The following is a 57,212-nucleotide window of genomic DNA, read 5'->3' as shown; positions in this document are numbered from 1 at the left end:
CGATCGTGGTCGCGGTGATCAACGTGGTGATGGGCACCCTCATCGCCTGGGTGCTGGTGCGCGACGACTTTCCCGGCAAGGGCATCGTCAACGCGCTGATCGATCTGCCGTTCGCGCTGCCGACGATCGTGGCCAGCATTGTGCTGCTGTCCCTTTACGGACCGCAGAGCCCAATTGACATCCACCTCAATGCCACTCAGCCCGGCCTGATCGTCGCGCTGGCGTTCGTCACGCTGCCGTTCGTGGTGCGTTCCGTGCAGCCGGTGCTGATCGAGGCCGATCGCGAGGTCGAGCAGGCGGCGCTCTCGCTCGGTGCGGACAACTGGACCACGTTCCGCCGCATCGTGTTACCCACGCTCGGCCCCGCGATCATCTCCGGCGGCGGGCTCGCCTTCGCGCGCGCCATCGGCGAGTACGGTTCGGTGGTGCTGATCGGCGGCGCGATTCCACGCAAGACCGAAATGGCCTCGCAGTACATCCAGAAGCAGATCGAGATCGATCGGCCGATCAACGCGGCGGCGGTTTCGGTTGCCCTGCTGGTCATTTCGTTCGCGTCGCTGCTCATTTTGCGACTGCTCGCCGAGCGCAGCGTGCGCAAGGAACAGGAATCGCGATGAATCTTTCTTGGCCTGCCCGCATTTCGTTGCGGGTCGTCGCACTGGGCTACCTGTTCGTGCTGCTGGTGTCGCCGCTGATCATCATTCTGCTGCGCACCTTCGAAAAGGGTATCGGCGAGTTCATCGACTCGATCACCACGCCCGCGGCGATCTCGGCGTTCCAGCTGTCGATGATCATCGTGGCGATCGTCGTCCCGTTGAACGTCATCTTCGGCATCTTCACCGCGCTCGCGCTGGTGCGCGGAAAGTTCCCTGGCCGCACGCTCGTTCAGGGCATCGTCGATCTGCCGTTCGCGGTCTCGCCCGTGGTGGTCGGTGTCGCGCTGATCCTGCTGTGGGGTGTGCACGGCTGGTTCGGTGGCCTGGAGAACGCGGGCTTCAAGGTGATCTTCGGCCTGCCCGGCATGGTGCTCGCCACCATCTTCGTCACCTTGCCGTTCGTGGTGCGCGAGGTCGAGCCGGTGCTGCACGAGATCGGCGACGACCAGGAGCAGGCCGCCGCCACCCTCGGCGCCACCCGCTGGCAGACGTTCTGGCGCATCACCCTGCCCGCCATCCGCTGGGGCCTCACCTACGGCGTGGTCCTCACCGTGGCCCGCGCACTCGGCGAATTCGGTGCGGTCATCATGGTGTCGTCCGCGCAGCCCGGCAAGTCACAGACCTTGACGCTGCTGGTGCACGGCCGATACATCAACGACCACAACACCTTCGGCGCCTACTCCGCCGCGACCCTGCTGATGGCGCTGGCCCTCGTGACCCTCCTGTTGATGACCCTCCTCGAACGCAAACGGGGCACTAAATGATCACCGTGACCAATGCGAAGAAGAACTACGGTTCGTTCGCCGCGCTCGACGACGTCACCATCGATATCCCCTCCGGCGAGCTGACCGCGTTGCTCGGGCCCTCGGGTTCGGGCAAGTCGACGCTGCTGCGCTCGATCGCCGGACTCGAATCGCTCGACTCCGGCATCGTGGTCATCGCCGGGAACGACGTGACCAGGGTGCCGCCGCAGAAGCGCGACATCGGGTTCGTGTTCCAGCATTACGCCGCGTTCAAGCACATGACCGTGCGCGACAACGTGGCGTTCGGCCTGAAGATCCGCAAGCGTCCCAAGAACGAGATCGCCAAGCGCGTCGACGAACTGCTCGGCATCGTCGGGCTCGACGGCTTCCAGCACCGTTATCCGGCGCAGCTGTCCGGCGGTCAGCGGCAGCGGATGGCGCTGGCCCGCGCGCTCGCCGTCGACCCGCAGGTGCTGCTGCTCGACGAGCCGTTCGGTGCGCTGGACGCCAAGGTGCGCGCCGATCTGCGCACTTGGCTGCGCAGGTTGCACGAGGAGGTCCATGTGACCACCGTGCTGGTCACCCACGATCAGGAAGAAGCCCTGGACGTGGCCGACCGGATCGCGGTGATGAACAAGGGGCGGATCGAGCAGATCGGTACGCCGGAGGACGTGTACGACCGGCCTGCCAACGAGTTCGTCATGTCGTTCCTCGGTGCGGTGGCGCGGTTGAACGGACATCTGGTGCGCCCGCACGACATTCGGGTCGGCCGTGAGCCGAGCATGTCGCTGGCCGAGCACGAGGGGACCGCCGACTCGGCGGGTGTCACCCGGGCGACGGTCGAGCGGGTCGTGCACCTCGGGTTCGAGGTGCGGGTCGAACTGCGCAACGCGGCGACCGGTGATCTGTTCGCGGCTCAGGTGACTCGCGGTGACGCGGAGGCGTTGCGGTTGTCCGGCGGTGAGACGGTGTACGCGCGGGCTACCCGAATCCCGGAGTTGCCCGCGCACTGATCAGGGCGTCAATTCCGCACTGCCGCAGTCGAAACCAGTGATCGCTGAGGGGCTGACTTCGAAAACGGTTGCGGCGGAATGGATGACCGGTCCGTCGTCCGCGAACTAAAACATCTGGACGCCTTGCTCTTTCGTGCACCTGAGCATTTGGATCGGCCGCGTGGGGGAGCGGCGCCGAATGCTCAGCGGTCCCTCCGGCGCTCTGTGCGTAGTGGCGGGAGCTTGGTGTCCTGGTCTCGCGGGAGATCGCCAGTCGAACGGTGCGGATTCAGGCAACGCCGGTCCCGTAGATCATCCGGCTGCTGAGACGTTGCTGATCTTGTGCTGGCGCAAGGAAATCCGTCGGTTCCGGCGAGCGGGCGGCGCCACGATATCGGGTACAGAGTTGCGCCGACACCCCATCCGGTCGAGTGTCCAAGGTGCGGGCGGTCCGGTGTGTCGTCGTCTCGCCCCGGCGATGCGAGACAGTATCCGCCTCCGGCGGTCGCACGTCCGGGTTTCGGGGGATTGTTAGGGGCTATCACAGCATGTGAGAACGTGTATCCGCGCCCGCTGCCTGACGTCTGAGCGGTTGTGCCACGCCTCCGCAAACACGGACGGGACACCCTCGAATATCGGCGTGTCGCAGTGCGATCCGGCCGTCGTCGCATTCGCCGCCGTCCAGGGCGGGTGGCCAGGATGGCTGCTTGTGCTATGCAACCTGTTCCAAAACAGGCGGGCTGCGGACAACAGGGTGTCCGGTGGTTGGCAGGCCGGTCGCGGAGTGGTTGCGTGGACGTTGTTCGAAGCAAATCGGCTCGGCGATCAGAGGATTGCGATGGCGGTTGGTCTCGGTTTGAGCATCGGCACGGTGAACACGGTTTCCGCGCTCGCGGAGGAGGGTTCAGCGAAAGCTCCACCGGGCCGCCGATGGGCCCAGCGCTCCCAATCCATCACCCGCCGAACAACACTCACCTTCGACAGCACGGGTTTGGCCCGGGTCGGCATGATCCCGCGGCACGGGCGCGCGATCATCGAATTCGCCGATCTCACCCAGCGTTCGATCATGTCGGCGCGGGTCGGCCACCGTGCCCTGTCACCCGCGGACCTGGTGGCGGTGGTCGCCGAGAGCCTGATCACCGAGACGCTGCTGGACCATCCGCACTACGACGCGCACAGCAGCGACGTCGGCATCGCGCTCACCTACCCGGCGCGCTACACCGAGACGCACATCGGCGATCTGCGCGCGTCGCTGGATGCGATCGGACTCGAGACCGTTCAGCTGGTCGCCGAACCCATCGCGGCGGCGACCTGGCTGGAAGCCGACCGCGGCCCGCTCATGCCCGGGCTCGCGCTGGTCTATGACCTAGGTGGGGCAAGTCTCGACATCACGCTGGTCCGGGTCGGTGCCGGCTGTCCGAGCAATCCGATCGTCGGCGAGCCGATGCACTCCGCCGAATACGGCGGCCGGGCTTTCGGCGCGCTGGTCGCCTCGCGGGCCGGGCACGGATTGCCGTCGGCCTCTATATCCGGTTCGGTCACCGGCACCACCGCGGACGAGTTACGCACCAAACATGTGCGGGCCTCCTTGGCGCTCGTCTACCGATGCCTGCGCGCCGCCGACGTCACCATGGCCGATGTCGACTGTGTTGTTGTGGTGGGCGGGGCGGCCCGGCCGGTCGAGGTGGCCCAGGTGCTGGCGGGCGAGCTGGCCCGGCCGGTGATCACCGCGCCCGATCCGGAGCGCACCATCGCGGACGGTGCGGCGATCATCGGCCGCCGAGCCGCCGTCGCCGCCGAGGAAGCGGCGGGCAAGCACCACGGCAAGCGCCGCCCCGGCGCGCATCGCCGGGCAGCCACCAGGGCGATGGGGCTGTCGCAGCGGACCAAGCAGCGACTGAGCAGAGTCGCGCTGGCCGCAGGGCTGTCCGTCGCCGGTGTCGGGATGGCGCTCGCGCTGCCCGCCGACGGCGTGGTCGTGGGATTGGCGCAGCTCGGGCTGCATTAGGGGGATCCGGTGGCGGTGGTGACGAGGGCGGCCGCCGCCGGATCCGCCTGATCGGCCGGCTGCGTCGAGTGAGGCCGCAGCCACCGTTTCCCCGGCGTGGGGGAACTGGTGGCGGCGGCCTCTCGCTTGCGTTGAAGCGACCGAGCACCAGCGCCAGTTCCTCGTGATCAACCGTCCAGGTGTGGTCTTCGTGTCTTGACGCGACATCCCATAGGTGTAACTATGGGATACAGATAAACGTCCTACAAGGAGAGGCAGCGACGACGATGTCTACAGCCGTGACGCCCCCGATCGATGCCGATCTGGAGAAGGCGCAGGAGTACGCCTCGAAGCTGCTGCTGCTCTCCGAGGGGTCGGTCAACAAGCACTTCGACCCGTTCGAGGATATCGACTGGGACAACCCCGACTTCGCGCCCGACGCGGGCCCGGAGCGCTGGATCCTCCCGGTCTCGGCCGACCCGCTCGGTCGCCACCCTTGGTACCTCGCGCAGACCGACGAGCGCAAGATCGCGATCGGCAAGTACCGCCAGGCCAACGTCGCCAAGGTGGGCCTGCAGTTCGAGACGATCCTGATCAGCGGCATGGTCACGCACAACTTCGGCCTGCCCAACGGTTCCCCCGAATTCCGCTACTGCTCCCACGAGATGATCGAGGAGCACAACCACACCCTGATGTTCCAGGAGATGGTGAACCGGATCGGCGAGGACGTGCCGGGCATGGGCCCGCTCGTCCGGAAGTTCAAGTACCTCGGCGCCCCCGTGGCCGCGCTCTTCCCGAACCTGTTCTTCATGGCCGTGCTCGCCGGCGAGGAGCCGATCGACCACATCCAGAAGGCGATCCTGCGCTCCAACGAAGACGTGCACCCGATCATGCGCGGCGTCATGGCCATTCACGTGGCCGAAGAGGCGCGGCACATCTCCTTCGCCCACGAATTCCTGAAAATCCATGTGCCGGAGGCGAAGCCGGGCAGCAAGTTCGTGCTGTCCATCGCGATGCCGATCGTCATGTACATCCTCGGCCGCTCGATCTTCACCCCGCCCCGGTCCTTCTGGCGCGAATTCGACATCCCGGACTACGTGCGCAAGGAACTGTTCTACGGGTCGAAGGAATCGAAGCAGGAGTTCAGCGACTTCTTCGGCGACGTGCGCACTTTGGCCAAGGACATCGGCCTGATGAACCCGGTCTCCAAGGCGGTCTGGAAGCTGCTCAAGATCGACGGCCACACCACCCGCTACCGTTCGGAGCCGTTGCGCGCGGCCAAGGCCGGCTGACGTGCCCTATATCGTCACGCAGTCCTGTTGCAGCGACGCGTCGTGCGTGTACGCCTGCCCGGTGAACTGCATCCATCCGACGCCGGATGAGCCCGACTTCCGCACCGCGGACATGCTGTACGTGGACCCGCAGGCGTGCGTCGACTGCGGCGCCTGCGCCACCGCGTGCCCGGTCGACGCGATCGTCTCGGCGAAGAAACTGACCGACGAGCAGAAGCCGTTCATCGAGATCAACGCCGACTTCTACCGGCAGACCCGGCCGCGCCCGCTGCTGGCGAAGCCGGTGCCCGCGGCCGAGATTCGGACCGAGCGGCAGCCGATGCGGGTGGCGATCGTCGGGTCGGGTCCGTCGGCGATGTACGCGGCCGACGAGCTGCTGACCCAGCCCGACGTGTCGGTCACCGTGTTCGACCGGCTGCCCGTTCCGTACGGGCTGGCCCGGCACGGTGTCGCGCCGGACCACGACAAGACCCGCAAGGTCAGCGAGCTGTTCGACATCATCTCGGCCCAGCACGGCTTCGGCTCGTACCTGAATGTCGAAGTGGGCGGCCATGTTTCGCACGAGGAGTTGCTCGATCACTTCCACGCGGTGATCTACGCCGTCGGTGCGTCGGCCGACCGCAAGCTCGACATCCCCGGTGAAGGGCTGTCCGGCAATATCTCTGCCACCGACTTCGTCGCCTGGTACAACGGGCACCCCGATCACGTGGACCGGATCTTCGATCTGTCGCAGCAGCGGGCGGTGATCGTCGGCAACGGCAACGTCGCCCTCGATGTCGCGCGCATTCTGACCAGCGATCCGGATGCGTTGGCGGCCACCGACATTGCGCCGTACGCGCTGCGGGCGTTGCGGGAGAGCAAGATCGAGGAGGTGGTCATCCTCGGCCGCCGCGGTCCGCTCGAATCCGCTTTCACCGTGCCAGAATTCGTCGGTCTGCTCGGTGCCGATGTGGACATCGCGATCGACGGCGAGCTGCCCGAGGTCACCGACGGCCTGCCGTATCAGGTCGAGCAGAAGCTGCGGCTGCTGCACACGGTGCGCACCCGGCCGTTCGGCGAACGCAAGCGAATCGTGTTCCGCTACCTCGCTTCTCCCACCGAGATCCTCGGCACCGACCGCGTCGCGGGCCTCGAGGTGGGCCGCAACGAACTCGTCACCGATGCGGATGGGCACACCCGTGCGGTCGCCACCGGCAGCACCGAACGCCTCGAGGCCGGCCTGGTGCTCACCTCGGTCGGGTATCGCGGCGTGCCACTACCCGGCCTGCCGTTCGACGCCGCGGGCAGCGTGATCCCGAACCAGGACGGCCGCGTCCTCGAACGCGTCAACGGTGCCGTCCTCCCCGGCACCTACGTGACCGGCTGGATCAAGCGCGGCCCGACCGGCTTCATCGGCACCAACAAGTCCTGTGCCCAGCAGACCGTGCAGCAGTTGGCCGACGACTACAACGCCGGTCGCCTCCCCGAACCCGCCGGCACCGCAACGGAATTCGATCGCCTGATCCACCAGCGCCAGCCGGCGGTCAGGACCGCCGGCGCCACCAAGCGCCGCAGCCCGGTCCGCCGCCTGCTGACCCGCTCCTGACGATCTCCTCGCGGGGACTGCGTAGTCCCCGCGAGGCCGCCACCATCGACGCCAACGTCGCCGTCGATGGTGCCCCGCACTACCTTGCCGCGCACGTTTCATCCCGCCGCACCCGAAAACGCTGACTGATCCGGACGCGGTACACCGATCCACGCGCGGCAGCACGGTGCGTTGCGGTCGTGACCGCACGGGGCCGTCCTCCTCGCCGGAGGGCTGCGTACGTTTCGTGCCGCTGCGCCCGTAATTGCTGACTGGTTCGTGCGCGGCGTACTAGTTCGCGCGCGGCGACCCGTCCGAGCATTACTGCGCGGTGAAGCCGCCGTCGATCGCGAGTGCGGCGCCGGTGACGAAGCTGGCTTCGTCGCTGAGCAGGTAGGCGCAGAAGGATGCGGTCTCCTCTGGCCTGCTGATTCGGCCCAGCGGGTGCAGTGCGGCGACGGTGGCTTCGCCCTCGGGGGTCGCGCCCATCGAGTTGCGGAAGGCGGGGGTGTCGATCGCGCCGGAGACGATCGCGTTCACCCGGACGCCCTGCTGCGCCGACTCCAGCGCGACCGCCCTGGTCAGGCCGACAACGCCGTGCTTGGCCGCCACGTAGGGCGCGACCGAGCCCATGCCGACCATCCCGAGGTTCGACGCGTTGTTGAGGATCGCGCCGCCGCCGTTGGCGATCAGCGCGGGCACCTGATGGCGCAGACCGTAGAACACACTCGTCAGGTTGAGTTCCAGGTCGGCCCGCCAGCCTGCCTCGTCGATCTCGCCGATCGGACCGAAGGTGTTGAGCGCGCCCGCGTTGTTGAAGGCCGCGTCGAGCCGTCCGTATTCGGTGAGTGCGGCCTGGGTGAGCCGCGCCACATCTTCCTCTATCGTCACGTCGGTCGGCACGAACAGCGCCCGCCCGCCTGCCGCCCGGATTTCGGCCGCCACCTGCTCGCCCGCGTCCTTGCCGCGCGCGCCGAGAACTACAGCGGCACCTTCACTCGCCACCCGCAGCGCCACCGCCTTGCCGACACCCGAGCTGGCGCCCGTGATCAGCACGACCTTTTCCGCGAACCGTGTCGCCATGGTCTCCATTTCCCTTCTCGTTCTTGCGATCTCACCGGAGTGGTGCGGTCGCAGAACCAAGTCAAGCCGGAGCGGGTGGGCCGTGCTGGCGGGAAACGGTCCTTGAGTTGATGCATCATGTATCTGGCGGGCCGAGTTTAGCTGTGCTGAAATCATCGATACCGGCAATGATTTGGTTACCGACCGGTCAGTGTCTTTATGTGACGGGTAATTCTCAGCGAAGTTCGCGTTGTTGATCGTTTATCGGAGCATTGTCCGGATCGCTGCATGGTAGCCGGATCGGCTGGGGCACTATGGAATCGACGGTTGTCGAGAGGGCTGAACAATTCTGATGCCGGAGCATAGTTGCAGGTGATCGGGATCATTGCCGTCGCGAGCTAAACGTTTCACGCCATTCTCTAGCCGTTCATGTCTATTCCACATCCTTCCAGCTAGCCGAACAGCTAATCTGTGCTGGCTGTTTGGAAGACGACCGCGGCCACATGGTTCTCTGTGTGATGGACGTGGTCTCGGTACGTTGACGGGATAGCATATGACCACAGGTCTGGGTTTCAGCATCGGCGCAGTGAACTCTATGACTGCTTCGGCGACCGGTGTAGGAACCCGGCCCGTCGTGCGCAGTCGGCGCACCGCGGTGACCTTCGACAGCGCAGGCGGACTACGCATCGGTGGCATCCCGCAATTCAGCATGGCCGTCACCGATTTCGCCGACCTGAGCTCCGACCCGGAGTCGATGATCGTCGGCGGGCGCATCTGGTCGCCCGCGAACCTGGTCGCCGCCGTAGTGAACGGCCTGCGCGACGCGGAGCCCGCCGCGTCCGAGTCGGGTGCCGTAGCCACCTATCCCGCAATATATTCCGACAAAGAGGTGTCGTTGCTGCGGCAGGCGCTCGACCTGTCCGGCGCGAGTGATGTTGCGCTGGTGCCGGAACCGGTCGCGGCGGCGGAATGGCTGGAGAACGAACACGGCCCGCTGGAGCCCGGCTTCGTCCTCGTCTACGACCTCGGCGGGACCAGTCTCGATGTCACCGTCGTGCGCGTCGGTCCGGACTGGGACAACCACCCGATGGTCGGAAAGCCGTTGCGCTCCTATGACTTCGGCGGCAGGCCGCTCGGCGCGATGATCGCGCGATACGCCCATGACGCCAAGCCCGGCGCGACCGTGCCGACGTCGACGCTGTCGATGGTCGACATCGACAGCCTGCGCACCTCGCACGTGCACGACACGCTCGACGTGGTGCGCGACGCCGTCCGATCGGCCGATCTCACCCTGTCCGACATCAGTAGCATCCTGGTGATCGGCGGCGCTTCCCGGCCCGCCGAGGTCGCCCGCACCCTCGCCGAACTCGGCCGCCCCCTGATGGTTTCGGCCGACCCCGGCCAGATCGTCGCCGCGGGCGCGGCCCTCATGGCCGCCCGCACGATGGCGCTCGCCGCGTCCGGCGGCAAGCAGCACGCGCCGCGCGTGGCGGTATTCTCCAGTGCCGCTGTCGTTTCCGCGGTAGCCATGTCGGCGGTGACGGTATTCGGCAGCCCGGCGGCCCCCAGCGCGTCGCCGGTGCTCGAACATTTCCCCGGCCTCGACGCACCCACCACCGACACGCTGCTGTACGACTCCAGCGCCGACCTGGCCAGTCACCGGGACGCCTGGGTGGCGACACCGGCCGGCTGGACCACCTCGCGAACCCTCGCCGCCGCGGCGGCCACGCCGCGACCCTCGGCCTACGGCCTGTTCATCACCCCCGCGTCCCACACGACCAAGCTCGGCCCGAGCATCGCCGAATCCGGCCTCGGTTCGCACAACGAACCCGGGCTCCCCGGCCCCACCGCCGCACACAGCGGCACCTACGCCGACCCGGCCTACTTCATCAACCCGCTGCCCTTCGGCCAGCTCATCCCGCCACTGGGCCAGCCTCCGGCCCCGGGCACCCCCGCCCAGCCTGCTGTCCCCATCGCAGGTGTCCCCGCAGTACCGGCTCCCGGCTCCATACCTGCTGCGCCTCCGGTCAATTCGGCTCCCGCAGTGCCAGACCCGGTTGGCGCCGCACCCGCCGCAAGCACCCCGGCCACCGGTGGCGTCGTGGACACCCGGACCTCTGGAGCCGGCACCTCCACCGGCACAACAGCTTCCGAAGCCACGGGTGGATCGACGGCAGGCAGCACGTCGTCCGGCGGAACATCCTCCGGCGGAGCATCTTCCGGTGAAACGTCCACCGGCGGCGCTACCTCAAACAGCGGCGCTGCCGAGACTTCGTCGTCGGGCGGCACCTCCTCCGGCGGCTCGACCTCCGGCGGAACCTCATCTGGCGGAAGCACATCCGGTGAAGGCGCAGCTGGCGGCAGCACCTCCGGCGGCACCTCGAACAGCGCATCCGCCGGTGGCAGCACCTCCGGAGCATCTACCAGCGGTTCCACTTCCGGCGGTTCGACCTCGGGCGGTTCGACATCTAGCGGATCGACCTCAGCCGGTGCGACTTCCGGCGGCGCCTCCTCCGGCGGTTCGTCCGGCGGTTCCGCCAGCGGCGGCGCAGGCGCCCACTAGCGGGGGTAGTGCGGTGCCGCTCATGTGGTCCCGAGAACCGATGCGGTGGCCGCATCTTGCTGCCCAGCGGTTGTCGGAGTGCTGCGCAGATGCGCACTCTCGCGGCAGGCGCTGGCGCGTCGGAACTGACTTGGCTCGCGCCTCGGGATGATCGGTCAACGTGCCTCATCGGTTGCGAAGGTGGCCAAGCGGACGGTCTCGAGCAGTGCGTCTGCTGCATAGGGTTGTTAGAGGCCGACTCGATAGTGTCGTCGGATGCGGAGTGCCGACAGCCCGGGCCGAGTCATCTTCCTCAACGGGACATCGAGCTCGGGCAAGACGACCTTGGCTCGGAGCATCCAGGATGAGAGCGATGTGCCGTTCGTCTACTGGGGAATCGACACCCTCTTCGGCTTGGTGCCGCCGAATTGGGGTGGCGGTCGCGATGGTCCGCTGAGTCGTGCGGGGTTCTGGTATGACCGCACCGGCCGCGACGAGGACGGCCACCCACTGCTGGTTGTCCGCTACGGTGCGGTGGGCCGTCGGATGCTGCGATCCGCGTGCACGGCTGCCGCCGCGTTCGCGCACGGCGGTGATCATCTGGTCATCGACGAGATGCTGCTGACCCCGGATCTGCTCCCGATGTGGCAGACCGCCCTCGCGGGCCTGCAGGTTCAGCTGGTGGCCGTCACCTGTCCGCTGGCCGTCGCGGAACAGCGAGAACTAGTGCGTGGCAACGTAATCGGCTTGGCTCGCGGCCACTTCCACTCTGTCCACGACCATGGCGCGACCTACGACCTGATCATCGACACCACCACCGGAACCCCTGCGGAACTGGCCAGAGCCGTACTCCGACGAGAGCGCCAGTAGCGCCACCGCCCGCTACCCACTCGGAATTCACACCATCGGGGATCTGCACTCGTGGCGGCTAGAACCGGTGCGGATGCGCATGGCTGAATCACCGGACCTGCGTGACAGTCTCGGTGCGGTTGAACCACGGGCGAGTACTGTGCCGCCAGGGCACAATGGGCTGGTGGTAACCGGGGGTCCCCAGCTGATCGCGCTGGATGTAGACGGGACGTTGCTCGATACCGGGAGCCCGGTGAGCGAGCGGGTGGCCGCGGCTGTGCGTGCGGCGGTTGCGGCGGGTGCGCATGTGGTGGTGACGACCGGGCGGACTGTGCTGGTTACTCGTCCGGTGCTGGCCGAGCTCGGCCTGATCGAAGGGCATGCGCTGTGCTCCAACGGGGCGGTGCATGTCGACGTGGCCAAGGGGCAGCCGTTGACCGTGCAGGAGTTCGACCCGGCGCCCGCGGTCGTCGCGTTGCGGGCGCTGATCCCCGAGATGGTGTTCGCCGTCGAGAAGGTCGGCGTCGGCTACTGGGCCACCGGCGTCAGCCCCGGCGGGTACTCGCTCGGCGAATATCTGCTCGTCGACCACAGCGCTCTGAGCAGCGAGCCGACCCCACGGCTCAACGGCTGGTGGCCGGAGGGTTCGCTGGAGGAAATGCTTCGCCTGCTGCACAAACTCCACGTCCCCGGCGCCAGCTGGGTGCACGGCGAATTCGGCCCGTGGCTCACCGTCTCCCGCCAAGGTGTCTCCAAAGGCTGGGCCCTCGAACGCCTCCGCCGCTCCCTCGGCGTTCCCCGCACCGCCACCCTGGCCATCGGCGACGGCTACAACGACCGCGAAATGTTCCGCTGGGCAGCACATTCCGTCGCCATGGCCAACGCACCCACCGAGGTCAGGAACCTGGCCGACGAAGTCACCGGCGACGTCAAGGAAGACGGCGTCGCCACCATCCTGGAGCGCTGGTTCCGCTCCTGACCCATGCCGCGCAGATGGTCGACCGAAGGGCTCCTTCGGTCGGTTGTCCGGGCTGAAGGTGGCCTTCGGTCGGCGTGTGGGGTGGGGTGACATCGTGCCGGAGCTGCTTCCACCTCGACCAGGGCCGCCCTGTTGGTGAGTAATGCACTTGCGCTATTGTGAACATCGATGTTCGTAGCTGATGTCAGGACCGTCGCCTGGCCAAGCATCGTCGCTGCGTGACATCACGGCGCTGGTCGCCGTAGTTCGATCGCCTGTTCATCGCCCGGTCGCCACTCGCGATCGGTCGACCATCGATGGACTCGACGGAGGTTATCGATATGACCCGCACGCCGTTTTATGCGGAGGTGCAAACCCATTACGACCTGTCCGACGAATTCTTCGCCCTGTTTCTCGACCCGACCCGCACCTACAGCTGCGCGTACTTCGAGCAGGACGACTACACCTTGGAACAGGCGCAGCGCGCGAAAATCGATCTCGCCCTCGGCAAGTGCGACCTACAGCCCGGACTGACCCTGCTCGATATCGGCTGCGGCTGGGGCTCGACGATGATGCGCGCGTTGGAGTGCTACGACGTCGATGTCATCGGGCTGACGCTCAGCAAGAACCAGCACAGCTATGTGCAGGGCATGCTGGACGAGGCAGGCTACGGCGCCCGCGCCGAAGTCCGCCTGCAGGGCTGGGAGGAGTTCGACGGCAAGGTCGACCGCATCGTCAGTATCGGTGCGTTCGAACACTTTCGGCACGAGCGGTACACCGAATTCTTCGACTTCGCCTACCGCACGTTGCCCGAAGACGGCCGAATGTTGTTGCACAGCATCGTCATCTACGGCCTGACGTATCTGCGCGAACACGACATCACCTTCGACCGTGCCGATATCGACTTCTTCCGCTTCATCCGCGACGTCATCTTCCCCGGCGGCCAATTGCCCTTCCACAGCAGCAAGTTTCCGCCGGGCATCCGCCAGTACGCGCAGAACGCGGGCTTCTCCGTCGAACGGATCCATCCGCTGCAACTGCACTACGCGAAAACCCTCGATCTGTGGGCGGCCGCGCTGACGGAACGACGCGACGAGGCGGAAGCCCTGTGCGGCGCGGACACCTATCAGGTGTACATGCGGTATCTGACGGGATGTGCCCACCACTTCCGGGCAGGCCACATCGACGTCATGCAGTTCACCTGTGTGAAGTAGTTCAGCTCAACGGAATTCGCGCCACGATGGGCGTCGTCGGCTGAACCGACCCATTGCTCGGTTCAGTCGTGATCGCCAGCAGCGCGGCGTCTTGGGCGAGGTCCGCGGTCAACTCGGCGCGGCCGCCGGAGACCTGCATCATCCCGGCCGACCGCGGCGTGCCGTCGGCCGGGATGGTCCACAGCTGGTAGCCGTGTTCGTTGTCCGGGGCCGGCAGTCCGGTGGCGGTAACGACCACCTTGCCAACGCTTGCCGAAAACACCGCCGTCGCAGCACCATCCGCCACCGTCAGCACGCCGTTCCGGGTGACGGCGTCGCGCGCATCGCGTACCTGATCCGCCGCGACCACATCGCCGCCGTGCTCTCCGCCGACCAGCGTGAGCCCGGTGATCAGCACGGCCACCACCGCGATCGCGGCCGCGACGCCGACCGCGACCCGGATGATCCACTCGCGGCGCGGAGGCGGTAAGTGGTTGTCCGACAACCCATTGAGTGCAGGCATGATGTCGGTGCGGCCGAGCGCGTCCAGTGCGGGCAACAACTGCGTCTGCCCGAGCGCGTCGTCGAGCCGCCGCTGTGGGCGCGCGCGGATATCGGCGAGCACCCGCTCCTTCATGTCCGCCGCGGGCAGCGGCGGCACCGCGATGGCCAGGTGCACGGCGACCTCGCTCAGCTCGTCGACCTCGGTGCGGCAGGCCGGGCAGTCGGCCAGGTGCTGCTCGAACACGACGCGCTCCGCGGTCGACAGCGCGTCCAAAACATAAGCGCCGGTGAGGTTGTGCAGGTCGGTTGTCACGAGCGGTCTCCCAAACTTTCCCGCAGACGGATCAGACCGTCGCGCATCCGGGTCTTGATCGTGCCGACCGGCTTGTCGAGTGCCTCGGAGACCTCGCGATAGGTGCGGCCGCCGTAGTAGGCGAGGACGATCGATCGGCGTTGCAGGTCGGTGAGATCGGCCAGGGCCTGCCGGACCGCCTCGTGCTCCATCTTGTCCAGCGTCGCCTCCACCACCTCGTCGAATCCGTGGCGTGGCTCCAATTGTCCTGCGCGGTTTTCCCGTTCGACGTTGGCGTGCTGGTAGCGCACCCGGTCGACGGCGCGACGGTGCGCGATGGTCAGCACCCACGCCAGGGCGCTGCGTGCGTGCTCGTCGAATTGTGCTGCCTTGAGCCAAATCTCGAGCAGCACCTCCTGCGCGACCTCTTCGGACTGCGCGTGGTCGCGCAGCACGCCGGTGACGATGCCGAGCACCGGGCCCGCCACGATGTCGTACAGCGCGGCGAAGGCCTGCTCGTCGCCGCGGCCGACGCGGCGCAGCAATAGTTCCGGAGTGTTCGCTGGATCGGTCACGTCGTCGGGGGTGCGGGCGCCGGGTAGTGCTCGGGCGCGGCTGACCATAGATGTCCTTCCAAGCCTGACCAAGCCGGAAGCCGTGCGCGAGGCAACGGCGGGATGTGGGCCAGATCATATGACGACCCGATCGCCGCTACGCCCTCGCTACCCCGCGCGCCGAGAAATCCAGACCAATCCGCGCGCCCGCCGGCTTCGACTACTGGGCAGAGCCTGCCTGCCAGCGGCGGCTCGCGCGGTGTCCCGGCCGAGGCGACCGGCCGGGACACGCCGCGGGGCATGGTGCCGGACGAACGAGTCCCGTCCGGCACCACGCCTTCCGTTCTGGAGGCTAGGCCGGGCCGGTCTTGGCGAGCACGTCGAGGTAGTGCGGGTTCGACATGAGACCGAGGATGTTGCCGAAGGGGTCGACGACCGAGGCGGTCACGAAGCCGGTGCCTTCGCCGCGTTCGGTGATCGGGTCGTACTCCTCGGCACCGAGTTCCAGCAGCCGGTCGAAGGTGGTCCGGAGGTCGTCGACGTGCCAGTTGACGATCGCGCCGCCGGGTGTGTTGCGGGCGCCCGCCGGGGCGTAGGCGCGGTTGACGATGCCGAATTCGGCCAGGTAGTCGCCGATCCGGAACTCGTAGTAGCCGCCGGGGACGGTGAAGTACGGCTCGACGCCGAGGAACTCGCGGTACCAATCCTTCGCGGCCTCCAGGTCGTCGGCGTAGAACATGCTCGTCGCCATTCCTCGCAGCATTTCGATCTCCTTGTTCGGTTCGTGCCTTGCTTGTAGAAACCATCCTCCGCCCTTAAGTGCTCACCGAATGAGCACTTTTTCCGGCAGAATTGTGCGCATGCGAGCGGACAGATTGGTGGCGATCCTGCTGATGATGCAGACGCGCGGACGGGTGACCGCCGCCGAAGTCGCCGAGGAACTGGAAACGTCGGTCGCCACCGCGCGCCGCGACCTCGAGGCGTTGTCGACGGCGGGTGTCCCGGTGTACCCGCAGCCGGGGCGCGGCGGCGGATGGTCGCTGGTCGGCGGCGCGCGCACCGATCTCACCGGCTTGACCGCGGGGGAGGCGCGGGCGTTGTTCCTGCTGGCCGGTCCGTCGGCCAACGCGGTGCCGGAGGTGAAATCGGCGCTGCGCAAACTGGTTCGAGCCCTACCGCAACCCTTCCGCACCGACGCCGCCGCGGCCGCCGACGCGGTGGTGATCGACCCGGCCCGATGGGGCCAGACGGACCGGGAACTGCCGCCGGTCGTCGCGCTGCTACAGCGAGCCGTGGTGCAGCGCAACAAGGTTCGGCTGCGCTACGCCAGCAAGAAGGGGGAACACACCGAGCGCCTCGTAGATCCATGGGGCCTCATCGACAAGGACGCCATCTGGTACCTCATCGCGGGCACCGACCACGGCCAACGCACCTTCCGCATCGACCGCATCACCGAAGCCACCGTCACCGACGAACCCGCCCACCGCCCAACCGATTTCGACCTCTCCGCCACCTGGAACGAGGTAGTGGACGAACTGGAGCAACGCCGAGCCGCCACCGCCGCCACCGTCCTCATCTCCGACCGCCTACTCCCGATTCTCCGAAACCAACAGGGCCGTCACTGTGTAGTCGACGGCCCGATCGACGACGGCCGCATCCGAGTCCAAGTCACCGCCCCCACCGCCTGGATGCTCGCCCAGCAACTGGCAGGCTGGGGCGCCTCCATCGAGGTCCTGGACCCACCCGAAGTCCGCACCGAACTAGCCCGGATAGGCACCGAACTCGTCGACCGCTACCAGGCATGAGCCCCGAAATCTCCACCCCGCTCGGTTGGGCCGCACCGTCACGGCATCCACTACTGCGTCGGTGCGTCCCTTGCTCGAATGGAGTGCGGCATCTGACTGGCTCGGCTACACGAGCTGCGCATATCCGGGGATGTGGGCGTGGGATCGTTATTGAAGTACGACCGTGCGTTCGTATTCGCGGGATTTCGTGGAAGAATGGGCAGATGTCCGAGTCCACTACCGCTGCTGACCGGCAGCAAGGCACTGATCAGCGTTTGGCCAAAGGGGCGCGATCGCGGGCTTCGATCGCCCGCCATGCCGCCGATGTGGCGTCCGTCGAGGGGCTGACCGGCGTGAGTATCGGCAGGCTGGCCGCCGATCTCGGGCTCAGTAAGAGCGGCATTGCGACCTTGTTCGGCAGCAAGGAGAGCCTGCAGCTGGCCGCGGTCAAGGCGGCGCGTGACGTGTTTCTGGACCAGGTGATCACGCCGAGCCTGGACGAGGACAGCGGCATGCCGTGCCTGCGCGTGCTCATCGATCGCTGGTTCGGCCAGGTTGCCGAGCCCGCCTTTCCCGGCGGCTGCTTCCGGGTGGCCACCATCGCCGAGTTCGACAGTCGTCCCGGACCCGTCCGAGACGCCATCTCGGCGGACAATCGCGACTTCCTGACCTTCCTGGCCAACGAGATCCGGCGCGCTCAGGAGCAAGGCCACCTCGGCGAACGCAATGCCGATGTGATCGCCTTCGAGCTAGCCGCGGTGATCGGCGCGGCCCACACCGCGCACCAGATGGGTGACGAGTGGGGTGTTGCGACGGCACGCTCCATTGTCGACAACCTGTTGAGCTGAGCGCCGGTCTCTGCGGACACTTCGGTCAGGCCGACAGTGTGAGAGCGTTCGAGATCGCGGCGTCGTAGCGGTTCCAGACGATATCGGTGAGCGCCGAGTGCGGGCCGATGACGTCGGCGTGGACTACGCCCGGGGCGGCGGTCACGAGACGGTCGGTGAGTAAGCCCGGTGCCAGGAACCATGGTGCGACGAGAATGTCGTCGGCACCGCGGGTGCGCAGGCGCGAAATAGCCTGGGGCAGTGACGGTTCGGTGGTGGCGAAGCAGATCTCGGTAAGGTGACCGGTGAGCCTGGCCAGGCGGCGGGCCACGTCGGCGGTGCGGGCGTTGGCGGCGGGGGAGGAGGAGCCGACGGCGGCGACGGCGATACCTAGGCGGCCCAACGGATCTCGCATCGAGGACGACGCTTCCGACAGCCGATCTCGCAGCGCGCCGATCAGCCGACCATCAGGCCCGAGCACCTCGGCCTGAGTCAACTGCAACTGCGGATGCCGGCCATGCGCGGTAGCAAGCAGCCCAGGCAGATCCACCCGAGCGTGGAACGCATTCCCCAGCAACAGCGGCACGACCACAGCGCGGGTATGTCCCTGCGCCGCAACAGCATCCACAACCTGCTCCACCGATGGCGCATTGAGGTCGAGAAACGCCAACCGCACATCGACCTCCGGCCGTGCCGCCGCGACCTCTGCGACAACAGCCGCCATCGTCGCCGCCGACCGCGGATCCCGACTACCGTGCGCCACCGCGATCAGAGCTGACCTGCCGTGCTTCGGCGAAACCTCGAACCCGAGCGGGGCACCTGCGATGTTCAGCACAGCGGGCGCATGCGGCAGCACTGCTGCCGGGACGGCCGGCTGCGCCGCGATGCTGAACGGGTTCGTCATGTCAGACTCCGGTGCCGACCTCGACGGCCGACAGCACGTCGCCGACGAGGCCTGCGGCGAGGGTGTTGCCGCCGGCGGGGTCGATGAGCAGGAAGCTGCCGGTGTGGCGGTTTACTCGGTAGTCGTCGACGGCGAGGGGTTCGGCTACCCGCAGGGAGATGCGGCCGATGTCGTTGAGGGCCAAGGAGTCCGGGTTGGGGGCGGCGATCAGGCGCTGTTCGTCGAAGCGCTCGAGGAGGGTGCCGATGATGGCCTGGGTGGTGCGGGTGCCGTGCTTGAGGAGCAGGCGGGCGCCGGGGTGCAGCGGCTTGTCGCCGAGCCAGCAGACGGTGGCGTCGAAGGTGTCGATGGGCTCGGGGGCGTCGGCGACCGAGGCGATGGTGTCGCCGCGGGAGATGTCGACGTCGTCGGCCAGGATCAGCGTGACGCTGCGGCCGGTTTGCGCGACGGCGAGTTCACCGTCCGGAGTGTCGATCCGCTCGACGGTGGTGCGAATCCCGGAGGGCAGCACCACCACTTCGTCGCCCGGGGCGACCGCACCGGCGGCGATCTGGCCGGCGTAGCCGCGGTAGTCGGGGTATTCGGCGGTGCGCGGCCGGATCACGTACTGCACCGGAAAGCGAAGTCCCAGTGTGTGATTGCCGGTGCTGTCGGCGTCGACGGGCACCGATTCGAGGTGCTCGATCAGCGAGGGACCGCTGTAGTACGGGGTGCTGTCGGAGCGGGTGGCGATGTTGTCGCCGTGCAGCGCGGAGACCGGGATCTCGAGCACGTCGTCGTCGGACCAGCCGAGTGTGCGGGTGAGCCCGTTGAATTCGGCGGAGATCTCCGCGAACACGGCCGCCGCGTCGTCGACGAGGTCGATCTTGTTCACCGCGAGCACCAGCTTCGGCACCCCGAGCAGCGCGAGTACCGCGGCGTGCCTGCGGGTCTGCTCGATAACGCCCTTGCGCGCGTCGACGAGCAGAATCACCAGCTGCGCGGTCGACGCGCCCGACACCGTGTTCCGCGTGTACTGCACGTGCCCGGGAGTGTCCGCGAGCACGAACGACCGCTGCGGCGTAGCGAAGTAGCGGTAGGCGACATCGATGGTGATGCCCTGCTCACGCTCCGCGCGCAGCCCGTCCACGAGCAACGAAAGATCCGGCGTGGCAAGACCTTTGTCCACCGACGCGCGGGTGACGGCGTCGATCTGGTCGGCCAGCACGGATTTCGTGTCGTACAACAGACGCCCGACCAGAGTGGACTTACCGTCGTCGACAGAACCGGCGGTGGCCAGCCTCAATAGGTCGGACATCAGAAATAACCCTCTCGCTTACGGTCTTCCATCGCGGCTTCCGACACCCGGTCGTCACCACGGGTAGCGCCACGTTCGGTCAGTCGGGACGCGGCCACCTCGGCGAGAATCGCCGCGTTATCGGCCGCATCGGAAAGCACGGCGCCGGTGGAGGATCCGTCGCCGACGGTGCGATAGCGCACCGAAAGCGTTTCCAGCGCTTCGTCTTCGCGCGGTCCGCCCCACACGCCAGGCGTCATCCACATACCGTCACGCTGATACACCGGACGCTGGTGCGCGTAGTAGATGCTCGCCAGATCGATGTCCTCACGGGCGATGTAGCGCCAGATGTCCAGTTCGGTCCAGTTGCTCAACGGGAACACCCGGACATGCTCGCCCGGCGCGTGCCGCCCGTTGTACAGGTTCCACAGCTCGGGCCGCTGCCGCTTCGGATCCCACTGCCCGAAGGCGTTGCGCAGCGAGAAGATTCGCTCCTTCGCCCGGGAACGCTCCTCGTCGCGGCGCCCGCCACCGAACACCGCGTCGAAGCGATGCTCGCTGATCGAGTCCAGCAGCGGAACGGTCTGCAGCGGGTTGCGGATGCCGTCCGGCCGCTCGGTGAGCCTGCCGTCGGCGAGGTAGTCCTCGACCTTGGCGACATGCAGCCGCAGCCCGTACCGCTCGACGATCTTGTCCCGGAACGCCAGCACCTCGGGCAGATTGTGCCCGGTATCGACGTGCAGCAGCGAGAACGGCAACGGCGCGGGCCAGAAAGCCTTGAGCGCCAAATGCAGCAGCACGGTCGAGTCTTTGCCGCCGGAGAACAGAATCACCGGCCGCTCGAATTCCCCTGCCACCTCACGGAAAATGTGAATCGACTCGGACTCCAGCGCGGCCAGAGTATCGAAATCCGTAATGCCGAAAGCACGCTGGGTCGTGTTCGAGGACTCGCCTAGCAGTTCACTCACAATGGTCTCCGTCATGACTGGTGCAACCCGCATTCGGTCTTGGCGAGGCCGGCCCAACGCCCGCTTCGTGGATCGGCTCCCGGCTCCGGCTTCCGCGTGCACGGCGCGCAGCCGATCGACGGATACCCTTCCTCGACAAGGGGATTGACGAGGATGCCGTGTGCTTCGATGTAGTCCTGCATCGCGTCGTCGGACCAGGCGGCGATCGGATTGATCTTCACCAGCCCGAAGGCCTCGTCGAACGAGATGAGCGGCGCGTTGGCCCGCGTCGGCGACTCGACCCGGCGGATGCCGGTGACCCACGCGTTGTATCCGGCCAGGGACTTCTGCAAGGGAACAACTTTGCGCAGCCTGCAGCACTCACCCGGATCGCGTCCGAACAAATCCTTGCCGAGCAACTGATCCTGTTCGGCGACAGTGTGTTCGGGCCGGACGTTGATCACGTTCACCCCGTACACCGCCTCGACGGCGTCGCGGGTGCCCATGGTCTCGGCGAAGTGATAGCCGGTATCCAGGAACAGCACGTCCACACCCGCGTGAACCTGTGCGGCCAGATGCACCAGCACGCCGTCCTGCATGTTCGAGGCGACGATGTAGCCGGAGCCGAAATGCTTCTCGGTCCACTGCAGCAGCTCGAGCGCGGACGCGTCCGTCCCGAGGTCGGCGGCGCCCTTCTCCGCGATGGCCCGGAGCTCGTCCTCGGCCAGCTTCGCCACCAGTTCGGTTGTCACAGTTGATCTCCCATCACGTGCCCGGCGCAATCGAGGCTCATTTCAAATCGGCCTCGTCGGCACGAACGGCCCACTGGGCGAACCGTTCGCCGTCCTCGCGGTGCTTGGTGAAGTTGCGCACCACCCGCTCGATGTAGTCACCGAGCTCGTCGCTGGTCACCTTGTGCTGACGCAGCTTGCGCCCGAAGGCGCTGTCGAAGCCGAGGCTGCCACCCAGGTGAACCTGGAAGCCCTCCACGTGATTCCCGCTGCCGTCGTCGACCAGCTGGCCCTTGAACCCGATGTCGGCGATCTGCGACCGCGCGCAGGAGTTCGGGCAGCCGTTGATGTTGATGGTGACCGGAACATCCAGCTGCGCATTGAGATCCGCCAGCCGCCCCTCGAGTTCGGGCACCAGCACCTGCGACCGCTTGCGCGTCTCGGCGAAGGACAGCTTGCAGAACTCGATGCCCGAGCAGGCCATCAGGTTTCGCCGCCACAGCGACGGACGGGCCTGCAGCCCAAGGGGCGCCAGCTCGTCGATCAGCGCGTCAACCTTGTCGTCGGCGACGTCGAGCACGATCAGCTTCTGGTACGGCGTGAACCGGATCCGGTCCGACCCGATCCGCTCGACCGCGTCGGCGACCTTGGTCAGGATGGTGCCCGACACCCGGCCCGCGATGGGGGAGAACCCGACCGCGTTGAGCCCGTTCTTCAGCCGCTGCACGCCGACGTGATCGATCGGCTTGGTCGGCTGCTCCGGAGCGGGGCCGTCGATCAGCTTGCGCTTCAGGTACTTCTCTTCGAGCACCTCGCGGAACTTCTCGATGCCCCAGTCCTTGACCAGGAACTTCAGTCGCGCCTTGGTGCGCAGGCGGCGGTAGCCGTAGTCGCGGTAGAGCGACACCACGGCTTCCCAGACATCCGGCACCTCGTCGAGCGGCACCCACGCGCCGACCCGTTGTGCCAGCATCGGATTCGTCGAAAGCCCGCCGCCGACCCACAGGTCCAGGCCCGGCCCGTGCTCGGGATGGTTCACCCCGACGAACGCGATGTCGTTGATCTCGTGCACCACGTCCTGCTGGCCCGAGATCGCGGTCTTGAACTTGCGCGGCAGGTTGGAGTACTCCTTCTTGCCGATGTAGCGGCGCACGATCTCGTCGATCGCAGGCGTCGGATCGATGATCTCGTGCAGCGATTCACCGGCCAGCGGCGAACCGAGCACCACGCGCGGGCAGTCGCCGCACGCCTCGGTGGTCTTGAGCCCGACCGCTTCGATCCGCTGCCAGATCTCCGGGACGTCCTCCACTTCGATCCAGTGGTACTGCACGTTCTCGCGGTCGGAGAGGTCCGCGGTGTCGCGGCCGAACTCGGTGGAGATCTGCCCGAGGGTGCGCAGCTGCTCGACGGTCAACGCGCCCGCGTCGCAGCGGATGCGCATCATGAAGTACTTGGCCTCGAGCAGGTCCAGGTTCTCGTCGCCGGTCCAGCTGCCGTCGTAGCCCTGTTCGCGCTGGGTGTAGAGACCCCACCAGCGGAACCGGCCGCGCAGGTCGCCCTTGTCGATGCTGTCGAAACCCTGCTTCGAGTAGATGTTCTCGATCCGGGCGCGGACGTTGAGCGGGTTGTCGTCCTTCTTGGCTTGTTCGTTCGGGTTCAGCGGTTCGCGATAGCCGAGTGCCCATTGGCCCTCGGCCTTGCGGCGCACCGGCTTGCCGCTGCGGGCGCGCGGCGCGGTCGCGGCGGTTTCGGCGCGCGGGCGGTCGGGGCGGACGCGGCGCTCGGAGGCGGGCCGGTCGGGGCGCGTGTGGTGGCCGGGCCGGGATTCGGGGCCGGACTGGTCGGTCGCACCGGCGTCGGTACTCGACGTCATAGGGGTCGCTCCTGCGGGGGTTATTGATATCCGTGCTGGGGGCGCCAAGGGGGACGGTAGCTGGCGGAGCCAGCGGGGTGGGTAGGCGCTGGGCTGACTCGCACCTGCGGTGTCAGCGGACCGATGAAGTCGAATATCGGGATCGCCGGGAAAGACCCGGGGATGGGCGTCGCTGAGCTACCGAGGGGATTCGGTCAGACAGCAGGCACTACAGACGCGCTTGTAGTCGACGTGGCGACGTGCCACAAGTCGTACTCCCGATGCGCGCATGGAGCCTATTGTGCCACCTCAGCGGCAGCCTTCCGACGGGGTGTCCGTATTTTCCGCAGTTTTGCGGGAAATCCCCTGCACCGTTGACCCGATATGTGACGCCAGTCATAGATCACCCCGCGAGGGCGGCGGTTGATGCGGCCGATCCGGCAGAAGTGAACCGCGTCACGGTCGGCGAACGCGAGATCGGAGTTGACCTGAAGGCCACTTCAGGTATGACAGTGGGCACCATGAGTCTCGTGGGTTGGTCTCTTGGATGCGGGAACATTCGTCCGGCTCGATGTCGGCGGTGGGTCGCCCGGAGGCGGGCGGGTGGCGGGGGACCTGCACACTAGAGGGGTGAGTTCACCTGCGACTATCCCTGTCGGCACCGAGATGTCCGGACCGGTGTTGAGTGACTTCGGGGGCGGTCCGTTCGGGATCTACGTGCATGTGCCGTTCTGTGCGACGCGGTGTGGATACTGCGATTTCAATACCTACACGGCGGGTGAACTCGGGACGTCCGCGTCGCCGCAGTCCTGGCTCGAAGCGCTGCGGGGTGAGTTGGCCACGGCGGCACAGCAGTTCGCGGGGCTGCCGTCGGCGACGCCCGAGGTCGCGACGATCTTCGTCGGCGGCGGCACCCCCTCGCTGCTCGGCGGCGACGGGCTGGCCGCGGTGCTCGACGCCGTGCGCGCGAACTTCACCCTCGCCGCCGACGCCGAGGTGACCACCGAGTCCAACCCGGAATCCACCTCGCCGGAATTCTTCGGGCGACTCCGCGCGGCCGGCTTCACCCGAATCTCGCTCGGCATGCAATCCGCCGCCGCCCACGTGCTGAAAGTGCTCGACCGCACGCACACCCCCGGTCGCGCGGTCGCGGCCGCGAAGGAAGCCCGCGCCGCCGGGTTCGAGCACGTGAACCTCGACCTGATCTACGGCACCCCGGGCGAACGCGACGGCGACCTCGACGCCAGCCTCGATGCGGTGCTCGACGCGGGCGTCGACCACGTCTCCGCTTACTCGCTGATCGTCGAAGACGGCACCGCACTGGCCCGCCGCGTGCGCCGCGGCGAACTCCCCGCCCCCGACGACGACGTGCTCGCCGCCCGCTACGAACGCATCGACGCCCGCCTCACCGCCGCAGGCTTGACCTGGTACGAGGTATCCAATTGGGCCGCAGGCGAAGCCGCGGCCTGCCGGCACAACCTCGGCTACTGGGACGGCGGCGACTGGCTCGGCGCCGGGCCCGGCGCGCACAGCCACGTCGGCGGCGTCCGCTGGTGGAACATCAAACACCCCGCCCGCTACGCCGACCGCGTCACCGACGGCGGCCTCCCCGCCGCGGGCTGGGAAACCCTCACCCCCGACGAGCGCTACACCGAACGGGTCATGCTCGCCGTCCGCCTCCGCACCGGCCTGCCCCTCGCCGACCTCGACCCCGCCGGCTCGGCCGCCGCCGACCGGGTCGTCGCCGACGGCCTGGCGACACGCACGGCCGACCACCTCATCCTCACCGACCGCGGCCGACTCCTGGCCGATGGCGTCGTCCGTCAACTCCTCGTCCCCTGAGTGCCGGGCGACTCGTTTCCGCGAGCATGTGACGCAACGCTCATCGCACACCGGCCGGGGCGCCGCGGTGCGACAGCCGGACCGGTTTGCTGATCATCGAGACCGCTGTCGGTGTCAAGTGGGCTCGGCTCCTCCGGGGCGTCCGTAAAGCGCCCCACCACCGGGGCGAGAGCGGTAGCTATCCCCGGTCGACCCGCCGCACCGGCCGCTCGGTTGCCGGCTCTGCGCCGCCCGCCTGACCCTGTTCAGCGAACTGCTGGGTTGGTTCGGCTGTCGCGGAGCGAGCCCGCCTTGTAGGCTTCGATCAACCCCAAGGAGATTCATGTCCCCGGCACGACACATCACCCTCATCCACGAACCGGGCGAATTCGCCGAGGCGCGGGCAAATGAAAAGGCCGAAACTGCGCGACAGAGCGCGGTGGCCGCACGCACCGTTGCCAGCTATTCACAAAATGCCGATGATTGCCAGTCCCTATTGGCGATGCTCGGCTTGGACGCACTCGCCGGCAAGCAAGCCAGGGTCTGCGACTAGTCGAAAACCTCCCTAGCCTTTCGCGGGGAGACCGCCCGTCCGCGGTGCGCGAGCGCCGGGTGCGAACGGGTCACGAAAACTCCAGCGCCGCGCGATCATTGAGGTCGTGCGGTGTCTGCTGTCCGGACGCGTCAGCTGGTCCGGACCCGCTCCAGCCGCTGCTGATCATTCCACTGCCCGCCGCAGTCGCGCAGATCGTGTACAGCGCCGTCCTAGGAGGTTTTCGTGTCGAATCCCACCGCACGTCCGGTCGTGTTCATCCATGGATTATGGATGCACAGCAGTAGTTGGGGCGCCTGGCTCGACGCGTTCGACCGCGCGGGCTATCAGACCTTCGCCCCGGGCTGGCCGGGTGACGCCGAGACCGCCGACGCCACCCGCAAGAACCCGGATGCGCTGAACAATCGCGGCATCGGCGAAGTCACCGAGCATTACGCGAAATTCATCGCCGACCTGCCGACGCCACCCGTGGTCATCGGCCATTCCTTCGGCGGCTTGATCGCGCAGAAACTGCTCGGCTCGGGCGCGGCCGCTGGATGTGTCGCGATCAACCCCGCCCAGTTTCGCGGCGTGCTGACCTTGCCGTTGGCCCAGGTCAAGAGCGTGCTCCCGGTACTGAGCAAGCCCTGGCTGCGCGGCAAGACGTGGTCACACACGCCGGAGAGCTATCACCGCGCCTTCGCCAACGCGATCCCCCGCGAGGAATCGGACAAACTGTTCGCCACCCACGGCATCCCCGCCCCGGCTCGCCCCCTGTTCCAGGCGGGCCTGGCCAATTTCACGCCGAACAGCGAAGCCGGTGTCGACACCAAGCGTGAACGCGGCCCCCTGCTCATGCTGGCCGGTGGCCGCGACCGCCTCGTGCCGGAAGCGACAGTCCGCTCCGAATACAACATTCAGCGCAAGAATCCCGGCGTCACCGAACTGGTCGTCTTCGCCGATCGCGGCCACTCCATGCCCGCGGACCACGGCTGGCGCGAAATCGCCGACACCGCACTGGATTTCCTGACCGCGCAGAACCTCCCCGCCAGCCTCACCGCCTAGCCGATCGAGGTCGCGGTGCTGGTCCGCGCACGGTGACGTGATCAGGTCGGCGCGGCCCGCATCCGGACGACTGCCGGATGGGGTCCCCAACAGCGCGTAGACCTGCCGAAATCCCAGCTGAAGGTCTACGCTGACGCATCGCACGGCCTGCGCGGCGAGTTCGAGCAGACGTTCATTACCGACCTGCTGGACCTCCTCGCGTACCGCCCGGCCGCGAAACCCGACCCGACAGGACAACCATGCACCTCACTCGCACTCTGCGGGCAGCCGTGGCGGCGGTGGCGATCACTGCCGCGACGACCTTGGCGGCTGTTCCCGCCAGTGCCGCACCGCTCCCGACCATCGTGCTCGTGCACGGCGCCTTCGCCGACGCCACCAGCTGGAACGGCGTCGCCGCCACATTGCGTGAGCAGGGCTATCGCGTTGTGACACCGGACAATCCGCTGCGCGGTCCGGCCTACGACGCGGCCGCCATCCAGCGCACCCTCGACACCATCTCCGGACCCGTTGTGCTGGTAGGCCATTCGTATGGTGGTGCCGTGATCAGCAACGTGCACGACCCGAAGGTCGAATCCCTGGTCTACATAGCGGCTTTCGCTCCGGTGCAGGGTGAGCCCGCCCAGCTGCTGCTCGACCCGATCCGCTTCCCCGGCAGCCAATTGCTCCCGCCGGTCCTGCAACTCGGCATCGTCGACGACGCCACCGGCATCGCGGGCAAGAACCTCGACGGCTTCGTCGCGCCCGGCAGCTTCAATGCCGTCTTCGCCCAGGATGTCAGCCCCGCCACCGCCGCCGACATGATCGCGCACCAGCACTCCATCGCGATCGCGGCCAACCTCGAGCCCTCCGGCGCACCCGCCTGGACCGGCACACCCAGCTGGTACCTCGTCTCCGCCGCCGACCGAGTGATTCCCCCTGCCTCCCAACGGTTTATGGCCAACCGCATGGGCGCCCACACGAGTGAGGTGGACTCGTCGCACGCCTCGCTGGTCTCCCATCCCGCCGAGGTCGCCGCGGTAGTAGAGGCAGCCGTCCCACGCTGAGACCCGGATCGTCGCCGCGCCGCACTCGCGCTCCGTGTGGCGCAGCGACGGTCCGTACCGCCGACGGCCCGTGGGCGCCTCGACCTCACCGGCGAGGTTCGGCACGGCGCTGCTGGGGTGGGCGGTGGGGGAGGGCGCATAATTCAGCGTGATCACGAAGGGGGAGGCGTGCGATCCGATACTGAAAATACTTGGGAGCAGGGTCAATTTGCGGCATCCTGCCCACATCCGGCGAACTCCGGATCCGTCGACCTGCTGTACGCGGTCCGGCACGGGCAAAGTACCGCGAACGCAGCTTTTGCCACGAATACACCGATCGAGTCCGACGACATGTCCATCGCACTCACGGATCTGGGCAAGCGGCAGGCGACCGCCGTCGGCCGGTGGTTCGCCGCCCTCGACTCGGACCGGCTGCCCGACCTGGTGCTGTGTTCGCCGTACTTGCGAGCCGTGCAGACCTGGCAACTCGCCGAGCGGGAATTGCGCGCCGCGAACCGTGATCTGCCGTGCCACCACATCGACCAGCGCCTCTATGACCGGCACCGCGGCGAATTCAATCACCTCTCGCCCGCCGTCGTGCGCGAGCGTTTCCCCGAGGAACCCGCGAAGGAAGCCCGCGACCCGCTCGGCTACCGCCCGCCCGGCGGCGAGTCGTTCCGCGACGTCGCCGACCGGCTACGGGGAGTCGTCACCGATCTCACAGCCGACCACCGCCACCGCCGCGTACTGATCGTGGCACACGACGCGATAGTCCTGTTCCTTCGTCAACTCGTCGAAAACCTCACCGACACAGCGGTTCTCACTCTCGCCGAAGCCGGCTTGGCAGGCAACGGCTCGATCACCAGCTGGCAGCACGCCGCCGACGGCTACCACCTACTGACCTACGATCAGCGCACTCACCTGCCGTAAGCCTGACTGAACCACGAGTCGGTGCTGAGCTCAACGCTCGATGATGTTGTCCCGCATCGCCTGTGGAAGGCTGACCACGAGTTGCGAGACGTTCCGGCGAACCTGACCCACCCGCAGCTCCGGCGGCAACGACTGCCAGACCTGCCGGATCTGTTCGCGCGCATGGTCCAGCTCGCCCTGCCTGGTCCACAGGGTAGCCATGTCGAGATCGAGCAGCGCTCGCCCGACCTGATCCTTCTCGGCCATCGGCAATTCGAGCATCCGATCACGGATCGACTCGGCCGCCCGCCAGTCGCCGATCGAGCTCAGCGCATGCGATTGATGCCAGCGCAGAATGTATTCGGAGGTGCCGAGGTTGTCGTCGGTCGTCGCCGTGTCGGGCAGCGCGGCGAACATCCGATCCGCCGCGTTGACCGCCTCCAGCGCATCCCGGCGCCGCCCGATCCTGGCCTGGATGCCCGCCTCGGCCAGCAGGCCGAACACGCCCGCCGCCGTCGGACCGCGGCCGCTGGCCGCCTGCGCCGAACGAGCCGCTGTCAAACCCTGGTCGAGCGCATGCCGATAGCACTCGTGGGTGTGCGCCATGTGTCCGGCCAGCCAGGCCTCGAGCGTCGGGTCGCCGGCTTGCCTGGCGGCGCGGCGCGCCTTGGCGAACCACATGAAGGTGTCGTGCAGATCAGCGACGTCGTTGAGCCGAAAAGCGATGAGCCCAGCGATGATTGCCTCGATCCGGTGTAGCCTGCGCCGCAGATCCGCGGAGTGGTCGGTCAGCTTCACCTGCTGGACCTGGGCCAGATCGCGCATCCGCGCCGGGATGTATTCCGAGGGCGGCTGGACGTAGACGAGGTAGCCGCTGAGTTCGAGACCTTCCTCCAACGCGCGCACGGTATCTCGCGCGGTGGAGCCGACTTGCGAAGCGGGAGTGACGATCAAGCGACTCGGCGGTGGCGCGGGCGGAGGATCGTCGTCGGTGTAGTCGTGACCGAAGCCGAGCCGGTCCGGCCGGGTGCGATACAACCGGCACAGCGCGTCGAGGAACTGATACGACGGCATATCCAAGCCGGTTTCCCAGCGGGACACGCTCTGATGCGACAGTCCTCGGCACGACGACCCGTCAGCCGTGACGATCTCCTGCAATCGGTGCGCGACATCGACGAGAGTGAACCCGTACGCGATGCGATGGGCCCGCAGCAACGAGACGCCGCAGTGCGACCGGACCGCGTGTACCTGGTCCCAGGTCGATCCACCGGCGGCCTCGTACTCGCGGACCACCCGTCTTCCGCACGCGATGCTGTGCGGCCCGTTCATTCCAATTCCCCCTTGCTGCCCTCACCTCAGCATTACGCGGACGCACGCTGTGTTGTCGGTAGGTGCGCTGCGCCAAGGCGCGTTGTACTGCTGTTTCGCTCGCTCACGCGGACCCATGGCTCACCCTGCTAGCCCTGAGCTCGTGCGCGAAGGCGCATCGTGTTGTTTCGCTCGCGCATGTCGCTCTCGGCTCACCCTGCTGGCGTCGAGCCCGGTCATGCGCGAGGGCGCACTATGTTCTCCATTCGCTCGCTCACGGCTCACCCTGCTAGCCCTGAGCTCCCTCGTGCGCGAAGGTGCACTGTGTAGTCGGATCGCTTGCTCACGCTGCATACCCACGGCTTACCCTGCTAAGCCCTGAGTTCCGTCCAGCGAGAGCGCGCTGTTTTGTCGGTTCGCTCGCTGACGCTCGCTCACAACATCTCCAGATCACTGCTGTTCAACTATCCGGACGAGCGCACGGATTTGCGTTGTCCGTGCTTCCGACCGTATCCGTGTACTGGTCTTTCGTCCATAAACAGCGCGTTCTGCACGCCTGGCGCGCAAGGGCGGGGCAATCCCTGGCCGGTCGTAGCGATCAGCGGCACCCTGGGGGCATGAAAAGAATCGTCATCGTCGGTAGGGTCCTGGCAGACCCGGAGTGCACCGCCGACGAGGATGACCAAGTGTCATTCGCCCACAAGATGGTGCATGTAATGACGCCTATCGCGACTGCGGTGACCGCTCTGGCCACCTTCGTGACCTGCGCCTCGGCAATGAACACCACGGCTGTGACGGTTTTGGCAGCCGCTTGGATACTGGCCGGTTGGCTGGCCCGCGGACGGCGCTGCAACTGCCGCACAGACCGGCGGCGTCTCTGGTTACGCCATGCCGCAGGGGGTTCCGCCTAGTCGAAATGCCACCTAAGTGAGGCACGCACGGGCACGTGATGCCGCAGCGGGACTTGTTCAGCCCCATACCGTTGTAGCTGCGGCAATCATGTAAAAAATACCCGGGAGTACGGTTCCGGGTGTCGATCATATCGGTAATGTGAGCGACATCAACGGGTCCGCGATCGTACAAAGCAGACAGTCAACTGACCTGCGCGGTATCGGAGCGCTGGTCCTGTTAACCGCGTCTTTCGCCATGCTCACGGTGCTGTCCCGTTATCTCGGTAGCGGTTTCACTCCCGCCCAGCAGGTCTATCTTCGAACAGGCCTGGCGTTCTTCATCTCGATAGTCGTATTCAGTCGGTGGATCCGCTGGCGCACCATACTTCGGATCCGCATGCGGGAATGGTGTGTCATCGTCGGACGCACCGTCCTGCTGTACGTAGTAGGGACCACATTATTTTCCAAGGCCGCGGGAATGACGGCGGTGAGCGACATTTCGTTCATCGCCGCCCTCCCGCTGGTCTCCGCACTCGGGATGCTGTTGCGTAGCGTGCGCGTCTCCGCCGTCCGGATTGTCTTCGTCGGCGGCTCCGCCGTTGGTGTCGCGATACTGTCGGGATTCGGTGGTAGTGCCGCGAGTTCACTGAACTACGGCAACTTGCTCGCGTTGGTCGCCATGGTGGCAATGTCGCTGGGTTATCTCGGACGAGGTTGGCACGACGGCACTTTGAACAATCACGAGCTCACCGCATTGACCCTCGGCGTCGGCGCGGTAGGCGTGGTGCTGACTTCTGTTGTACAGGGAGACGGCATTCCGCATATTACGTCGCACACCTCAGCGGTAATGCTATGGGCCGCAGTCGGTCTCGCCGGCGTGCTCAGCGTGCTGAATGTTTTTCTCATCAACTATTCGTTCGACCGCGTCGACGCGGTGCTCAGCGGCAACATGCTGACCGTCGAATGCGTGTGGGGTTTGCTGTTCGGGCTGGTCTTCTTCGGTCAGGTGCCCACCTGGAGTGGAATCCTGGGTGGGGCGGTGATCGTGCTGTGCGCACTCGCGCTCAACCTGCTCGACGGCCGCACCGCCCCCGCCGAGGTCGAACCCGAAGCCGATGAGCCCGTGCCGATCCCCCTCGCCGTACGAGAACCGGAGTTCGCCACCCTAGCCACCGCCGAACCGGCACCACCGGTGCTTCGAATGTACCGATCCGACGACGGCGAACAGTCGCGCGCCCAGCGCGAAGCGGAACTCACGGCCAGTCAGTCTTGGATCGGAGCCTGGACCAACGACCCCGCAAACGAGCGAGCACAACGCAGCGCCGCCAGTTGACCACCCCACCAGCACACTTGACGCAGGTTGCACGCTCTTGAAGCATGCTGCAGCTCGAGTCAAGAGTGGGTTTCGTACGTCAAGTCGTTGCGCGGGTGTGCTCGTGAATCAGACGGCTGTCGGTAGGGCTGTGTGCGCTGCGTACTCGTTTGCGATTTTGCGGATGAGTGCGCGGCTGCGGGGCTCGGTCAATGCGGAACGCTTCAGGTCGATATGTGCTTGCTGGTACTGGTTCACCTCGTCGGGTTTGTCGAGGTATAGCGCGCTGGTGTGGTTCTGCAGGTAGACAATCGGCGGCTCGGTGAGATGTGCCGTTGGGTGCTTGGGGAATTCGAGCAGCACGAACGGGCCGACGGTAAGTCCGCCGTACGCCGCTGCCGCCAGCGGGATCACCCGCACCGAGACGTTGGGCAGTGCACCGACTCGGGTCAGGTGATCGAGCTGATCCGCCATCACGGCCGGGCCGCCGATTGCGCGGCGTAGGACGCATTCGTCCAGGATGGCCTCGACGGTCAACGGGTTGCCGGCATCGGTCAGCCGAGCCTTTCTGCGAGCGAACAGTTCGATGCGCCGTTCGACTTCGGTGGTCGCCATTGTGGGGGAGTTCACGCAGGTCATCGCGCGCTGATACGCATCGGTCTGCAACAACCCCGGCAGCAGCACCGTCTGATACGAAACAATCCGCTTCGCCGCCTCCGCCAACCCGACAAACGAATCGGAGTGCTTCGGAATGGCATCCCCATACGCCCGCCACCATCCGGTGCGATGCGACTCTTCCGCCAACCCGAGCAGCGCCCGCGTCACGTCGTCGCGCGCGCCGTATACCGCGCACAGCCGCTCGATGAACAACGGATTCAATCGGACGGGTTGCCCGGTTTCCATCCGCCAGAGTGTTTGCTTGCCAACGCCTATCGCCTGCCGGGCGAATTCCGCGCTGACTCCTGAATGCTCCCGGAGCTCGCGTAGCTGACGTGCCAGCATGCGTCGCGGGAGGGTCGATCCGGTGGGGGTCACGGCAATTCCCTTTCGTAGCCTCTCTATTGGCCAGGTATGCAACTGGAACCGCATGACGGGAATCCTTGGAACCTGGCGAATGTGCGCTGGCTCCACCACTGGGAACGTTCCCGCCGATCATTTCCGGTGCGCTACTGAAGGCGTGCCCCGGTCCGTGTCATCGAAGTACTGAAACCTTATCTGCGAGAGCGGGTTCAGGTCCACTCGGAGGGGCATCCGCAGACCGCCCTCTTCGCTCGGCATCCACCGGCCGCCCACCCGCTCAGGACTCGACCGTCGGCCACTCCGCGACCGCACACCGGCCGGCAATTTCGGACGCGGCCCCCATGGGGCATGCGCGTCGCTACGAGACGCCAGCGGCGAGCACCCGACCGCCACAACGGATGTGGGGGCGGTCAGGTGCGGCTTGTTGCCGAGGAGAAGCCAAGTGCTGAGGATCGGTCACCGCCGCCCACCCCTGTTGATCATGAGTTTTGTTCGCCTGGCATGGATTCCGGCATTGATTGGGTCACGATTCGCCGGGTATTCGAGAATTAACAAGAGAGCGCCCATTATTGGGTTAACCTGCCGTGGATCGTTCGATAAGCCGAGGGAGTTGCCGTTGATAGTGGGCGGCAGTCGGCGCTGGGCGGCCGTGGTAGCGATTGCCACGGCCGTCGTCGCGCTGGGCGGATGCGGCACCATCTCGAAAGGGTCGACCGCGCGAACCACCGCCGAGTCGACCGCACCACGGGCGGCGAAAGCGCAGGTAGGGACGCCGGGTTCGGCAGAACTGGCCGCCATCGCGCCCGGTACGCCCGACCTGATGGCGCGGATCCGCGCCACCGACCCGTGCGCGCTGCTGAACCGCGAATACGCCGAGCGCCTCGGCGTATTCCAGCGCTTCGACCGCAGCCCGGGCATGGACCGCGGCAGCGGCTGGACCGGGTGCGGATTGATACTCAGCGCCCCCGATGACGCTTACTACTCGTTCAACCTGGAACTCGGCAAGCTCTACACCTCGGACAAACGCGCGGCGGACAAGGCCGAACAGATCAACGGCCACACCGTATATCGCAGCGCGAGCAGCGACGACCGACCCGACGCGTACAGCTGCGACTACCGAATCCCGGCCGCGGACACCGGATTCGCGCACTTCCTCAGCGTCGCCAAGGTGGCAGGCTCGGCGAAGACTCCTGTTCCTTGGTCGCAGCCCTGCAGCTTCACCAGGGAATACCTGGCCGCAACCATCGACGGCCTGCTGGCATTGCCGCCACACGTGATGGACGATCAGGCCGGACGATCGCTGGTGCAGCGCAACCCCTGTGCGGCCACCGTGCCGATCACCGCACAGTTCTCCGGCTGGCAGATGACCTCGGTCGGCTGGCCCGGGGCCTACAAGTGCGCGATCACCCTGGTCCAGCCCGGCGGCGCGAACCGCACCACCGTCGAGGTCTCCTTCGACCAGACCAGCGAGCAGATGGTCAAGACGGGCGAGGTCCTGCGCCTGCCGTCCGGCCTCGACGGCGGCCAGTCCATCCAATACGCGCGGCACACGAACGTGGAGGGATTCACCGGCATCGAGCTGCGCACGGTCCAGTCCACCGACCCCACCCGCCAAAACTCCAGCTGCGCAATAACGTTGAACTACCGCCGAGCCGATCCACCGACCGCCGGCAACGCGCATCTGCTCACCGTTTCGGTGAATCTCGCGCCCGCCAGCCCACCCTTCCCCTTCGACGCCTGCACCCAAGCGGCCCAGATCACCCCGTCGGTGCTGCACGCGATCCCCTGATGCGGACACCCCCGTTGCGACGTCACAAATACCGACGCACTGAGCCGCCATCGGTTCCAGCGATTCGGGCCGCGCCCCCTACCCCAGCGCTGCAAGGGGGCGATTCGGGTATAGGCAATTAGACTGGTTAAGCAGACGGGCCGGTATTCGTATGGTGTTGTGCGAGGAGCGGCGGCGTACCCGAGGACGAAGCGAGGAGGTGGGGCCGATGTCGAGCACCGAGGACAGGCGCTTCGAGGTCCTGCGCGCGATCGTCGCGGACTACGTCGCGACCAAGGAGCCGATCGGGTCGAAGAGTCTGGTCGAGCGGCACAATCTGGGTGTTTCCAGCGCGACCGTGCGCAACGACATGGCGGTGCTGGAGGCGGAGGGCTACATCACGCAGCCGCACACCAGTTCCGGGCGCATCCCCACCGACAAGGGCTACCGGCAGTTCGTGGACCGGATCGCCGAGGTGAAGCCCCTGTCGGGGGCGGAGCGGCGCGCGATCATGGAATTCCTGGAGTCGGGCGTCGATCTCGATGACGTGCTGCGTCGCGGTGTCCGGCTGCTGGCCCAGCTGACCAGGCAGGTCGCGGTGGTGCAGTATCCGTCGGTGTCCGCGTCGACGGTGCGGCACATCGAGGTGGTCGCGTTGAATCCCGCGCGGCTGTTGCTGGTGGTGATCACCGACACCGGCCGGGTCGATCAGCGGCTGGTGGAACTCGGCGCGCTCATCGATGACGAGGACTTGGCCGCGCTACGCGGCATGCTCGGCGGTGCGATGGACGGCAAGCGGCTGGCACACGCCTCCGCAGCGGTCGCGGAGCTACCCGAGCGGGCGCCGCTGCGCCTGCGCGATGTATTGATCCGGGTGTCGACGGTGTTGGTGGAGACGCTGGTCGAGCATCCGGAGGAACGCCTGGTGCTCGGCGGCACTGCCAACCTGACCCGCAACGCTGCCGATTTCGGTTTCCCTGGTTCGCTGCGCGACGTGCTCGAGGCGCTGGAGGAGCAGGTGATCGTGCTCAAGCTGCTGGCCGCCGCGCAACAGCCTGGCACGGTGACCGTGCGCATCGGCGAGGAGACCCAGGTCGAGCAGATGCGCGGCACCTCGGTGGTGTCGACCGGCTACGGCACCTCCGGCGCGATCCTCGGCGGCATGGGTGTGCTCGGCCCCACTCGGATGGACTATCCGGGAACCATCGCCTCGGTGGCGGCCGTCGCCCGGTACATCGGCGAGGTCCTCGCCGAACGCTGACGGCTCCGATGCCGCTGATACCCTCGTACTTCCGGCCGGATAAAGTTGAGTGCATCCGACTAATGCTGGCCATCAGCATGCGGTTGGAGCGGTGAAGCACCGTCGGCACTGTCGAGAACGACCAAGGACTAGAGAACTCAAGTGGCACGGGACTACTACGGACTGCTCGGCGTCGCGAAGAACGCGACCGACCAGGAGATCAAGCGCGCCTATCGCAAGTTGGCGCGGGAACTCCATCCCGACATCAACCCGGATGAGACGGCGCAGGCCAAGTTCAAGGAAGTGTCGGCCGCCTACGAGGTGTTGTCGGATCCGGAGAAGCGGCGCATCGTCGACCTCGGCGGTGACCCGCTGGAGTCCGGTGGCGGTGGCGGCGGCGGCTTCTCGGGCGCGGGCTTCGGCGGCCTCGGCGACGTCTTCGAGGCGTTCTTCGGCGGCATGAACGCCTCGAGTGGCGCGCGCAAGCCGCGCGGCCGGGTGCAGCCCGGTGCGGACTCGCTGCTGCGCACCCGGCTCAGCCTGGCCGAATGCGCGGTCGGCGTGACCAAGCATCTGACGGTGGACACCGCGATCCTGTGCGATGTGTGTACCGGCGCGGGCACCAACGGCAAGTCCAAGCCGGTGCGCTGCGAAACCTGCGGCGGCGCAGGCGAAGTGCAATCCGTGCAGCGTTCGTTCCTCGGCCAGGTGCTCACCTCGCGCCCCTGCCCGACCTGCCGCGGCGCCGGTGAGACCATCCCTGATCCGTGCCACAAGTGTGGTGGCGACGGCCGGGTGCGCGCGCGTCGCGAGATCGCCGCGCCGATCCCGGCCGGTGTCGCGAACGGCATGCGGGTGCGGCTCGCCGCGCAGGGCGAGGTCGGTCCCGGCGGCGGGCACGCCGGCGACCTGTACGTGGAGATCGTCGAGCAGCCGCACGATGTGTTCGTCCGCGACGGCGACGACCTGCACTGCACCATCCGTGTCCCGATGGTCGACGCCACGCTCGGCACCACCGTGGTGATCGACACCATCCTGGACGGCCCCACCGAACTGACCATCGCGCCGGGCACCCAGCCGGGCGAGGTCTCGGTGCTGCGCGGGCACGGCATGCCGCGGCTGCGCTCCGGCGCGCGCGGTGATCTGCTCGCGCACCTGGACATCGTGATCCCGGCCAAGTTGGACGGCAAGCAGACCGAACTGCTGCGCAAGTACAAGGGCATGCGCCCGAGCGAGCGCGCCGAGGTCATGTCCACCCAGTCCGAGCACAACAGTGGCCTGTTCGCCAGGCTGCGGGCCTCGTTCAGCGGGCGTTGATTGGCCGCGACGGTCTTCTACCTCGACGAGGTGCCCGAACCGGGCGCCATCGCCGTGCTCGACGGCCCGGAGGGCAGGCACGCCGCCACGGTGCGCCGCATCCGGGTCGGCGAGCCGATCACGTTGTCGGACGGGCGCGGTGTGCTCGCCGAATCGGAAGTCGTTGCGGCACAACGTGACCGGCTGGACCTGCGGGTACTGAATCGCGCTGTGGCGCAACCGGTTTCGCCGCGCGTGACGGTCGTTCAAGCGCTGCCGAAGTCGGACCGCTCGGAACTAGCCGTCGAGCTGATGACCGAGGCGGGCGCCGACACCATCGTCCCGTGGCAGGCCGCCCGCTGCATCGCCAACTGGGAAGGCAAGGCGGGCAAGGCCGTCGACAAATGGCGCGCCGCCGCCCGCTCGGCCGCCCGCCAATCCCGCCGCCCCTACATCCCCGAGATAGCGGACCTGCACCGCACCCGCGACCTGGTCGAGCTGATCCGAAAGTCCAAGGCGGACGGCGCAATCGTCGCCGCCCTGCACGAATCCGGCACCGGCCGCTTCACCGAACTCTTGTTCGCCGACGCCCCCGAAGTCGTGTTGATAGTCGGTCCTGAAGGCGGTCTCGACGGCTCTGAACTGGCAGCTCTGTCCGAGGCGGGGGCGGACATCGTCCTGCTCGGCCCTACCGTGCTCCGCACTTCAACGGCTGCGGCCGTCGCCCTCGGCGCCCTCGGTGCCTTGACTCCCCGCTGGTAGAACCCTTCGGCTGGGCTACCACAAGCGAGTCTTCGACCGCCTACACACCGGGTAGGGTCGCCGCGCGGAAAGCCTGGCGCTCGGTGCGAAACGCCAAGGTGGAGACCAGGATCAAAGCCACAACGAGTAGAGCCGCAACGTAGACGACGAGCCCCGCCCAGCCGTACTTCGTGTAGGCGACACCAGACGCGCCGCCGACAACACCGCTGCCCACATAGAACGAGAACAGGTACAGCGACGAAGCGGCGCCGCGATTGCCGGACGCCAGCACCCCCACCCAAGCACTCGCCACCGTGTGCGCACCGAAAAAGCCTGCGGTGCACAGGGACATGCCGAGGATGAGGGTCACCAGGTTGTCGGGGATGGTCAGTGCCAACCCGATGCCCATGAGCACCACCGTGCCCGCGAGCACGCGATGACGGCCGACGCGGTCGGCCAGCCGTCCGGCGACCGTCGCGACGGCGGTCCCGGCGAGATAGAGCAGAAACACCAAACCCGCTACCGCATCGGGCAATTCGAACGGCGGCTGGGTGAGCCGGTACCCGAGGAAGTTGTACAGCGAGACGAAGGTGCCGACGAGAACCAACGCCAGCCCGAACAACGCGAGCAGCCCGCGGTTTCGCAGCTGAACAGCGAGATCGCCTAGTACAGTACGGATTCCGGCGGGCCGCGCGACGAAACCACGCGACGGCGGCAGGCTTCGGACGAACCAGACGGTGCACACCGCCGCCGCCACCGAGATGGTCGCCTCCGCCCAGCGCCACGAGCCGAGGCCGAGGGTGAACGCCGGAATCACCCGCCCGGCCAGTCCGCCCATGCTGGTGCCTGCGATGTAAACGCCCATCGCGGCCCCGAGCCCCGCGGTGCCGATCTCCTCCGCGAGATAGGCCATCGCCACGGCAGGCACCCCGGCCAAGGTGAGTCCTTGCAGCGCTCGCCCGGTCAGCAGCACGGCCAGCGACGGGCTGAACGGCAGCAACAGTCCGATCACCGCCGAACTGATCGCGGAAATCGTCATCACTCGCGTGCGCCCGATCCGCGAGGACAGCGCGCTTACCGGAATGATCGCCAGCGCGAGAAACGCGGTGGTCAGCGAAACCGCAAGCGCCGCATGGGCGGGCGTCGCACCGAACGCGGTGGACAGGCTCGGCAGCAGCGCCTGCGCGCTGTACATGGTCGCGAAGGTGGCCAAGCCCGCCGCGAACAGCGCGGTGGTGATCCGGCGCTCGTGCGACGTGCGGCCCCCGGCGGGCCGGGTCTTCGTCGAGGTCATGGCCTTCAGAATCGCCCGCCACCCCTTCCGAAGGGAAATGAATAATAATGGTCGAGTTCATGCACTGAGCGCATATAGGCAGAGCAGCCGGGGCCGCGCTGAGCTGCGCTGTGACGTCTGTCACCAGACTTGAGGAGGTGGGCACCCGTGCTGAGCGAGGACCTCGAATGGTTCACCACACTCGCCCAACTGGAACGCGTCGGCGCCGCCGCCGAACGCCTGCACATCGCCCAGCCGACTTTGTCCCGCATGCTCGGCAGGCTCGAGCGCAGGCTCGGCGTCGAACTGTTCGACCGCCACGGCAAACGCATCACCCTCAACGAGTTCGGCCGCATCTACTACGAACGCGCCCGCCGCGCCCAAGCCGAACTCGACACCGCCGCCAAGTCCATCGACGATCTGAACAGCCCCGCCAACGGCGTTGTGCGCCTGTCCTTTCTGCATTCCTTCGGCGGCTGGCTGGTTCCGCAACTGGTCGGCGAATTCCGCCGCGGTTCGGCCAGAATCACTTTCGCGCTCCGTCAGGGTCCCGCCGAAATGGTGGCCACCGATGTGCTCGACGGGACATCGGATCTGGGTATCGTCTCGCCGCGCCCGACCATGGCGGGCATCGGCTGGCGCGGCCTGCTCCGGCAGCGGCTCGCGCTGGCCGTCCCCGCCCATCACCGGCTGGCCGGCCGCAGGCAGGTGCGCCTCGACGAGGTCGCCGACGAGGACTTCATCGCCATGCATCCCGGCTTCGGCATGCGCCGCATCGTCGACGAACTGTGCGCCGCCGCCGGCCTGCGCCCGCGCATCGCCTTCGAGGCCAGCGACCTGATCACCGTCGCGGGCCTGGTCGCCGCAGGTCTCGGCGTCGGAGTGCTGCCGGAGGAGGACATCGGCCCGGCGAGCTCGCCGCGCGTGGCCGGTGTGAAGGCGGATGTGCGGCTGCCGGGGCCGGTGCTGATCCCGCTCGCGGACGCGGGCGCCACTCGGGAGGTCGGGCTGGTGTGGTCGGCGCAGACGTCGGCGTCCGGGGCCGCGCGACGCTTTCGTGATTTCACCGAGGATTGGGCGCAGCGACGCCGGGGAATCCCCTGATCATCCGGTCCTCCCGTTAGCGGCTTATTCACTGGGCGGTGTCGGTGGGGCGCGTTAAACTTTCATCAACACAGCAGCACGTCGAGACCGGAAAGCAGGCTATAGCCACTTTTGAGAACACAAGGCGAGATCGGCGACCCGACAACCTCCACAGCAGGTACGAGCGCTGGCGATGAAGACACCTCGGGCCCCGCAGCACGCACCGTGCGTTCCAGTATCGAACTCGCTCCCGAATCCGTGTTCCCGTTCCTCGGTTCGGCCGACCAGAACCTGCGTGAACTCGAAGAGTTGCTCGACGCGGACATTCACGTCCGCGGCAATTCCGTCACCCTCACCGGCAAGGCGGCCGACGTCGCCCTCGCCGAGCGAGTGATCGAACAGCTCGTCGCGCTCACCGGCCGCAACCGAGTGGTGACCCCGGAAGCGGTGCGGCACACCGTTTCGATGCTCACGGAGGGCTCCTCCGAGTCCCCGGCCGAGGTGCTCAGCCTGGACATCCTGTCCCGGCGCGGCAAGACCGTCCGGCCCAAGACGCTCAACCAGAAACGCTACGTCGACGCGATCGACGCCAACACCATCGTGTTCGGCATCGGCCCCGCGGGCACCGGCAAGACGTATCTGGCGATGGCCAAGGCCGTACAGGCGTTGCAGACCAAGCAGGTCACCCGGATCATCCTCACCCGCCCCGCGGTGGAGGCGGGCGAGCGGCTCGGCTTCCTGCCCGGCACGCTCAACGAGAAGATCGACCCGTACCTGCGCCCGCTCTACGACGCACTGCACGACATGATGGATCCCGAGGCCATCCCGAAGCTGATGGCGGCCGGAGTCATCGAGGTCGCGCCGCTGGCATACATGCGTGGTCGTGCGCAGCCGGTGTTCACCAATGTTTTGACCCCGACGGGCTTCCGGCCGATCGGTGAGCTGATAGTCGGTGATCTGGTGATCGGCTCAGACGGTCGGCCAACTCCTGTGCTCGGCGTCTACCCGCAAGGGCCTAAAGAGATCTATCGGGTGCATACCCAAGATGGCGCTTCGGTGTTGGCGTCGGCTGATCATCTGTGGTCGGTATACACCCGCGCCGATCGGCGTAGGGGTCGGCCGCCACGTGTGCTGGAGACCAAGGAGATGGTCGGCAATCTCCGTGCGGCGCACTACCACCGCTATGAGCTGCCGCTGTTGAGTCAGCCGGTGTGCTTCGAGCCGCGGCCTGTCCCCATGGATCCGTATGCAATGGGGCTGATGCTCGGTGACGGCTGCATGGCAGGCCAGACTACGCCCAGTTTTACGACTGCGGATGTCGAACTGGCAGCCTCTTTGCAGGCTGTGCTGCCGGACGTGACTGTTCGCCGTAAGTCAGAGATCGACTATGTACTGAACAGGACGACGGCGCCTGGGGACGTCATCACCCTGGAAAACCCGGTGACAGCAGTGGCACGAGAACTTGGGCTCTGGGGACAGAAGTCGGCGACGAAGTTCGTTCCATCGGGTTATCTGTTCAATTCGCCGCAGGTTCGCTTGGCGGTTTTGCAGGGCCTCTTGGACTCTGATGGTGGTCCAGTCACACAACGAGACCGGACTTGTCGGATCCAATACACCACGACATCGGAGCAGTTGCGTGACGACGTGTTGTTCCTGGTTCGGTCATTGGGTGGTGTCGCTTATTGGCGCACACGTCCCGCAGCTGGACGTCGGCCAGGGCTTGCGGGCGGGCGCAGTGTGCACCACCGGAATGACGCATACATTCTCGACCTGCGCCTTCCGCCGGACATCCAGCCTTTCCGGCTGCAACGCAAACTCGCGAACTACCGCACCGCCGGAGGGGGGAGTCCGAAGCGCTACATCGATCGGATCGAGCCTGCGGGCACCGAAGAGGCGGTGTGCATCCAGGTGGCGGCAGCGGATTCGCTGTATGTCACCGAGGACTTCCTGCTGACGCACAACACGCTGAACGATTCGTTCATCGTGCTCGACGAGGCGCAGAACACCACGGCCGAGCAGATGAAGATGTTCCTCACCCGGCTCGGGTTCGGTTCGAAGATCGTGGTGACCGGTGATGTCAGCCAGGTCGACCTGCCGACCGGTGCGCGATCCGGGCTGCGGGCGGCCAGCGAGATTCTCACCGACATCGACGACATCCACTTCTCGTACCTGACCAGCAGCGACGTCGTCCGGCACCGGTTGGTCGCCGATATCGTCGACGCCTACGATCGGGCCGAGTCGGAGCGTGCGCCGCAGGTCGGCGCGCACTATCCGGGCAACCGGGCGCAGCGTCGGGCCGCGAGCCGAGGCGATCGACACTGAGTTGCGCGCGATGTCGGTCATTCGGTCGACACCCAACGGCGTTGGGTGTCGACCTGCGGCATTAGGCTGACCGGGTGAGTATCGAGATCGCCAACGAGTCGGGTATCGACGTGCCCGAAGAAGATCTGGTCAGTGTCGCGCGCTTCGTGATCACCCGGATGGATGTGCACCCCGCCGCGGAACTGTCGATGGTGCTTGTCGATCTCGACACCATGGCCGACCTGCACATGCGCTGGATGGACCTACCCGGCCCGACCGACGTCATGTCCTTCCCGATGGACGAACTCGAGCCGGGCGGGCGCCCCGACAGCCCCGAACCCGGCCCGTCCATGCTCGGCGACATCGTGCTGTGCCCCGAGTTCGCCGCGGGCCAGGCCCGCAAGGCAGGCCACTCGCTCGACCACGAGCTCGCGCTGCTCACCGTGCACGGCGTGCTCCACCTGCTCGGCTACGACCATGCCGAGCCGGAGGAGGAGAAGGAAATGTTCGCGCTGCAGGCCCGGCTGCTCGAGGAGTGGTACGAGAGCCTGCGCGAGGCACAGCGGCGGGCCGAGCTCGCCGCCCGAGACGCCAGGTTGCTGGGGAAGGCGGGCTTCACCACACCGGGTGACGCATTAGGACCCGCGTGAATTCGCTGACCCTGATAGTGCTTGCCGTCCTGCTCGTCCCCGTGGGGGGACTGTTCGCGGGCATCGATTCGGCGTTGAACACCATCTCGCAGGCTCGCGTCGACGATCTGGTGCGGGCCGACCGGCCCGGCGCGGTGCGGCTGAGCAAGATCGTCGGCGACCGCGCCCGGTACGTGAATCTCATGGTGCTGCTGCGCATTCTGTGCGAAATCGGCGCCACCGTGCTGCTGGCCGCGGCACTGATCGCGGTGTGGGAAGACGACTGGGCGCTGCTGGTCACCGCCGTCGTCATGGTGCTGGTGTCCTACGTGGTGATCGGGGTCGGCCCGCGTACGCTGGGCCGTCAGCACGCGTATTCGATCGCGCTGGCCGCGGCGCTGCCGTTGCAGTTCATCGGCGCGCTACTCGGCCCGTTGTCCAGGCTGCTCATTCTGCTCGGTAACGCGATCACGCCCGGTAAGGGCTTCCGCAACGGCCCGTTCGCCTCCGAGATCGAGCTGCGCGAAGTGGTCGAGATGGCCAGCGAGCGCGGCGTGGTGGCCGACGAGGAACGCCGAATGATCCAGTCCGTCTTCGAACTCGGCGACACCGCCGCCCGCGCGGTGATGGTGCCGCGCACCGAGATGGTCTGGATCGAAGCGGATAAGACTGCGGCACAGGCGATGTCGCTCGCCGTGCGGTCCGGGCACTCGCGCATTCCGGTGGTCGGCGAGAACGTCGACGACATCCTCGGCGTGGTGTACCTGAAAGACCTTGTGCCGTACGCGGAACGGGGCCGCAAGGTGCTGGTGCGCGAGGTGATGCGCCCGGCCGTGTTCATGCCCGACTCCAAACCCCTCGACAGCCTGCTCGACGAGATGCAGCGCAGGCGCAATCACATGGCGCTGCTCGTCGACGAATACGGCGGCATCGCCGGGCTGGTCACCATCGAGGACGTGCTCGAGGAGATCGTCGGCGAGATCGCCGACGAATACGACACCGACGAGACGCCGCCCATCGAAGACCTCGGCGACGGCCGCTACCGCGTATCCGCGCGACTTCCGGTGGAAGACCTCGGCGACCTGTACGGGCTCGACATCGAGGAGGAGGACGTCGACACGGTCGGCGGCCTGATGGCGCACGAGCTCGGCCGGGTGCCGCTGCCCGGGTCGAAGGTCGCGGTGCACGGGCTGATGCTGCGTGGCGAGGGCGGTGCGGACACGCGCGGACGGGTCCGGGTGCACACCGTGGTGGTGCGCAAGGTGAAGGACGCCGACGGCGAGAAGTCGAACGGCAAACGCAAAGGCAATGGCGCGGATCGGGAGACCCCGGCCGGTCGACACGAGGACGGAGACACCGAATGACCGAATTGGATCCCGAGGACAACAAACTGCTGGTGCTGGCGCGCGGGGCGATGGGCCGGGTCGGCGGCGCGAGCGGCGCGGCGGTGCGCGATACCGACGGCCGTACCTACGCGGCCGGCGAGGTGACCCTGACGGCGCTGCGGCTGACCGCGCTGCAGTCGGCCGTCGCGGCCGCGATCTCCAGTGGCGCAGAGGGATTCGAGGCGGCCGTGGTGGTCGGCGGCCGGTTGTCGGACTTCGGTGTCGCGGCGGTGCGCGAGGTGTCGCCCGCCGCCAAGATCATCTTCACCGATCGGGACGGCGCGGTCTTCGAGATCGTCGACGACTCCCAGCTCGCCGTCGACGCGGCGCAGGCCAGCGAGGTGCGCGGTGGCTGACCGCGAATTCCGTTCCGGCTTCGTCTGTTTCGTCGGCAGGCCGAACACCGGCAAGTCGACGCTGACCAATGCCCTCGTCGGCCAGAAGATCGCGATCACCTCCTCGCGTCCGCAGACCACCAGGCACACCATCCGCGGCATCGTGCACCGCGACCACACCCAGCTCATCCTGGTCGACACCCCCGGCCTGCACCGGCCGCGCACCCTGCTCGGTCAGCGGCTGAACGACCTTGTGCGCGACACGTATTCGGAAGTCGACGTGATCACGCTGTGCATTCCCGCCGACGAGAAGATCGGGCCCGGCGACAAGTGGATCGTGCAGCAGATCAAGCAGATGGCGCCCAAGACCACCTTGCTCGGTGTGGTCACCAAGATTGACAAGGTGAGCCGGGATCAGATCGGCGAGCAGCTGCTCGCGTTGTCGAACCTGCTCGGTCCTGACTGCGACGTGGTGCCGGTGTCCGCGGTCAAGGGTGAGCAGATCGAGGTGCTCATCGATGTCATCGCCTCGAAAATGCCTGAGGGACCGGCGTTTTACCCGGATGGCGAGCTGACCGACGAGCCAGAGGAAACCCTCATGGCCGAGCTCATCCGCGAGGCGGCCCTCGAAGGTGTCCGCGACGAACTCCCGCACTCGCTGGCCGTGGTGATCGAGGAGATCCTGCCGTACGAGCAGAACGAGGAAATGCTCGACGTCCACGCCATCCTCTACGTCGAACGCCCCAGCCAGAAGTCCATCATCATCGGCAAGGGCGGCGCCCGCCTCAAAGAGGTAGGCACCAACGCCCGCCACCAAATCGAACACATCCTCGGCACCCGCATCTACCTGAACCTGCACGTAAAGGTCGCCAAGGATTGGCAGCGAGACCCGAAACAGTTGGGCAAGTTGGGCTTCTAGGAATCCCTGACCGCCCCAGCCCAATCGCCTGACCCCAAGATCCGCACTCCAACTCGGGACCCGCACCGAATCTAGGGCCCTATTCCGAGTGCCGATCCCAAGATAGGGTGCGAATCTTCGTGAACCGGGATCGTCGGCGGGCTGACGAACGGCGGGTGGGGTCGGCAGCGGCTCAGTGGGGTAGCCACCATGGGGTGGGGCGTTCGCGTTGCCAGTGGAGTTCTGACTCTAGTTGCGCGGCAACCGAAATCAGGAGGGGTTCGGTGGAGGCTGTGCCCATGAGTTGGGCGCCGACTGGTAGGCCTGTTTCGGTGAAGCCGGCGGGGACGTTCACGCTGGGCCAGCCGAGGACGTTCCATGGCCAGGTGTAGGGGCAGGCGGCGGTGATGAGGTTGTTGGTGGCGTGGACGCCGATGTTGTCGATGTCTTCGGCGCGTGGGGGAGGGGTTGCGGTGGTGGGGGCGAGGACTAGGTCGTAGTCGTGGAAGAAGTTGCCTATGCGCTTGTGTAGCAAGGGTTCTGCTCTGCGGGCTGCGGATAGGGCCGGGCCGTCGAGGAGTCGGCCGAGGCGAGTGTTGGCGATGGTGCGTGGATCTACTTGGGCGCCAGGGAATTTCTGGTGTGCTGCGCGGATGCCTGCCATCGATCGGGGGAGGAATGATGCGCCGATCATGAGGCCGTAATGCAGATCGGCGATGGTTACGGTGTGGCCTTGCTTGCGCAGGGTGTCGCCGATGCGGCGTACTGCTGCGGCGACTTCGGGGTCGAGTGCCGTCCTTGTCGCGGTGAACGGGGTGTTCAGCGAGAGGGCGATGCGGAGTCGGCCGGGGTCGCGGCCGACGGCTTCGGTGGCGGAAATCGTTGGGGGAGTGTGTAAATCGCCATGGTGCGGTCCGGCGGCGACGTCGAGGAGGAGTGCGGCGTCGGCGACGGTGCGGGCCAGCGGGCCGTTGACGGTGAGTCCGTAGAACGCTTCGGCGTGTGGCCAGGTGGAGATGCGGCCGCGCTGCGGTTTGATGCCGACGAGATTGGTCCACGATGCGGGGATGCGGACGGAGCCTGCGCCGTCGGAACCCAGTGCGGCGGGCACTAATCCGGCCGCGACCGCCGCTGCTGAGCCGCCGGAGGAGCCGCCCGGTGTGTGGTCGGCGGCCCACGGGTTGCGGGTGTATCCGAAGGCGGCCGCGCTCGTGAACGGTAACTGGCCGAGCTCGCAGGTATTGGTCTTGCCGACGATCACCGCGCCTGCCGCGCGCAACCGCCGAACCGATTCGGCGTCTTCGGTTTTCGGCGGGAAGTCGCCGCCGCAGCCGAATGCTGTTGGCTCACCGGCGATATCGGTGTCGTCTTTCACCGCGATCGGTACTCCGAGCAGCGGCAGGCGTTCACCCGCCGCGAGGCGCCGGTCGGCCTCGGCCGCCTCGGCCAGTGCCCGCTCGCGACGCACGATTCGGAACGCGTTGAGCGTCGACTGAGAACCCTCGATGCGATCGAGGGCCGCGCCGACGGCGGCGACGGAGCTGATCGTGCCCTGCGCGATGGCGGCGGCATGGTCGGCCAGCCCGAGGTCGCCGGTCTGCGTCTCGGAGGTTTGCCGAGTTGTGTCCGCCATTGTGAGCTCCGTCTCTTCGTGCTTTCGGAAGACGTTAGCGCGCAACTGGTCAAGCGACTAGTTCGCCTCCCGGGTTCGTGTGATGAACCTGCCGATTGCGCCGGTCAATCATCGAAAGCCATGGACATACATACGGTATGTATGTAAGAGTGGCGATACCGCAACGCACTGGAGGAACGATGGGAATCAGCACCGTACTCGGCCGCACACACGAGATCGACCTGCCCGGCGGCCGCATCCGATACCACGACACAGGCGCGGGCTCGCCGGTCCTTTTCGTGCACGGCCTGCTCGTCAACGCGGACCTGTGGCGCAAGATCGTCCCGGGCATCGCCGCCGCCGGCTACCGCTGCCTGACCCCGGACTGGCCGCTCGGCTCGCACCAGATCCCGGTGCCGGACGCGAGCCTGACCGTGCCCGGCGTCGTCGACCTCATCGCGTCGTTTATCGAACGACTGGACCTGACCGATGTCACCGTGGTCGCCAACGACACCGGCGGCGCCCTCACCCAGGTCTTGCTGACCCGGCATCCGGCCAGGATCGGCCGCGTGGTGCTCGCCGCGGTCGACAGCTACGAGGCCTTCATGCCGCCGCCGTTCAACGTGTTCCCCTTGCTGGCCAAGATCCCGGGCTCGATGCGTCCGGTGACCGAGGTGGCGCGCATCCGTGCGCTGCATTCGACGCCGGTGGTGTTCGGCTCGATCGCCAAGCGTCCGCTGCCGCCGGAGATCGCCGACTCCTACCTGGTGCCCAGCCGCGAGTCCGGCGCCATTCGCAGGAATCTGCGACTGTTCCTGAAAGGCGCGAAGAGCCGCTACACCCTGGAAGCCGCATCGCATTTCGGATCGGTCGAGATCCCGGTGCAGGTGGTGTGGGCCCGCGAGGACAAGATTTTCCCGATGTCCTACGCCGAACGGCTGACCAGGGATCTGCCGCACGCGACGCTGAAGATCATCGACGACTCCTACACATTCATCCCGGAAGACCAGCCCGAGTTGCTCACCGAGTCGATCCTGGAGTTCACTCGGCTGCATGCCACGCCGTAGCCAGGAGGATCGCTCCCGCACCACCAGGGCCGCGCTCGAACAGGCCGGACGTCGGCTGTTCACCGAGCGCGGCTTCGCGGCGACCTCGGCCGAGGAACTCGTCACCGAGGCCGGGGTCACCCGAGGCGCCCTGCATCATCACTATGGCGACAAGCGCGGACTGTTCCTCGCGGTCTTGGAACAGATCGAGGTGGAGACCACCGAGGAGATCGAAAACGCCATCGCCACCGTCGATCCCGACGATGTGATGGCGGGTATGGCGGTCGGCCTCGGTGTCTTTCTGGAGATCTGTCAGCGCCCCGCGATGCTGCGTATCGCCCTCACCGACGCGCCCGCCGTGATGGGCTGGCAGGCCTGGCGCGAATTCGAAAGCAGGCACGCCCTCGGCATGACCATCGCGCAGCTGGAACGCGCGCAGGCCGCCGGCCTGATCGCCGACGGTCCCATTCAGGTGCTTGCGCAACTGATAATCAGCGCCCTCAACGAGGCGGCCCTGATCGTCGCGCACGCCGAGGACCCGGACCGCGCCCGCGCCGAAGCACAGCAGGCGGTATTGCAGCTGATCTCCGGCATCGTAAGGACCTGAATCAGCTCGAGCGCAATAGTCGTGCCAGGTGGTGCGGACACCCAGAATCGGCGAGATGAAGCTCGTAGCGATAGGTGTCGGCCTCGCGGTCGGCTTCGGTCTGGCCGGAACAGCACAGGCGCAGCCGCTCACCCCCGATTACACCCAGGCCCCGAACGGCGTCGGCGTGACCGACGCACTCACGCCCGCCATCTCGCCGATCCAGGTGCCGGCGACGGAGGTGCAGCGCGGTCCCGACGCGACCACCATCGTCGCGCACCCCTACCTCGCGCCGTGGGTGCACAACCTGGTCCCGATCGCGCCGAATACGGCCGTCGAGGTGCAGGGCGCGGCCCGCGTCACCCTGCCCGGTGCGGCCGACGGCCATGCGCTGGTCGTCAATCCGAACGGGCACTGCCTGTTCGACGGTCCCGGCGCCGAGCCGGCCAAGCTCGGTGCGACCGCATTGACCCCCGTGCGAGTCGACACTCCACTTTTCCAACTCGTCATCGAACCAACGCTCTACCGCTGAGCTACTCGACGAATTGCAGCTCCACCTGCGGTAGCTCGACCATGACCCGGGCGCACACGGCCCGATGCCAGGTGGCCGGGTACCGCGTGTCCGGCTCGTGCCTGCAGTAGTCGTCGTTGGTCCGATAGGTGTGCAGGCGCGGCGAGATCTCACCGGCGCCGATGGCGTCGACCATCGCCTCGACCACCTGCTCGGTCTCGTCGGCGATCTCGGCGAGCTCGCGGGCCGCGGTGTCCGGAATCTGGAACGCTCCCCGCTCCCAGCGTTCTACGGTGCGCTCGGCCACGGCGAAGAGCCGGGCGCACCAGGGCACCGGCAATCCGAGTAGTTCGCGAGTGGCCCGGAAGCCTGCGGCCGTTCCGGTACCAAGTAGGTCGTCCAAATCCGAAAGCCCCTCCCCAGCAGTACGGTAGAGAAAGGATAGGTCAGCGCGCCGACCGGCATGGTGGATTCGTCGCCGGAAGTGGCAGTGCGGGTGCCGCGCCTGCCAGGGGCTGTCGGGTCTTCGTGGGAGGATGAGGCGTGCGTTTGTATCGGGATGTGGCGGTGGTGGTACGCCAGCACAAGCTGGGCGAGGCGGACCGCATCGTCACGTTGCTGACGCGCCAGCACGGTTTGGTGCGCGCGGTGGCCAAGGGGGTGCGCCGCACCAAGTCGCGGTTCGGGGCCAGGCTGGAGCCGTTCGCCTACATCGACGTGCAGCTGCATCCCGGGCGCACGCTGGACGTGGTGACCCAGGTGCACACGGTGGAGGCGTTCGCCTCCGACATCATCGACGACTACGGCCGCTACACCACCGCCTGCGCGGTGCTGGAAACCGCCGAACGACTGGCCGGTGAGGAGCGGGCGCCCGCGCCGCGACTGCACGCGCTCACCGCGAGCGCGTTGCGCGCCATCGCCGCCAAACAGCGGCCACACGAACTGATTCTGGACGCATTCCTGTTGCGCGCCATGGGTTTCGCGGGTTGGGCGCCCGCGTTGGACGAATGCGCCAAGTGCGCGACGCCTGGCCCGCATCGGGCGTTCCATGTCGCGGCAGGCGGCGCGGTGTGCGTGCACTGCCGCCCGCCCGGGTCGGCGACACCGGCGCCCGGGGTGCTCGAGCTGCTGGTCGCGCTGCTTCGCGGCGAGTGGGAGTTCGTCGAGACGGTGCCGGAGGGGGTGCGCAGGCAGGCCAGCGGGCTGGTCGCCGCGCATCTGCAATGGCATCTGGAACGACAGCTGCGCACATTGCCGCTGATCGAGCGGTCGAGCCCGGTACGCGCCCCCGCCTGATCCGCGGCGACCGTGGAGACCTTCACAAGGCCTCCACAACCATCAGGCAGGATAGGGGCCGTGATCCTCCGCCGAGACTCCTCCACCGCGACCAAGTCGGGCGCTACCCGCACCGTTCGTCCGCCCTCGCAGCACCCCTCGGGCGCGCGTCCGCCGGAAATCCCGGCCGTGCTGGTACCGAAGCATGTCGCACTGGTGATGGACGGCAACGGCCGCTGGGCACAGGAACGCGGACTGCCGCGCACCGCGGGCCACGAACGCGGCGAGGCCGTGCTGATGGACACCGTCGAGGGCTGCATCGAGATCGGCGTGAAATGGCTCTCGGCCTACGCCTTCTCCACCGAGAACTGGCGGCGCAGCCCCGAGGAGGTGCGCTTCCTGATGGGCTTCAACCGCGACGTGATCCGGCGGCGTCGCGACGAGATGCACGAGATGGGCGTCCGGGTGCGCTGGGCCGGACGGCGACCGCGGTTGTGGCGCAGCGTCATCAACGAACTCGAGGTCGCCGAGGAGCTGACCAAGGACAACACGGTGATGACCCTCACCATGTGCGTCAACTACGGTGGCCGAGCCGAAATCGCCGATGCGGCAAGGGAAATCGCGCGCCGGGTGGCGGCGGGCGAGATCGACCCGGAGAAGGTCACCGAGGCGACGGTCGCGAAATACCTGGACGAGCCGGACATGCCGGACGTCGACCTTTTCCTGCGGCCCTCCGGCGAGTTCCGCAGCTCGAACTTCCTCATCTGGCAGTCCGCCTACGCCGAATTCGTCTACCAGGACACCCTGTTTCCCGATTTCGACCGGCGCAATCTCTGGCAGGCCTGCCTCGAGTACGCTTCGCGTGACCGCCGGTTCGGCGGCACCAAATGAACGGCGGCACGGACATGGAATCAACGGTCAGTCCGGAACACGAACTGCAGGCGCGAGCCGGCGCCTGCCTGTCGATCTACGACATCGACGTGCGGGTCGACCCCGAGGGCTCGATCGGCTTCGAATACGAGGGCTCGCTGTGCTCGTTGCGCGCGGTGCGGCTCGCGCCCGGGCTGGACGTGCTGACGCTGACCTGCGTGCTGGCCTGGGATCGTCCGGTCAAGGCGCAGCTGCACAAGCGGGTCGCCGAGCGGAACAACGAGCTGCAGTTCGGTTCGCTCACCGTGATCGTGCGCGAGAAGCTCGCCGACATCATCCTGCGCTACACCTTCCCGGCCGCCGGGCTCGACGATCAGGCGCTGGCCACCATGCTGGTGCTGGTGCTGTCCGGGGCCGGTCGCGCCCGTCAGGGCCTGCTGCTGCCCTGACATGGCACGGCCATGACAACTGTCATGGCAGACACGTGACATGCGTGCGAGGTATTCGGGGCGCTGATGCGCGACCGTTTACTCATGACATCATCACTGACGACCGCGGCCGACTTCGCCGCGGCTGGCGGTTCGGGGAAACGGGGCTCGGGGGCCCATCGGGCGACACCGGCGATCGAACTGCACGATCTGCGTAAGAGCTTCGCGGTGCCCGGGGGCGGCGCCGTACAGGCCGTCGACGGACTGGACCTGGTCATCGAACCGGGCGAGATCGTCGCGTTCCTCGGCCCCAACGGCGCGGGCAAGACCACCACCCTCGACATGGTGCTCGGCTTGGCGAAGCCGGACTCCGGCACCGTCGAGGTGTTCGGCGGCACGCCGACCGAAGCGCTTGCGGTGGGCCGGATTTCGGCGGTGCTGCAATCCGGCGGCCTGCTGCCCGACCTCACCGTCGGCGAGACCGTGGCGCTGGTCGGCACGCTGTACGCCGACGTGCGTCCGGTCGACGAGGTACTGGCCCGGGCGGGCATCGCCGATATCGCCGGTCGGATGGTCGGCAAATGCTCCGGCGGACAACGTCAGCGGCTGCGGTTCGCGCTCGCGCTGCTGCCCAATCCCGACCTGATCGTGCTCGACGAGCCGACCACCGGCATGGATGTCGAAGGGCGACGGGACTTCTGGAACGCGATGCGGCAGGACTCCGAACGCGGCCGCACCGTCCTGTTCGCCACCCACTACCTGGACGAGGCCGACGCCTACGCCGATCGGATCGTGCTGGTCCGGGCCGGGCGGGTGGTCGCGGACGGCAGTGCCGCCGAGATCAAGAACCTGGCCTCGGGTCGTTCGGTCAGCGCCACCCTGCCCGGTGCCGTGCCCACCGGGCTGATCGCGATGCCCGGCGTCGATGACGTCGAGGTGCGTGGCGACCGAATCGTCGTGCACACCAAGGACTCCGACGCGGTGGCCCGCTACCTGCTCACCGAGACCACCGCGACCGACCTCGAAATCACCTCGCACAACCTCGAATCCGCGTTCCTGGCGCTCACCACCGGAGACAATTGACATGACAACCCTTGCCGCACAGGCCGTTACCCAGCATCGGCCGACCCCGCTCGGTGGTTTCAGCGCCGGATTCCTGCGTTTAGAATTGCGCAGGATGTTGCGCAATCGCCGCACGATGATCTTCACGTTGGTCATTCCGCCGCTGTTCTTCGTCATCTTCGGGCTGCAATCGGATTACCGGACACAGTCTTCCGGCACCGGCAATGTCACCGGCTACATCATGGTTTCGATGGCTGTCTACGGTGCGATGCTGGCGAATACCAGCGGCGGCGCCATGGTGGCGATTGAACGCGCGCAGGGCTGGAGCCGCCAATTGCGGCTCACTCCACTGCATCCGGTGGCTTACATCGCCACCAAGGTCACCGTCGCGATGGTGCTCGGGCTGATCTCGGTCAGCGCGGTCTTCGTGGTCGGCGCGGTACTCGGCGCCCACCTGACGCCCGTCGCCTGGGTGAGCTGCTTCCTGCTCGCCTGGATCACGTCGGCAGTCTTCGCCGCCTTCGGCTTGTTCGTCGGCTACCTGCTGCCATCGGAGAACGTGATGCAGCTGCTCGGGCCGGTCCTCGCGGTGCTGTCGTTCGCGGGTGGGCTGTTCATTCCGCTGCACGGTTGGTTCGGGACGGTGTCGAAGGTGTTCCCGACCAATGGTGTGGCGACGCTGGCACGGATGCCGTTCGGCGACACCAGCGCGGCGTCGATCGCGTTGGCGGTGCTCAACGTGGTCGTGTGGGCCGCGGTGTTCGTCGGGGGCTCGACCATGCTGTTCCGTCGTGACACTTCTCGCTGAGCTATCCGGTGTGCCGCGGTGTGGTCGTCCCCGAGGGGTAGACGGCCACACCGCGGCATTCCTCGTCATCGCAGCAGCGAAGTTCTTCGCTGTCCTGAGCTCGTCTCGGGATCAGGTGCCGATGCTCGACGCGAGATCGCGGCTCGATCCCGGTGTCCGCTGGGATGCCGAGCACGGTTCGGTACCGTCTGTCTTCGTGATCGACCGCGCGCGACCGCTCCCTCGCGACCCGTCGTGTGCCAAAGGTGCGGCATGGGCGTGACGTCGCGGTTCAAGTCGCTGCGCGATGGCGGAGTGCTGGGATTCATCGACCAGATAGTCAGCGACGGCGGTGCGGTGAACAGCCGACGGCGTGGATGGTTCGGCGCGGTGATGTCGTCGCTGTGGATGTCCTACATGATCGCGCCGGTGCTGCAGGCCTGGTCGGACGGTGAGCGGCTGCGGGCGGTACTCGCCGTGGTGACGTTGCTCGGGTACGCGACGTTGATCCTGAGTACCTTCGTCATCTTCCGTCGCCGCACCCCGGCCGACTCGGTGGAGGACCGGCCGGCCGATCCGCGGCTGTGGCCGTTCCTCGCCGGCATGGCCGTGTGCACGACGGCACTGATCGCGTTGCTCGGTCCCGTTGCGTTGCCCACCGCGATCTTCGTCGCGGTGGCCGCGATCTTCCATCTGCCGGGCCGGGAGTCCGGCTACGTGACGTTGCCCGTGGTACTCGTGCTGCTGTTGCTGCCCCTCGCTGTGCCGAGCATGTCCGGGGTGCCGTTCTATCTCGCCATCGTCCCGGTGATCATCTGGGTGGCCAGGCAGTTGGGTCTGCGGGGCGAGCGGCTCGCGGAGCTCGCGCGGCGGCAGCGCGCCGAGCTCGACATCGTGGAGGAACGCAACCGGGTGGCGCGTGACGTGCACGATATCCTCGGTCACTCGCTGACCGTGATCACGGTGAAAACCGAACTCGCGCAACGGCTCATCGATGTCGACCTGACGCGGGCCAGGACCGAGCTCGCCGATATCGAGCGGCTCGCGCGGGAGGCGCTGGCCGGGGTGCGCGACACCGTCGGCGGGTTGCGGGAGGTCACGTTGCGTGGCGAACTCGCCAATGCGCGAACGGCATTGGCGGCCGCGGATATCGCCGCCGAGCTGCCGGAGGTCGAGGACTCGCCGCACAGTGAGTTGTTCGGCTGGGTGCTGCGCGAGGCGATCACCAACGTGATCCGGCACAGCGCCGCCAGGCACTGCACGGTCACGGTGACGCCGTCGAGCATCGAGATCGTCGATGACGGGCGCGGGGTCGGTGCGGCAGCGGCGTCCGGCTCGGGGCTTGCCGGTCTCCGCGCCCGGGTCAAGGCCGCGGGCGGGACCTTGACGTTGTCCGCTCCGGCGGAAGGGGGCGTGCGTGTTCGCGCCTCGGTTCCCGAGTAGGACATTCTCGACCAGAAGTTTTCTTCGAAACAGGAAGTGGGGCAGATGATCCGGCTGTTGCTCGCCGACGACCAGGCGCTGGTGCGCGGCGCGCTCGCCGCGTTGCTCGGACTGGAATCCGACCTGGAGGTGGTCGGTGAGGTGGGCCGCGGGGACGAGGTGGTCGACGCCGTCGCCCGCACGAACCCCGACGTGGTGCTGCTGGACGTGGAAATGCCTGGCCTGGACGGTATTTCGGTCGCCGCACAGCTGCACGCCGCCCATCCCGCTGTCCGCGTCCTGATGGTGACCACTTTCGGCCGACCCGGATACCTTCGCCGCGCCATCGACGCAGGTGCCAGCGGGTTCGTCGTAAAGGACACCCCTGCAAGGGAATTGGCCGACGCCGTCCGCCGGGTCCAGATGGGCCTGCGCGTGGTGGACCCAGCCCTGGCCGCCGAAACGCTCACCGCGGGCACTTCTCCACTGACCGAACGGGAACGCGAGGTCCTGTCGGCCGCCGCCGACGGCGCGACCGCGGGCGCTATTGCCAAACAACTGCACCTCTCCGAAGGCACCGTCCGTAACCATCTTTCGGCTGCCATCGGTAAGACCGGTACCTCTACCCGCGCCGAAGCCGTCCGCGCCGCCGAACGACTCGGCTGGCTCTGACGTTCTGCCGAGCCCGCGCCCACAGGACTTACACAACAGATCCGCAGGGATGTCCCATCCTTCGCTCGTACGGTCGGAGTCTCAGGTCGGGAAATCCAGACATAAGGCGCAGTAATGGCAGAAGCAGAAAGCACCGGGGAACCTCCCTCGGTATCGAATACCACCCCAACAGCGGCCGCCCCCAAGCCGCCATCGCGGCTGGCGACCCGCTGGCGTGGATCACGTCCCTTGCGGATCGCCAGCGCGGTGCTGGTGGCCGTGGTGATCGGCGGCGTCGGATTCGGCGCCGGGCTAGCCGTCGGCGGTGGCGACGGTCATCATCACGGCGGGCACCAGATGGCCGCCGCCCATCGTTCCGGGCATGATGACGGACCGAGGATGCATCGGTCCGAGCGCGGCGACCGGCCAGGTCCCAGGGACCTGCCCGGCGCGCCGGGCGGCAACGCTCCCGGAGCGCCGGCGCAGCCGTCCGGCACGCCGACACCGGCACCGGCGCCGCGCTGATCGGCGGCACCGCCCGCCGCGCCTCGAAGGGGGGCCGCGGTGGCCCATGCGGCGATTCGGTTGGCGGTCGGCACAATCGCCGCCACGGCGGTGCCCGACG

General features: G+C 67.1%; 54 protein-coding genes (1 of these 54 running past the window's edge). 39 read left to right on the top strand and 15 right to left on the bottom strand.

The window, feature by feature from the left end; all coding sequences use genetic code 11:
* The 6 genes from cysT to ACFWF1_RS37320 all read left to right on the top strand — a co-directional run.
* Positions 1 to 617, top strand: partial view of a sulfate ABC transporter permease subunit CysT gene (cysT, locus tag ACFWF1_RS37345; RefSeq protein ID WP_379282892.1) — the 3' portion only. It extends 184 nt beyond the left edge of the window; 617 of the gene's 801 nt are visible here — the last part of the coding sequence; the start codon falls outside the window, past its left edge; the stop codon is at positions 615 to 617.
* Positions 614 to 1,420: a sulfate ABC transporter permease subunit CysW gene (gene cysW, locus ACFWF1_RS37340; protein WP_379282536.1), complete on the top strand. Its 807-nt coding sequence runs from the start codon at positions 614 to 616 to the stop codon at positions 1,418 to 1,420. Before cysT ends, cysW begins: the two co-directional genes overlap by 4 nt.
* Positions 1,417 to 2,412 carry a sulfate ABC transporter ATP-binding protein gene (locus ACFWF1_RS37335; protein ID WP_357382907.1) on the top strand — a complete coding sequence of 332 codons (996 nt, stop codon included), beginning with the start codon at positions 1,417 to 1,419 and terminating at the stop codon, positions 2,410 to 2,412. Before cysW ends, ACFWF1_RS37335 begins: the two co-directional genes overlap by 4 nt.
* An 817-nt stretch (positions 2,413 to 3,229) precedes the next feature.
* Positions 3,230 to 4,399, top strand: a complete 1,170-nt coding sequence (locus tag ACFWF1_RS37330) for an Hsp70 family protein (protein WP_379282537.1) — start codon at positions 3,230 to 3,232, stop codon at positions 4,397 to 4,399.
* A gap of 266 nt (positions 4,400 to 4,665) precedes the next feature.
* Positions 4,666 to 5,670 carry a diiron oxygenase gene (locus ACFWF1_RS37325; protein WP_379282538.1) on the top strand — a complete coding sequence of 335 codons (1,005 nt, stop codon included), beginning with the start codon at positions 4,666 to 4,668 and terminating at the stop codon, positions 5,668 to 5,670.
* Position 5,671: 1 nt separating this feature from the next.
* Complete coding sequence (locus tag ACFWF1_RS37320; RefSeq protein ID WP_379282539.1) at positions 5,672 to 7,255, top strand: FAD-dependent oxidoreductase; 1,584 nt, start codon at positions 5,672 to 5,674, stop codon at positions 7,253 to 7,255.
* Positions 7,256 to 7,555: 300 nt separating this feature from the next.
* Here the strand turns inward: ACFWF1_RS37320 and ACFWF1_RS37315 are convergent, their stop codons facing one another.
* Complete coding sequence (locus ACFWF1_RS37315; RefSeq protein WP_379282540.1) at positions 7,556 to 8,317, bottom strand: SDR family NAD(P)-dependent oxidoreductase; 762 nt, start codon at positions 8,315 to 8,317, stop codon at positions 7,556 to 7,558.
* Positions 8,318 to 8,891: 574 nt separating this feature from the next.
* On the opposite strand from ACFWF1_RS37315, the gene ACFWF1_RS37310 reads away from it, so the two are divergent.
* The 4 genes from ACFWF1_RS37310 (at position 8,892) to ACFWF1_RS37295 (ending at position 13,859) form a co-directional block, all read left to right on the top strand.
* Positions 8,892 to 10,859, top strand: coding sequence for an Hsp70 family protein (locus tag ACFWF1_RS37310; RefSeq protein WP_379282541.1), 1,968 nt, complete (start codon positions 8,892 to 8,894; stop codon positions 10,857 to 10,859).
* Positions 10,860 to 11,114: 255 nt separating this feature from the next.
* The gene (locus tag ACFWF1_RS37305) at positions 11,115 to 11,708 is read left to right on the top strand and encodes a chloramphenicol phosphotransferase CPT family protein (RefSeq protein ID WP_379282542.1); all 594 of its coding nucleotides are present in this window, start codon (positions 11,115 to 11,117) and stop codon (positions 11,706 to 11,708) included.
* Positions 11,709 to 11,871: 163 nt separating this feature from the next.
* The gene (locus ACFWF1_RS37300; RefSeq protein WP_379282543.1) at positions 11,872 to 12,666 is read left to right on the top strand and encodes an HAD family hydrolase; all 795 of its coding nucleotides are present in this window, start codon (positions 11,872 to 11,874) and stop codon (positions 12,664 to 12,666) included.
* 320 nt (positions 12,667 to 12,986) lie between these two features.
* Positions 12,987 to 13,859, top strand: coding sequence for a cyclopropane mycolic acid synthase family methyltransferase (locus ACFWF1_RS37295; protein WP_379282544.1), 873 nt, complete (start codon positions 12,987 to 12,989; stop codon positions 13,857 to 13,859).
* 1 nt (position 13,860) lies between these two features.
* Here the strand turns inward: ACFWF1_RS37295 and ACFWF1_RS37290 are convergent, their stop codons facing one another.
* The 3 genes from ACFWF1_RS37290 to ACFWF1_RS37280 form a co-directional block, all read right to left on the bottom strand.
* Positions 13,861 to 14,655: an anti-sigma factor domain-containing protein gene (locus ACFWF1_RS37290; RefSeq protein WP_379282545.1), complete on the bottom strand. Its 795-nt coding sequence runs from the start codon at positions 14,653 to 14,655 to the stop codon at positions 13,861 to 13,863.
* Entirely contained in the window at positions 14,652 to 15,257 is a 606-nt protein-coding gene (gene sigK, locus ACFWF1_RS37285; RefSeq protein ID WP_379282546.1) for an ECF RNA polymerase sigma factor SigK, read from the bottom strand. The genes ACFWF1_RS37290 and sigK overlap by 4 nt, the downstream gene beginning before the upstream one ends.
* Positions 15,258 to 15,540: 283 nt before the next feature.
* Complete coding sequence (locus ACFWF1_RS37280; RefSeq protein ID WP_379282548.1) at positions 15,541 to 15,951, bottom strand: VOC family protein; 411 nt, start codon at positions 15,949 to 15,951, stop codon at positions 15,541 to 15,543.
* A gap of 97 nt (positions 15,952 to 16,048) precedes the next feature.
* On the opposite strand from ACFWF1_RS37280, the gene ACFWF1_RS37275 reads away from it, so the two are divergent.
* Positions 16,049 to 16,993 (top strand): helix-turn-helix transcriptional regulator, encoded by a 945-nt coding sequence (locus ACFWF1_RS37275; RefSeq protein ID WP_379282549.1) that lies wholly within the window; start codon positions 16,049 to 16,051, stop codon positions 16,991 to 16,993.
* A gap of 203 nt (positions 16,994 to 17,196) precedes the next feature.
* Positions 17,197 to 17,820, top strand: coding sequence for a TetR/AcrR family transcriptional regulator (locus ACFWF1_RS37270; protein WP_379282550.1), 624 nt, complete (start codon positions 17,197 to 17,199; stop codon positions 17,818 to 17,820).
* 25 nt (positions 17,821 to 17,845) lie between these two features.
* On the opposite strand, the gene ACFWF1_RS37265 is transcribed toward ACFWF1_RS37270, so the two are convergent.
* The 6 genes from ACFWF1_RS37265 to ACFWF1_RS37240 form a co-directional block, all read right to left on the bottom strand.
* Positions 17,846 to 18,703 carry a sirohydrochlorin chelatase gene (locus ACFWF1_RS37265; RefSeq protein ID WP_379282551.1) on the bottom strand — a complete coding sequence of 286 codons (858 nt, stop codon included), beginning with the start codon at positions 18,701 to 18,703 and terminating at the stop codon, positions 17,846 to 17,848.
* A gap of 1 nt (position 18,704) precedes the next feature.
* Entirely contained in the window at positions 18,705 to 20,000 is a 1,296-nt protein-coding gene (locus ACFWF1_RS37260; protein ID WP_379282552.1) for a sulfate adenylyltransferase subunit 1, read from the bottom strand.
* Positions 20,000 to 20,962, bottom strand: coding sequence for a sulfate adenylyltransferase subunit CysD (cysD, locus tag ACFWF1_RS37255; protein ID WP_379282553.1), 963 nt, complete (start codon positions 20,960 to 20,962; stop codon positions 20,000 to 20,002). The genes ACFWF1_RS37260 and cysD overlap by 1 nt, the downstream gene beginning before the upstream one ends.
* Positions 20,959 to 21,678 (bottom strand): phosphoadenylyl-sulfate reductase, encoded by a 720-nt coding sequence (locus ACFWF1_RS37250; protein WP_379282554.1) that lies wholly within the window; start codon positions 21,676 to 21,678, stop codon positions 20,959 to 20,961. Before ACFWF1_RS37250 ends, cysD begins: the two co-directional genes overlap by 4 nt.
* 37 nt (positions 21,679 to 21,715) lie before the next feature.
* Positions 21,716 to 23,530, bottom strand: coding sequence for a nitrite/sulfite reductase (locus tag ACFWF1_RS37245; RefSeq protein WP_379282555.1), 1,815 nt, complete (start codon positions 23,528 to 23,530; stop codon positions 21,716 to 21,718).
* A gap of 177 nt (positions 23,531 to 23,707) precedes the next feature.
* Positions 23,708 to 23,800: an Ms4527A family Cys-rich leader peptide gene (locus ACFWF1_RS37240; protein WP_357382870.1), complete on the bottom strand. Its 93-nt coding sequence runs from the start codon at positions 23,798 to 23,800 to the stop codon at positions 23,708 to 23,710.
* 375 nt (positions 23,801 to 24,175) lie between these two features.
* On the opposite strand from ACFWF1_RS37240, the gene hemW reads away from it, so the two are divergent.
* The 5 genes from hemW to ACFWF1_RS37215 all read left to right on the top strand — a co-directional run bounded on the left by hemW (position 24,176) and on the right by ACFWF1_RS37215 (position 28,879).
* The gene (hemW, locus tag ACFWF1_RS37235; protein WP_379282893.1) at positions 24,176 to 25,351 is read left to right on the top strand and encodes a radical SAM family heme chaperone HemW; all 1,176 of its coding nucleotides are present in this window, start codon (positions 24,176 to 24,178) and stop codon (positions 25,349 to 25,351) included.
* Between the two features lie 322 nt (positions 25,352 to 25,673).
* Positions 25,674 to 25,883 carry a hypothetical protein gene (locus ACFWF1_RS37230; RefSeq protein ID WP_107654883.1) on the top strand — a complete coding sequence of 70 codons (210 nt, stop codon included), beginning with the start codon at positions 25,674 to 25,676 and terminating at the stop codon, positions 25,881 to 25,883.
* Between the two features lie 225 nt (positions 25,884 to 26,108).
* On the top strand, positions 26,109 to 26,927 hold the full coding sequence (locus ACFWF1_RS37225) for an alpha/beta hydrolase (RefSeq protein WP_379282557.1): 819 nt from the start codon (positions 26,109 to 26,111) through the stop codon (positions 26,925 to 26,927).
* 239 nt (positions 26,928 to 27,166) lie between these two features.
* Positions 27,167 to 27,970 carry an alpha/beta fold hydrolase gene (locus ACFWF1_RS37220; protein WP_379282558.1) on the top strand — a complete coding sequence of 268 codons (804 nt, stop codon included), beginning with the start codon at positions 27,167 to 27,169 and terminating at the stop codon, positions 27,968 to 27,970.
* Between the two features lie 36 nt (positions 27,971 to 28,006).
* Positions 28,007 to 28,879, top strand: a complete 873-nt coding sequence (locus tag ACFWF1_RS37215) for a histidine phosphatase family protein (protein ID WP_379322262.1) — start codon at positions 28,007 to 28,009, stop codon at positions 28,877 to 28,879.
* Positions 28,880 to 28,909: 30 nt separating this feature from the next.
* On the opposite strand, the gene ACFWF1_RS37210 is transcribed toward ACFWF1_RS37215, so the two are convergent.
* The gene (locus ACFWF1_RS37210) at positions 28,910 to 30,187 is read right to left on the bottom strand and encodes a helix-turn-helix domain-containing protein (RefSeq protein ID WP_379282561.1); all 1,278 of its coding nucleotides are present in this window, start codon (positions 30,185 to 30,187) and stop codon (positions 28,910 to 28,912) included.
* A 1,125-nt stretch (positions 30,188 to 31,312) separates the two neighbouring features.
* On the opposite strand from ACFWF1_RS37210, the gene ACFWF1_RS37205 reads away from it, so the two are divergent.
* Positions 31,313 to 32,389 (top strand): DMT family transporter, encoded by a 1,077-nt coding sequence (locus ACFWF1_RS37205; protein ID WP_379282562.1) that lies wholly within the window; start codon positions 31,313 to 31,315, stop codon positions 32,387 to 32,389.
* Between the two features lie 108 nt (positions 32,390 to 32,497).
* Here the strand turns inward: ACFWF1_RS37205 and ACFWF1_RS37200 are convergent, their stop codons facing one another.
* Positions 32,498 to 33,370 (bottom strand): helix-turn-helix domain-containing protein, encoded by an 873-nt coding sequence (locus tag ACFWF1_RS37200; RefSeq protein WP_379322263.1) that lies wholly within the window; start codon positions 33,368 to 33,370, stop codon positions 32,498 to 32,500.
* A gap of 640 nt (positions 33,371 to 34,010) precedes the next feature.
* Here ACFWF1_RS37200 and ACFWF1_RS37195 point away from each other — a divergent pair.
* The 4 genes from ACFWF1_RS37195 (at position 34,011) to ACFWF1_RS37180 (ending at position 38,454) form a co-directional block, all read left to right on the top strand.
* Positions 34,011 to 35,177 (top strand): DUF3558 family protein, encoded by a 1,167-nt coding sequence (locus ACFWF1_RS37195; protein WP_379282564.1) that lies wholly within the window; start codon positions 34,011 to 34,013, stop codon positions 35,175 to 35,177.
* Positions 35,178 to 35,385: 208 nt separating this feature from the next.
* Positions 35,386 to 36,417, top strand: coding sequence for a heat-inducible transcriptional repressor HrcA (gene hrcA / locus ACFWF1_RS37190; protein WP_357382850.1), 1,032 nt, complete (start codon positions 35,386 to 35,388; stop codon positions 36,415 to 36,417).
* Positions 36,418 to 36,558: 141 nt separating this feature from the next.
* A complete protein-coding gene (gene dnaJ, locus ACFWF1_RS37185) occupies positions 36,559 to 37,713 on the top strand; it encodes a molecular chaperone DnaJ (RefSeq protein ID WP_379282565.1) in 1,155 nt (384 codons plus the stop codon).
* Entirely contained in the window at positions 37,714 to 38,454 is a 741-nt protein-coding gene (locus ACFWF1_RS37180) for a 16S rRNA (uracil(1498)-N(3))-methyltransferase (protein WP_379282566.1), read from the top strand. It abuts the gene before it with no gap.
* A gap of 40 nt (positions 38,455 to 38,494) precedes the next feature.
* Here the strand turns inward: ACFWF1_RS37180 and ACFWF1_RS37175 are convergent, their stop codons facing one another.
* Positions 38,495 to 39,727: an MFS transporter gene (locus ACFWF1_RS37175; protein ID WP_379282567.1), complete on the bottom strand. Its 1,233-nt coding sequence runs from the start codon at positions 39,725 to 39,727 to the stop codon at positions 38,495 to 38,497.
* 147 nt (positions 39,728 to 39,874) lie between these two features.
* Between ACFWF1_RS37175 and ACFWF1_RS37170 the strand changes: the two genes are divergently transcribed.
* The 6 genes from ACFWF1_RS37170 to era all read left to right on the top strand — a co-directional run bounded on the left by ACFWF1_RS37170 (position 39,875) and on the right by era (position 46,358).
* Positions 39,875 to 40,810, top strand: a complete 936-nt coding sequence (locus ACFWF1_RS37170; RefSeq protein ID WP_379282568.1) for a LysR substrate-binding domain-containing protein — start codon at positions 39,875 to 39,877, stop codon at positions 40,808 to 40,810.
* Positions 40,811 to 41,014: 204 nt separating this feature from the next.
* Complete coding sequence (locus tag ACFWF1_RS37165; RefSeq protein WP_379282569.1) at positions 41,015 to 43,111, top strand: PhoH family protein; 2,097 nt, start codon at positions 41,015 to 41,017, stop codon at positions 43,109 to 43,111.
* Between the two features lie 74 nt (positions 43,112 to 43,185).
* Entirely contained in the window at positions 43,186 to 43,740 is a 555-nt protein-coding gene (gene ybeY, locus ACFWF1_RS37160; RefSeq protein WP_014982750.1) for an rRNA maturation RNase YbeY, read from the top strand.
* Complete coding sequence (locus tag ACFWF1_RS37155) at positions 43,737 to 45,083, top strand: hemolysin family protein (protein WP_379282570.1); 1,347 nt, start codon at positions 43,737 to 43,739, stop codon at positions 45,081 to 45,083. The genes ybeY and ACFWF1_RS37155 overlap by 4 nt, the downstream gene beginning before the upstream one ends.
* On the top strand, positions 45,080 to 45,460 hold the full coding sequence (locus tag ACFWF1_RS37150; RefSeq protein WP_379282571.1) for a cytidine deaminase: 381 nt from the start codon (positions 45,080 to 45,082) through the stop codon (positions 45,458 to 45,460). Before ACFWF1_RS37155 ends, ACFWF1_RS37150 begins: the two co-directional genes overlap by 4 nt.
* A complete protein-coding gene (gene era, locus ACFWF1_RS37145) occupies positions 45,453 to 46,358 on the top strand; it encodes a GTPase Era (protein ID WP_379282572.1) in 906 nt (301 codons plus the stop codon). The genes ACFWF1_RS37150 and era overlap by 8 nt, the downstream gene beginning before the upstream one ends.
* Before the next feature lie 172 nt (positions 46,359 to 46,530).
* Here era and ACFWF1_RS37140 read toward each other — a convergent pair whose 3' ends face one another.
* Positions 46,531 to 47,970 (bottom strand): amidase, encoded by a 1,440-nt coding sequence (locus tag ACFWF1_RS37140; protein ID WP_379282573.1) that lies wholly within the window; start codon positions 47,968 to 47,970, stop codon positions 46,531 to 46,533.
* A 179-nt stretch (positions 47,971 to 48,149) separates the two neighbouring features.
* Here ACFWF1_RS37140 and ACFWF1_RS37135 point away from each other — a divergent pair, with 179 nt between their 5' ends.
* The 3 genes from ACFWF1_RS37135 to ACFWF1_RS37125 are packed head-to-tail and all read left to right on the top strand — an operon-like array spanning position 48,150 to position 50,113.
* A complete protein-coding gene (locus ACFWF1_RS37135; protein WP_379282574.1) occupies positions 48,150 to 49,016 on the top strand; it encodes an alpha/beta fold hydrolase in 867 nt (288 codons plus the stop codon).
* Positions 49,003 to 49,602 (top strand): TetR/AcrR family transcriptional regulator, encoded by a 600-nt coding sequence (locus ACFWF1_RS37130; RefSeq protein WP_379282575.1) that lies wholly within the window; start codon positions 49,003 to 49,005, stop codon positions 49,600 to 49,602. The genes ACFWF1_RS37135 and ACFWF1_RS37130 overlap by 14 nt, the downstream gene beginning before the upstream one ends.
* Positions 49,603 to 49,657: 55 nt before the next feature.
* Positions 49,658 to 50,113: a hypothetical protein gene (locus tag ACFWF1_RS37125; RefSeq protein WP_379282576.1), complete on the top strand. Its 456-nt coding sequence runs from the start codon at positions 49,658 to 49,660 to the stop codon at positions 50,111 to 50,113.
* A 1-nt stretch (position 50,114) separates the two neighbouring features.
* Here the strand turns inward: ACFWF1_RS37125 and ACFWF1_RS37120 are convergent, their stop codons facing one another.
* Positions 50,115 to 50,495 carry a DUF1870 family protein gene (locus tag ACFWF1_RS37120; protein WP_159080204.1) on the bottom strand — a complete coding sequence of 127 codons (381 nt, stop codon included), beginning with the start codon at positions 50,493 to 50,495 and terminating at the stop codon, positions 50,115 to 50,117.
* A 140-nt stretch (positions 50,496 to 50,635) separates the two neighbouring features.
* Between ACFWF1_RS37120 and recO the strand changes: the two genes are divergently transcribed.
* The 8 genes from recO (at position 50,636) to ACFWF1_RS37080 (ending at position 57,112) form a co-directional block, all read left to right on the top strand.
* On the top strand, positions 50,636 to 51,388 hold the full coding sequence (gene recO / locus ACFWF1_RS37115; RefSeq protein WP_379282577.1) for a DNA repair protein RecO: 753 nt from the start codon (positions 50,636 to 50,638) through the stop codon (positions 51,386 to 51,388).
* 60 nt (positions 51,389 to 51,448) lie between these two features.
* Positions 51,449 to 52,258, top strand: a complete 810-nt coding sequence (locus ACFWF1_RS37110) for an isoprenyl transferase (protein WP_379282579.1) — start codon at positions 51,449 to 51,451, stop codon at positions 52,256 to 52,258.
* Between the two features lie 14 nt (positions 52,259 to 52,272).
* Complete coding sequence (locus ACFWF1_RS37105) at positions 52,273 to 52,686, top strand: YbjN domain-containing protein (RefSeq protein ID WP_379282580.1); 414 nt, start codon at positions 52,273 to 52,275, stop codon at positions 52,684 to 52,686.
* Between the two features lie 84 nt (positions 52,687 to 52,770).
* A complete protein-coding gene (locus ACFWF1_RS37100) occupies positions 52,771 to 53,748 on the top strand; it encodes an ABC transporter ATP-binding protein (protein ID WP_379282581.1) in 978 nt (325 codons plus the stop codon).
* 1 nt (position 53,749) lies between these two features.
* Complete coding sequence (locus ACFWF1_RS37095) at positions 53,750 to 54,535, top strand: ABC transporter permease (protein WP_379282583.1); 786 nt, start codon at positions 53,750 to 53,752, stop codon at positions 54,533 to 54,535.
* A gap of 252 nt (positions 54,536 to 54,787) precedes the next feature.
* Positions 54,788 to 55,957, top strand: a complete 1,170-nt coding sequence (locus tag ACFWF1_RS37090; RefSeq protein WP_379282584.1) for a sensor histidine kinase — start codon at positions 54,788 to 54,790, stop codon at positions 55,955 to 55,957.
* 45 nt (positions 55,958 to 56,002) lie between these two features.
* Positions 56,003 to 56,608, top strand: a complete 606-nt coding sequence (locus ACFWF1_RS37085; protein WP_379282585.1) for a response regulator — start codon at positions 56,003 to 56,005, stop codon at positions 56,606 to 56,608.
* Positions 56,609 to 56,722: 114 nt separating this feature from the next.
* Positions 56,723 to 57,112, top strand: coding sequence for a hypothetical protein (locus ACFWF1_RS37080; RefSeq protein ID WP_379282586.1), 390 nt, complete (start codon positions 56,723 to 56,725; stop codon positions 57,110 to 57,112).
* Positions 57,113 to 57,212 lie beyond the last annotated feature (100 nt).

The sequence above is a fragment of the Nocardia sp. NPDC060255 genome (genome assembly GCF_042727395.1).
GTDB lineage: Bacteria > Actinomycetota > Actinomycetes > Mycobacteriales > Mycobacteriaceae > Nocardia.
Note: the sequence above shows the minus strand (reverse complement) of the source record. Positions and strands in the feature narration are given on the sequence as shown.

Coding starts and splice junctions, on each gene's coding strand:
- ACFWF1_RS37335 (WP_357382907.1), top strand. CDS start 1,417: ATGATCACCGTGACCAATGCGAAGAAGAACTACGGTTCGTTCGCCGCG.
- ACFWF1_RS37205 (WP_379282562.1), top strand. CDS start 31,313: ATGCTCACGGTGCTGTCCCGTTATCTCGGTAGCGGTTTCACTCCCGCC.
- ACFWF1_RS37200 (WP_379322263.1), bottom strand. CDS start 33,370: ATGCTGGCACGTCAGCTACGCGAGCTCCGGGAGCATTCAGGAGTCAGC.
- ACFWF1_RS37100 (WP_379282581.1), top strand. CDS start 52,771: ATGACATCATCACTGACGACCGCGGCCGACTTCGCCGCGGCTGGCGGT.
- ACFWF1_RS37095 (WP_379282583.1), top strand. CDS start 53,750: ATGACAACCCTTGCCGCACAGGCCGTTACCCAGCATCGGCCGACCCCG.
- cysW (WP_379282536.1), top strand. CDS start 614: ATGAATCTTTCTTGGCCTGCCCGCATTTCGTTGCGGGTCGTCGCACTG.
- ACFWF1_RS37080 (WP_379282586.1), top strand. CDS start 56,723: ATGGCAGAAGCAGAAAGCACCGGGGAACCTCCCTCGGTATCGAATACC.
- ACFWF1_RS37265 (WP_379282551.1), bottom strand. CDS start 18,703: ATGACGAACCCGTTCAGCATCGCGGCGCAGCCGGCCGTCCCGGCAGCA.
- ACFWF1_RS37125 (WP_379282576.1), top strand. CDS start 49,658: ATGAAGCTCGTAGCGATAGGTGTCGGCCTCGCGGTCGGCTTCGGTCTG.
- ACFWF1_RS37315 (WP_379282540.1), bottom strand. CDS start 8,317: ATGGCGACACGGTTCGCGGAAAAGGTCGTGCTGATCACGGGCGCCAGC.
- ACFWF1_RS37325 (WP_379282538.1), top strand. CDS start 4,666: ATGTCTACAGCCGTGACGCCCCCGATCGATGCCGATCTGGAGAAGGCG.
- ACFWF1_RS37270 (WP_379282550.1), top strand. CDS start 17,197: ATGTCCGAGTCCACTACCGCTGCTGACCGGCAGCAAGGCACTGATCAG.
- ACFWF1_RS37310 (WP_379282541.1), top strand. CDS start 8,892: ATGACTGCTTCGGCGACCGGTGTAGGAACCCGGCCCGTCGTGCGCAGT.
- ACFWF1_RS37130 (WP_379282575.1), top strand. CDS start 49,003: ATGCCACGCCGTAGCCAGGAGGATCGCTCCCGCACCACCAGGGCCGCG.
- ACFWF1_RS37135 (WP_379282574.1), top strand. CDS start 48,150: ATGGGAATCAGCACCGTACTCGGCCGCACACACGAGATCGACCTGCCC.
- ACFWF1_RS37275 (WP_379282549.1), top strand. CDS start 16,049: ATGCGAGCGGACAGATTGGTGGCGATCCTGCTGATGATGCAGACGCGC.
- ACFWF1_RS37230 (WP_107654883.1), top strand. CDS start 25,674: ATGTCCCCGGCACGACACATCACCCTCATCCACGAACCGGGCGAATTC.
- ACFWF1_RS37280 (WP_379282548.1), bottom strand. CDS start 15,951: ATGCTGCGAGGAATGGCGACGAGCATGTTCTACGCCGACGACCTGGAG.
- hemW (WP_379282893.1), top strand. CDS start 24,176: ATGTCCGGACCGGTGTTGAGTGACTTCGGGGGCGGTCCGTTCGGGATC.
- ACFWF1_RS37085 (WP_379282585.1), top strand. CDS start 56,003: ATGATCCGGCTGTTGCTCGCCGACGACCAGGCGCTGGTGCGCGGCGCG.
- ACFWF1_RS37140 (WP_379282573.1), bottom strand. CDS start 47,970: ATGGCGGACACAACTCGGCAAACCTCCGAGACGCAGACCGGCGACCTC.
- hrcA (WP_357382850.1), top strand. CDS start 35,386: ATGTCGAGCACCGAGGACAGGCGCTTCGAGGTCCTGCGCGCGATCGTC.
- ACFWF1_RS37220 (WP_379282558.1), top strand. CDS start 27,167: ATGCACCTCACTCGCACTCTGCGGGCAGCCGTGGCGGCGGTGGCGATC.
- ACFWF1_RS37245 (WP_379282555.1), bottom strand. CDS start 23,530: ATGACGTCGAGTACCGACGCCGGTGCGACCGACCAGTCCGGCCCCGAA.
- cysD (WP_379282553.1), bottom strand. CDS start 20,962: ATGACGGAGACCATTGTGAGTGAACTGCTAGGCGAGTCCTCGAACACG.
- ACFWF1_RS37175 (WP_379282567.1), bottom strand. CDS start 39,727: ATGACCTCGACGAAGACCCGGCCCGCCGGGGGCCGCACGTCGCACGAG.
- ACFWF1_RS37090 (WP_379282584.1), top strand. CDS start 54,788: ATGGGCGTGACGTCGCGGTTCAAGTCGCTGCGCGATGGCGGAGTGCTG.
- ACFWF1_RS37305 (WP_379282542.1), top strand. CDS start 11,115: ATGCGGAGTGCCGACAGCCCGGGCCGAGTCATCTTCCTCAACGGGACA.
- ACFWF1_RS37330 (WP_379282537.1), top strand. CDS start 3,230: ATGGCGGTTGGTCTCGGTTTGAGCATCGGCACGGTGAACACGGTTTCC.
- ACFWF1_RS37210 (WP_379282561.1), bottom strand. CDS start 30,187: ATGAACGGGCCGCACAGCATCGCGTGCGGAAGACGGGTGGTCCGCGAG.
- ACFWF1_RS37105 (WP_379282580.1), top strand. CDS start 52,273: ATGGAATCAACGGTCAGTCCGGAACACGAACTGCAGGCGCGAGCCGGC.
- sigK (WP_379282546.1), bottom strand. CDS start 15,257: ATGGTCAGCCGCGCCCGAGCACTACCCGGCGCCCGCACCCCCGACGAC.
- ACFWF1_RS37240 (WP_357382870.1), bottom strand. CDS start 23,800: ATGCGCGCATCGGGAGTACGACTTGTGGCACGTCGCCACGTCGACTAC.
- ACFWF1_RS37150 (WP_379282571.1), top strand. CDS start 45,080: ATGACCGAATTGGATCCCGAGGACAACAAACTGCTGGTGCTGGCGCGC.
- ACFWF1_RS37260 (WP_379282552.1), bottom strand. CDS start 20,000: ATGTCCGACCTATTGAGGCTGGCCACCGCCGGTTCTGTCGACGACGGT.
- ACFWF1_RS37295 (WP_379282544.1), top strand. CDS start 12,987: ATGACCCGCACGCCGTTTTATGCGGAGGTGCAAACCCATTACGACCTG.